Annotated in this window: 50 protein-coding genes and 1 pseudogene (2 of these 51 running past the window's edge); 30 read left to right on the top strand and 21 right to left on the bottom strand. The window is 39.9% G+C overall.

What is annotated here, in order from left to right; genetic code table 11:
- Positions 1–79: pseudogene (locus tag Q1A31_RS00740) on the top strand (formate/nitrite transporter family protein); it begins 691 nt to the left of the window's first position.
- Between the two features lie 131 nt (positions 80–210).
- Entirely contained in the window at positions 211–654 is a 444-nt protein-coding gene (locus tag Q1A31_RS00735) for a protein kinase (protein ID WP_366942953.1), read from the top strand.
- 485 nt (positions 655–1,139) lie between these two features.
- On the opposite strand, the gene cynS is transcribed toward Q1A31_RS00735, so the two are convergent.
- From cynS to Q1A31_RS00720, 3 genes are all read right to left on the bottom strand, one after another.
- Positions 1,140–1,457 (bottom strand): cyanase, encoded by a 318-nt coding sequence (cynS, locus tag Q1A31_RS00730; RefSeq protein ID WP_366942950.1) that lies wholly within the window; start codon positions 1,455–1,457, stop codon positions 1,140–1,142.
- Positions 1,458–1,683: 226 nt separating this feature from the next.
- Entirely contained in the window at positions 1,684–2,502 is an 819-nt protein-coding gene (locus Q1A31_RS00725; RefSeq protein WP_299870935.1) for a PP2C family serine/threonine-protein phosphatase, read from the bottom strand.
- A gap of 353 nt (positions 2,503–2,855) precedes the next feature.
- The gene (locus Q1A31_RS00720) at positions 2,856–5,555 is read right to left on the bottom strand and encodes a nitrate reductase (RefSeq protein WP_299870933.1); all 2,700 of its coding nucleotides are present in this window, start codon (positions 5,553–5,555) and stop codon (positions 2,856–2,858) included.
- Positions 5,556–5,971: 416 nt separating this feature from the next.
- On the opposite strand from Q1A31_RS00720, the gene Q1A31_RS00715 reads away from it, so the two are divergent.
- The 4 genes from Q1A31_RS00715 to Q1A31_RS00700 all read left to right on the top strand — a co-directional run bounded on the left by Q1A31_RS00715 (position 5,972) and on the right by Q1A31_RS00700 (position 10,631).
- A complete protein-coding gene (locus tag Q1A31_RS00715; RefSeq protein ID WP_299870932.1) occupies positions 5,972–7,333 on the top strand; it encodes a CmpA/NrtA family ABC transporter substrate-binding protein in 1,362 nt (453 codons plus the stop codon).
- 102 nt (positions 7,334–7,435) lie between these two features.
- Positions 7,436–8,395 (top strand): ABC transporter permease, encoded by a 960-nt coding sequence (locus tag Q1A31_RS00710; RefSeq protein ID WP_299871108.1) that lies wholly within the window; start codon positions 7,436–7,438, stop codon positions 8,393–8,395.
- 38 nt (positions 8,396–8,433) lie between these two features.
- Positions 8,434–9,345, top strand: a complete 912-nt coding sequence (locus Q1A31_RS00705) for an ABC transporter ATP-binding protein (RefSeq protein WP_299870930.1) — start codon at positions 8,434–8,436, stop codon at positions 9,343–9,345.
- Between the two features lie 341 nt (positions 9,346–9,686).
- On the top strand, positions 9,687–10,631 hold the full coding sequence (locus Q1A31_RS00700; protein ID WP_299870928.1) for a hypothetical protein: 945 nt from the start codon (positions 9,687–9,689) through the stop codon (positions 10,629–10,631).
- 617 nt (positions 10,632–11,248) lie between these two features.
- Here the strand turns inward: Q1A31_RS00700 and Q1A31_RS00695 are convergent.
- Both Q1A31_RS00695 and glnK read right to left on the bottom strand, forming a co-directional pair.
- On the bottom strand, positions 11,249–12,532 hold the full coding sequence (locus Q1A31_RS00695) for an ammonium transporter (RefSeq protein WP_299870925.1): 1,284 nt from the start codon (positions 12,530–12,532) through the stop codon (positions 11,249–11,251).
- Positions 12,533–12,600: 68 nt separating this feature from the next.
- Positions 12,601–12,939: a P-II family nitrogen regulator gene (gene glnK / locus Q1A31_RS00690; protein ID WP_299870923.1), complete on the bottom strand. Its 339-nt coding sequence runs from the start codon at positions 12,937–12,939 to the stop codon at positions 12,601–12,603.
- Positions 12,940–13,309: 370 nt separating this feature from the next.
- Between glnK and glnL the strand changes: the two genes are divergently transcribed.
- The 3 genes from glnL to Q1A31_RS00675 all read left to right on the top strand — a co-directional run bounded on the left by glnL (position 13,310) and on the right by Q1A31_RS00675 (position 16,885).
- Positions 13,310–14,386 (top strand): nitrogen regulation protein NR(II), encoded by a 1,077-nt coding sequence (gene glnL, locus Q1A31_RS00685; RefSeq protein ID WP_299870921.1) that lies wholly within the window; start codon positions 13,310–13,312, stop codon positions 14,384–14,386.
- Positions 14,387–14,496: 110 nt separating this feature from the next.
- Entirely contained in the window at positions 14,497–15,924 is a 1,428-nt protein-coding gene (gene ntrC, locus Q1A31_RS00680) for a nitrogen regulation protein NR(I) (RefSeq protein WP_299870919.1), read from the top strand.
- A 295-nt stretch (positions 15,925–16,219) separates the two neighbouring features.
- A complete protein-coding gene (locus Q1A31_RS00675; RefSeq protein WP_299870917.1) occupies positions 16,220–16,885 on the top strand; it encodes an alpha/beta hydrolase in 666 nt (221 codons plus the stop codon).
- 115 nt (positions 16,886–17,000) lie between these two features.
- Here Q1A31_RS00675 and Q1A31_RS00670 read toward each other — a convergent pair whose 3' ends face one another.
- From Q1A31_RS00670 to urtA, 9 genes are all read right to left on the bottom strand, one after another.
- The gene (locus tag Q1A31_RS00670) at positions 17,001–18,134 is read right to left on the bottom strand and encodes an AAA family ATPase (protein ID WP_299870915.1); all 1,134 of its coding nucleotides are present in this window, start codon (positions 18,132–18,134) and stop codon (positions 17,001–17,003) included.
- Entirely contained in the window at positions 18,106–19,152 is a 1,047-nt protein-coding gene (locus tag Q1A31_RS00665; protein WP_299870913.1) for an aliphatic amidase, read from the bottom strand. The genes Q1A31_RS00670 and Q1A31_RS00665 overlap by 29 nt, the downstream gene beginning before the upstream one ends.
- Positions 19,153–19,268: 116 nt before the next feature.
- Positions 19,269–19,622: an FmdB family zinc ribbon protein gene (locus Q1A31_RS00660; RefSeq protein WP_299870911.1), complete on the bottom strand. Its 354-nt coding sequence runs from the start codon at positions 19,620–19,622 to the stop codon at positions 19,269–19,271.
- Between the two features lie 19 nt (positions 19,623–19,641).
- Complete coding sequence (gene fmdA / locus Q1A31_RS00655; protein ID WP_299870909.1) at positions 19,642–20,874, bottom strand: formamidase; 1,233 nt, start codon at positions 20,872–20,874, stop codon at positions 19,642–19,644.
- 74 nt (positions 20,875–20,948) lie between these two features.
- Complete coding sequence (gene urtE / locus Q1A31_RS00650; RefSeq protein ID WP_299870908.1) at positions 20,949–21,638, bottom strand: urea ABC transporter ATP-binding subunit UrtE; 690 nt, start codon at positions 21,636–21,638, stop codon at positions 20,949–20,951.
- Positions 21,639–21,692: 54 nt separating this feature from the next.
- Entirely contained in the window at positions 21,693–22,439 is a 747-nt protein-coding gene (gene urtD / locus Q1A31_RS00645; RefSeq protein WP_299870906.1) for an urea ABC transporter ATP-binding protein UrtD, read from the bottom strand.
- A gap of 57 nt (positions 22,440–22,496) precedes the next feature.
- Positions 22,497–23,648, bottom strand: coding sequence for an urea ABC transporter permease subunit UrtC (gene urtC / locus Q1A31_RS00640; protein ID WP_299870904.1), 1,152 nt, complete (start codon positions 23,646–23,648; stop codon positions 22,497–22,499).
- 51 nt (positions 23,649–23,699) lie between these two features.
- The gene (gene urtB / locus Q1A31_RS00635; RefSeq protein WP_299870901.1) at positions 23,700–24,623 is read right to left on the bottom strand and encodes an urea ABC transporter permease subunit UrtB; all 924 of its coding nucleotides are present in this window, start codon (positions 24,621–24,623) and stop codon (positions 23,700–23,702) included.
- A 129-nt stretch (positions 24,624–24,752) separates the two neighbouring features.
- Complete coding sequence (urtA, locus tag Q1A31_RS00630) at positions 24,753–26,015, bottom strand: urea ABC transporter substrate-binding protein (protein WP_299870899.1); 1,263 nt, start codon at positions 26,013–26,015, stop codon at positions 24,753–24,755.
- A 235-nt stretch (positions 26,016–26,250) separates the two neighbouring features.
- Here urtA and Q1A31_RS00625 point away from each other — a divergent pair, with 235 nt between their 5' ends.
- The 15 genes from Q1A31_RS00625 to Q1A31_RS00555 all read left to right on the top strand — a co-directional run bounded on the left by Q1A31_RS00625 (position 26,251) and on the right by Q1A31_RS00555 (position 42,091).
- The gene (locus tag Q1A31_RS00625) at positions 26,251–29,661 is read left to right on the top strand and encodes an ATP-binding protein (protein WP_299870897.1); all 3,411 of its coding nucleotides are present in this window, start codon (positions 26,251–26,253) and stop codon (positions 29,659–29,661) included.
- Entirely contained in the window at positions 29,658–30,566 is a 909-nt protein-coding gene (locus Q1A31_RS00620; RefSeq protein ID WP_299870895.1) for a DNA-binding response regulator, read from the top strand. The genes Q1A31_RS00625 and Q1A31_RS00620 overlap by 4 nt, the downstream gene beginning before the upstream one ends.
- 264 nt (positions 30,567–30,830) lie before the next feature.
- Positions 30,831–31,043 (top strand): hypothetical protein, encoded by a 213-nt coding sequence (locus tag Q1A31_RS00615; protein ID WP_299870894.1) that lies wholly within the window; start codon positions 30,831–30,833, stop codon positions 31,041–31,043.
- Between the two features lie 3 nt (positions 31,044–31,046).
- Complete coding sequence (locus Q1A31_RS00610) at positions 31,047–31,937, top strand: urease accessory protein UreD (protein WP_299870892.1); 891 nt, start codon at positions 31,047–31,049, stop codon at positions 31,935–31,937.
- 125 nt (positions 31,938–32,062) lie between these two features.
- Complete coding sequence (ureA, locus tag Q1A31_RS00605; protein WP_131904752.1) at positions 32,063–32,365, top strand: urease subunit gamma; 303 nt, start codon at positions 32,063–32,065, stop codon at positions 32,363–32,365.
- Between the two features lie 18 nt (positions 32,366–32,383).
- Positions 32,384–32,689, top strand: coding sequence for an urease subunit beta (locus Q1A31_RS00600; protein WP_131904753.1), 306 nt, complete (start codon positions 32,384–32,386; stop codon positions 32,687–32,689).
- 42 nt (positions 32,690–32,731) lie between these two features.
- Positions 32,732–34,435, top strand: coding sequence for an urease subunit alpha (gene ureC, locus Q1A31_RS00595; protein ID WP_299870888.1), 1,704 nt, complete (start codon positions 32,732–32,734; stop codon positions 34,433–34,435).
- Positions 34,436–34,459: 24 nt separating this feature from the next.
- Positions 34,460–34,972 carry an urease accessory protein UreE gene (gene ureE, locus Q1A31_RS00590; RefSeq protein WP_299870887.1) on the top strand — a complete coding sequence of 171 codons (513 nt, stop codon included), beginning with the start codon at positions 34,460–34,462 and terminating at the stop codon, positions 34,970–34,972.
- On the top strand, positions 34,926–35,642 hold the full coding sequence (locus Q1A31_RS00585) for an urease accessory protein UreF (protein WP_299870885.1): 717 nt from the start codon (positions 34,926–34,928) through the stop codon (positions 35,640–35,642). Before ureE ends, Q1A31_RS00585 begins: the two co-directional genes overlap by 47 nt.
- Positions 35,643–35,687: 45 nt before the next feature.
- The gene (gene ureG, locus Q1A31_RS00580) at positions 35,688–36,311 is read left to right on the top strand and encodes an urease accessory protein UreG (protein ID WP_299870883.1); all 624 of its coding nucleotides are present in this window, start codon (positions 35,688–35,690) and stop codon (positions 36,309–36,311) included.
- A 317-nt stretch (positions 36,312–36,628) separates the two neighbouring features.
- Complete coding sequence (locus tag Q1A31_RS00575) at positions 36,629–37,636, top strand: ABC transporter substrate-binding protein (RefSeq protein WP_299870882.1); 1,008 nt, start codon at positions 36,629–36,631, stop codon at positions 37,634–37,636.
- Between the two features lie 136 nt (positions 37,637–37,772).
- On the top strand, positions 37,773–38,801 hold the full coding sequence (locus tag Q1A31_RS00570; protein ID WP_299870881.1) for an ABC transporter ATP-binding protein: 1,029 nt from the start codon (positions 37,773–37,775) through the stop codon (positions 38,799–38,801).
- On the top strand, positions 38,798–40,459 hold the full coding sequence (locus Q1A31_RS00565; RefSeq protein ID WP_299870879.1) for an ABC transporter permease subunit: 1,662 nt from the start codon (positions 38,798–38,800) through the stop codon (positions 40,457–40,459). The genes Q1A31_RS00570 and Q1A31_RS00565 overlap by 4 nt, the downstream gene beginning before the upstream one ends.
- Entirely contained in the window at positions 40,459–41,235 is a 777-nt protein-coding gene (locus Q1A31_RS00560; RefSeq protein ID WP_299870878.1) for a DeoR/GlpR family DNA-binding transcription regulator, read from the top strand. The genes Q1A31_RS00565 and Q1A31_RS00560 overlap by 1 nt, the downstream gene beginning before the upstream one ends.
- Before the next feature lie 46 nt (positions 41,236–41,281).
- On the top strand, positions 41,282–42,091 hold the full coding sequence (locus tag Q1A31_RS00555) for an inositol monophosphatase family protein (RefSeq protein ID WP_299870876.1): 810 nt from the start codon (positions 41,282–41,284) through the stop codon (positions 42,089–42,091).
- A 45-nt stretch (positions 42,092–42,136) separates the two neighbouring features.
- Here the strand turns inward: Q1A31_RS00555 and Q1A31_RS00550 are convergent, their stop codons facing one another.
- From Q1A31_RS00550 to Q1A31_RS00530, 5 genes are all read right to left on the bottom strand, one after another.
- The gene (locus tag Q1A31_RS00550) at positions 42,137–42,397 is read right to left on the bottom strand and encodes a hypothetical protein (RefSeq protein WP_299870874.1); all 261 of its coding nucleotides are present in this window, start codon (positions 42,395–42,397) and stop codon (positions 42,137–42,139) included.
- Positions 42,398–42,595: 198 nt separating this feature from the next.
- Entirely contained in the window at positions 42,596–43,282 is a 687-nt protein-coding gene (gene lepB / locus Q1A31_RS00545) for a signal peptidase I (protein ID WP_299870871.1), read from the bottom strand.
- A gap of 50 nt (positions 43,283–43,332) precedes the next feature.
- Positions 43,333–44,922 carry a glutamate--cysteine ligase gene (gshA, locus tag Q1A31_RS00540; protein ID WP_299870869.1) on the bottom strand — a complete coding sequence of 530 codons (1,590 nt, stop codon included), beginning with the start codon at positions 44,920–44,922 and terminating at the stop codon, positions 43,333–43,335.
- Positions 44,923–45,036: 114 nt separating this feature from the next.
- Positions 45,037–45,765 carry a hypothetical protein gene (locus Q1A31_RS00535; protein WP_299870867.1) on the bottom strand — a complete coding sequence of 243 codons (729 nt, stop codon included), beginning with the start codon at positions 45,763–45,765 and terminating at the stop codon, positions 45,037–45,039.
- 152 nt (positions 45,766–45,917) lie between these two features.
- Positions 45,918–46,490 carry a LemA family protein gene (locus Q1A31_RS00530; protein ID WP_299870865.1) on the bottom strand — a complete coding sequence of 191 codons (573 nt, stop codon included), beginning with the start codon at positions 46,488–46,490 and terminating at the stop codon, positions 45,918–45,920.
- Positions 46,491–46,787: 297 nt separating this feature from the next.
- On the opposite strand from Q1A31_RS00530, the gene Q1A31_RS00525 reads away from it, so the two are divergent.
- Positions 46,788–49,523: an immunoglobulin-like domain-containing protein gene (locus Q1A31_RS00525; protein WP_299870863.1), complete on the top strand. Its 2,736-nt coding sequence runs from the start codon at positions 46,788–46,790 to the stop codon at positions 49,521–49,523.
- Between the two features lie 31 nt (positions 49,524–49,554).
- Here the strand turns inward: Q1A31_RS00525 and Q1A31_RS00520 are convergent, their stop codons facing one another.
- Entirely contained in the window at positions 49,555–51,354 is a 1,800-nt protein-coding gene (locus Q1A31_RS00520; protein ID WP_299870861.1) for a thioredoxin domain-containing protein, read from the bottom strand.
- 156 nt (positions 51,355–51,510) lie between these two features.
- Between Q1A31_RS00520 and aroC the strand changes: the two genes are divergently transcribed.
- The 4 genes from aroC to Q1A31_RS00500 all read left to right on the top strand — a co-directional run bounded on the left by aroC (position 51,511) and on the right by Q1A31_RS00500 (position 56,160).
- Positions 51,511–52,611 (top strand): chorismate synthase, encoded by a 1,101-nt coding sequence (gene aroC, locus Q1A31_RS00515; protein ID WP_299870859.1) that lies wholly within the window; start codon positions 51,511–51,513, stop codon positions 52,609–52,611.
- A 268-nt stretch (positions 52,612–52,879) separates the two neighbouring features.
- Complete coding sequence (locus Q1A31_RS00510) at positions 52,880–54,892, top strand: sodium-translocating pyrophosphatase (protein ID WP_299870857.1); 2,013 nt, start codon at positions 52,880–52,882, stop codon at positions 54,890–54,892.
- A gap of 173 nt (positions 54,893–55,065) precedes the next feature.
- Positions 55,066–55,473: an SCP2 sterol-binding domain-containing protein gene (locus Q1A31_RS00505; protein WP_299870855.1), complete on the top strand. Its 408-nt coding sequence runs from the start codon at positions 55,066–55,068 to the stop codon at positions 55,471–55,473.
- A 99-nt stretch (positions 55,474–55,572) separates the two neighbouring features.
- Entirely contained in the window at positions 55,573–56,160 is a 588-nt protein-coding gene (locus Q1A31_RS00500) for a DUF302 domain-containing protein (RefSeq protein ID WP_299870853.1), read from the top strand.
- Between the two features lie 66 nt (positions 56,161–56,226).
- Here the strand turns inward: Q1A31_RS00500 and Q1A31_RS00495 are convergent, their stop codons facing one another.
- Positions 56,227–56,700 (bottom strand): hypothetical protein, encoded by a 474-nt coding sequence (locus Q1A31_RS00495; RefSeq protein WP_299870852.1) that lies wholly within the window; start codon positions 56,698–56,700, stop codon positions 56,227–56,229.
- A gap of 213 nt (positions 56,701–56,913) precedes the next feature.
- Between Q1A31_RS00495 and Q1A31_RS00490 the strand changes: the two genes are divergently transcribed.
- A protein-coding gene (locus tag Q1A31_RS00490; protein ID WP_299870850.1) for a diguanylate cyclase crosses the window boundary here: on the top strand, positions 56,914–57,671 show its 5' end (the start). 1,096 nt of this gene lie beyond the right edge of the window; only the first 758 of its 1,854 coding nucleotides appear in the window; it begins with the start codon at positions 56,914–56,916; its stop codon lies beyond the right edge, outside the window.

Below are 57,671 nucleotides of genomic sequence, written 5' to 3'. Positions count from 1 at the left end.
CTTGGCAGGTGGTTTACTATTAGTTGGATTACCGCTTTACTACACGCACGTACGTACTAGTGCAGCTCGTAAAAGTTAAGCAGTAGATGAGATACAATAAAGCCTCGCCCTTCTTCGGTCGGGGGCTTTTTTTTGCGTATTATTTTTGCGCCTAATTTGTAGCTGTTCTGTAAATGTATTTCACAGATGTTGATCTAGACAGTACGCAATATTATCGAACAAATCGCTCAGGGTTTGCGCGCCTTTCATCGACTGGATATGTTGCATCAAGATATACGCCCAGAAAACATCATGATTGACACAACGGGCACGGTAAAAATAATTGATTTCGGCTCAACCAGTGTGGCAGGTATCGATGAAATGAAATCAGCAGATGAAGAACACGCGATATTAGGTACCGCACAATTCACGACTCCGGAATATTTCCTTGGTGAATTCCCGACGGCGAAAGCAGATCAATTTTCACTCGCGGTTATTGCTTATCAAATGCTTTCTGGAAAATTGCCTTATGGAACTCAAGTGGCCAAAGCACGCTCGCGCTCTGCACAAAGAAGGTTACATTATAAAAGCGTGATTAATGATGATACCGATATACCACTCTGGATAGATTTCACCTTGCGCAGAGCGCTTAACCCAGACCCACTCAAGCGTTAAGATGTATTGAGTGAATTTGTATACGATTTAAGGCACCCGAACAAAAACTTTATCAATCAAACAAAACCGCCACTGATGCAACGAAACCCTACGGTTTTTTGGCAATCTGTTGCAGCGATACAGCTAGTGATTATTATTGCGTTATTAGCGTTTAAATAGACTAATGAAAAAGAACAAAAAGTGGCTAAAAGTATGGGGGTGTCATTAGTTAACAGCTTAACTTTTTACCCAGCATGATCATTTTAAGTCAACGATTGCTCATTGAATCTAAGACGGACTTTAGTGAGCTTATCGTTTTGTTGTCTAAAAACGAATAACTCATTTATTTGACTTGTCATTTCTGGCTCTTGGTGAGCCTAGAAAAGTCACCCCCCCACTTTTAGGCGGTTTTCTATTATCTATGGTAAAACTAGCCTTTTAATAAGCCATTCGAACTAAACTGTTGTTATAAAGTCGTTATAAATACTTTGCTACAAGCTTGGAATTTACCACGATTTATATTCTAAGAATTTACCGTTCATGGTGATTACAACGCGATCACCTGCAGGGTTTTCTTCTTTGCCGATATCCATGGAAAAATCAATCGCGCTCATAATGCCATCGCCAAATTTTTCTTTGATTATTTCCTTAATGGTATCTCCATATACTCCAACAATTTCGTAAAAACGATAGACTACGGGGTCTGTCGGTACGAGTTTATCCCAGCTTTTATGAGGGAAATCTTGGAGTGCCCCAGAAACATCAGCGCTTAAACCAAGAACTTCACATACTTTATCAGCAGGTTCTTTTGCTAAGCTGTTCATACCTAAACACGCTCAAGTTAAAAACACGGGTTATATTGAAACTTTTTCAGCAAGCTCTTCCCAGCTAATCGCTGCGGATTTCTTGGCGGCAAAAATTTCTTCGGTCATTTCTATTTTTTTCATCGTTTACTCTTTTAAACTTAGGTATTTTTAATACTATGTGCACCTACTAGATGTATTTTATCTGTGGAAAGTAACTTGATTCTGGTGAACCAGTTTATGGCTATTACGTGCTTTTTTTCGGCAGTCCTTCAATTTTCACTAATTGGGCTGTTAGGCTATCCGTACTGCCTACTTGATAGGCTTGTTCAACCAGTAATTCAGCGGCTAAATCCAGATCTTCATTATGCTCTTTGATGGTATCAGCTATGAATTCATCGCTGACATGTTCATAGACACCATCAGTTGTCATAAAAAAGATGTCGCCTACTTTTATGGGTGTTGATTGGTAATCTATATCCAGTATCGAGTAGATGCCGAGGCCTCTATTGAGATAGCTGATTTCATCTGAAACGCGTAAACAGTGATCAGTTGTTAATTGCTCCAGCTTATCTCCGCGCAAACGATAGATGCGTGTATCGCCAATATGCAATATATGGGCAGTAGTAGATTTAAGAATGAGTGTGCTAAATGTACAGACATAGTCTTTGTCGTTATCACTGTTACCCTGCGTTTTTTGTGATTGTGCGTGTAACCATGAATTTGTCGCATTTAAAACAAGTTCCGCAGAACGCTTAACTGCCCAGGTTTTAGCTGTGCAGTAATAATCATCTAAAAAACTTGCAACGCTGGTTTCACTGGCAACCTGACTGATGTAACTATTATTAATCCCATCGGCAATGGCTAAAGTGATTCCCTTGGATGTGAGTAACGGATCATTTGGGTAGTAGGAACCATGAAAATCCTGATTAATTTCCTTACGCCCCTTATCTGAATATTCACCAATGGATACGGTTAGTTTACCCGGCATATTTACATCCAAATGTATGTTCTCGTTTTTATTAAATGCTTTTTGTGATTCTTTAGGTTCGACTATTGTTTGCATATTATGATTATTACCTTGGCTAAAGCGGAAAACAGTATTTACATAAGAAATAGCAAAATACATGCCAAACTACAGAGAGGTATATCAATATTCTTTTATCAGTAATTAAATGCTTGTGCTTAAGTTACTGAATTTATTAAAAATATAATTTTTAAGCAGGTTTTATTGATGAAGAAGCTAATTAGAATTCAAAAAATAAAGATACGTAAACAAAGGCAAAGCATGCATATCCCATATCAATAAATGATTGATTAATATAGAACACAGAAAAAAGGCCTAAAAGTAGGGGGGTGACTTAATTATTATAAGAATTAAGGGGTATTGTGGTGCGATTTATAATGAATTTGCACCAGTTAAGCGCTAGCGAATGTGTTGCTTGCTAAAATACCACGTAGTTCAGGTAAGCATGATCCGCAGTTAGTACCTGCCTGAAGGCATTCACCAATTTGTTCTGGTGTGGTTAAACCTTTTTCTTTAATCGCTTTAAGAATGGTTTTTTCTCCGACATTGAAACAGGCACACACTGTTTTGCCCACATCTTCCTGATCAGTAGGTGGCTTGCCACTTAGTAAACTAATGCGTTCACTTTTAGAGATTTCCTCTTTATGAAAAAGGCTGATTAACCAGTCTCGCGGAGGCAGTTTTTCATTAGGACCGATAAAAATAATATTGCTTATTTTAGAGCCCTTAAACTGAGCTGCTCTATACGTGTGATTAGATTTATCGAAGTACTCAATCCACTCGTCATCACTGATTTTACCGAGAAGCTCTTTGGAGAATGTTGCCCAATCCGGGCCACAATGATAACCAGCCATTTCATAACGCCAGAAACCACGGCCACGTGATTTTACCCAGTACTTGGCAAAACCAAGGTTTAAATTAGTCGCATTACTCGAGAGGATAAATCCATGCCAATTACCCAGATACGGCTCGATGTTTACAATACCGTGTTTAGATTCTGGCTGACCTGAAATAGGGTCAACTATGGATGGAATTAATGAACCAACATTCGCTCGGCTACTGAATTGACTATTCCAGTGGATTGGTAAAAATATGCTGCCACGTTGTTGTTTATCCGAGAATTGAACTCTGACAATTACTGATTTATTCAACGGACTATTTATGCGCGCAAGGCTACGATTACTCAAACCATATTGCACAGCATCAAGGGGATGTATTTCAACGTAAGGTTCGTGAATATGTGCGGATAAACGTGGTGATACACCGGTACGGGTCATGGTGTGCCAGTGATCTCGTACTCGTCCGGTATTCAGGATAAGATCAAATTCTTTGGTGGTAGTAACTGCTGGCGCTTTAGGGCTTACGCTGATAAAACGTGCTTTTCCATCAGGAGTGTTAAATTTTCCATCAGAAAAAAGGCGGCTTGTTCCTGTAGGTGAATCAGGCGTAATTGGCCACTGTTTAATGGGAAATGACTCATATTCCTGATCACTTATATCTTTTAATGCACTAATATTAAAAATTCGATGACTCGGCGTTCCAATTTCATTTTCAAATGCTGATAGGGCTGCATGTTCGCGAAAAATATCGGCGGCATTGCGATAAGGGAAATGCTCAGCAAATCCCATGCGATGTGCGACATCGGTAACAATATCCCAGTCAGCTCTTGCTTGCCCAGGTGTTGTTAAAAAAGATCGGCGACGAGAAATATTACGGTCCGAATTGGTCACGGTGCCATCATTTTCGCCCCATGTGAGCGCGGGCAGTAGAATATCCGCAACTTTTGCAGTATCAGTTACTCGAACGCAATCTGAAACGACTACTAATTCGCATTTTTTCAAAGCTGCTTTGACTCTTTCGGAATCGGGCATACTAACAGCGGGATTCGTTGCCATTATCCATACAGCCTTGACGGTACCTTGTTCAATCGCATCAAATAAATCGACTGCTTTCAAGCCTTGTTTATTCGCTATAGTCGGTGATTTCCAGAAACGCTGTACAAGATTACAATGCTCGGGGTTTTCAAGCTCCATATGAGCCGCAAGTTGATTGGCTAAGCCACCCACTTCTCTGCCACCCATTGCATTGGGTTGTCCGGTAAATGAAAACGGCCCCATTCCGGGTCGGCCAATGCGTCCTGTGAAAAGGTGGCAATTGATAATCGCATTACCTTTATCAACACCGCTTGATGATTGATTAATACCTTGCGAGAAAACGCTAACCACTTTTTCTGTATTTGCAAATAAGTTATAAAATTCACGAACATCATCTTCAGCAAGTGCACATTGTTCGGCAACACTTTCTATAGATGGCGCTGATTCTTTTGCAGCCTGTATCGCGCCATCTATTCCACTGGTGCAGTTTTCTGTAAAGAAACTGTTTTCAATATCGGCTTCTTTTAAGAAAGTAAGCAGACCATTAAATAACACACCATCAGTACCAGGTTTTAGTGAAAGTTGAATATCAGCAGCACTGCTTGTCTGTGTTTCACGCGGATCAATATTGATGACTTTAAGTTTCGGATTCGCTTTCTTGGCGCGGACTATTTGCTGAAATAAAATAGGATGACACCAGGCTGCATTACTGCCTGTTAATACAATTAAGTTAGCTTTATCTAAATCCTCGAAACTACACGGCACACAATCTTCACCAAAAGCTCGCTTATAGGCGGCAACCGCTGAAGACATGCATAGACGTGAATTGGTATCGATATTCGCTGAGCCTATAAAACCTTTCATAAGCTTATTAGCGACATAGTAATCTTCGGTTAATAATTGCCCTGACACATAAAAGGCAACGGCATCTGCACCATGTTCGGCAATGATCTCGGAAAAACGCCCCGAAACAGTGCTTAGCGCCTGATCCCAGCTAACTTGCTCACCTTTGATTTCCGGATAGAGCAATCTGTCCTGTAAATAGACAGTTTCTCCCAATGCTGTTCCCTTGGAACACAAACGTCCGTAATTCGCAGGATGATCAGGGTCACCCTTAACGGAAACCACTCCTTGTTCATCTATTGAGGCCAATACACCACAACCGACCCCGCAATAAGGGCAGGTTGTTTTAATATTGTCAGTTTCTATAGCATCCATACAGATCGTTAAACCATTTAGTCCATCATAATTAGTATTAGCAACTTATATGCCAAAGAAATTATGGCTATAAGAACGGTGAGAAATAGAGGAATAAATAGAGGAATAAATAGAGGAATAAATAGAGGAAGGCATCATTGGATTTGGTAAATGCACTTGAATGATGCAATTGTTACTTTTTATGCATTATTTTGAAGAATAATGTTACTGCGATAATTAAAGTTAATAGAAATTGGAGGAGATTTAATACATATAAAATATATATTAATCAATTAGATAAGAGTGATAAGGAGGGGGGCGAGGATTTTTTTGGCATGGGCTTTGCAAAGACTCTAATAATTAAAGATAAATAGTTATTGGAGTATTTAGTGAAATTAAGCAGCAGCAAAAGTAAATCAACATACAAAAGCTTTCTTATGAAAGCGACTTTATCTATCAGTGTCGCTTTAACAATAAGTACTGCACTAATTTCACTTCCTGCTTTTGCAGAAATAGGCGAGCCAGAAAAAGAAGATCTAAAGTTTGGCTTTATTAAGCTAACCGATATGGCGCCTTTAGCGATTGCTTATGAAAAAGGTTATTTTGAAGATGAAGGTTTATTTGTAAATCTTGAAGCACAGGCAAACTGGAAAGTACTTTTGGATGGCGTTATCGATGGCCAACTAGATGGTGCTCATATGCTGGCTGGTCAGCCACTTGCGGCTACCATCGGTTTTGGTACCAAAGCACACATCGTTACTCCTTTTTCAATGGACTTAAACGGTAACGGTATTACGGTATCGAATAGCGTTTGGGCAGAAATGAAGAAACATATCGAGCACAAAGATGGAAAGCCGGTTCATCCAATCAGTGCTTCTGCTTTAAAGCCTGTTGTAGAGTCTTATAAAGACAAAGGTAAAGCCTTCAAAATGGGCATGGTGTTTCCTGTATCGACACATAACTACGAACTACGTTACTGGTTAGCAGCAGGTGGTTTAAACCCTGGTTATTACGCACCTTCTAAGGGCGATATCAAAGGTCAACTACAAGCTGATGTTCAACTTTCAGTAACTCCACCACCACAAATGCCAGCAACCATGGAAGCAGGCACAATTGACGGATATTGCGTAGGTGAGCCATGGAACCAACAAGCAGTATTCAAAGGCATTGGTGTACCGGTTATCACTGACTACGAGATCTGGAAAGATAACCCGGAAAAAGTCTTTGGTATGACGGATGAATTTACTAAAAAATACCCAAATACTACGGCTCGAATCGTTAAAGCAATGATTAGAGCAGCAAAATGGCTGGATGAAGACAACAACAAAAATAGAATGGAAGCGGTGAAGATTCTTGCTAAACCAAACTATGTGGGTGCAGATGTTGAAGTTATCGCTAACTCAATGACAGGCACTTTTGAATACGAAAAAGGCGATAAACGTGAAGTGCCTGATTTCAACGTGTTCTTCCGTTATAACGCAACTTACCCTTACTACTCAGATGCAATCTGGTACCTCACGCAAATGCGTCGCTGGGGACAGATCGATGAGAAAAAATCAGACACCTGGTATACCGATATGGCGAAGAAAGTTTATAAGCCTGAGCTATACAAAATTGCGGCACTAGAGTTGATCGAAGAAGGTAAATTGAAGAAAGAAGAGTTTCCTGACTTTGCGACTGAAACTGGTTTTAAACCACCACAAAATGAGTTTATTGATGGTGTAACTTACGATGGTAGCAAGCCGAATGATTATATTGAATCATTCAAAATCGGCCTAAAGGCTGACGATAAAGGTTAATTAGTTCCTAGCGGTTCCCGCCCGCGCTCTTAGTAGCATGCGTGGCGGGCTTTTTAGCATAGGAAAAATTGAAAAGAGGATATATCAGTGAGCAGTCAAGCAATCGAATTAAGGACGTTCAGTAAGTCAGACTTGAAAGGGTTCTTTGTTAGTTTTGCTACTCCTATTTTAGGTGTCTTAATATTCTTGATGTTATGGAGTTTTTTAGCGCCGAAAGTAGTCACTTCTTTAGGTGCGGTTCCAGGACCAAAGCAAGTTTACTCGCAATTTGAAGCGTTACTTGTTGAGCATAAAGATGAGCGCCAAAAGCAGGTAGCCTTTTATGAAAGACAAGAAACGCGCAATGCTAAAAAATTAGCCAAAGATCCAGAGGCAACGATTAAAGTACGACAATATGCAGGTAATCCGACGTTTTTTGATCAGATCATTACCAGTGTCGTTACTGTTATGGCAGGTTTTTTATTGGCCTCTCTAATCGCTATTCCTATTGGTATCGTGGCCGGATTAAGTAAAACGGTTTACGCCGCTTTAAATCCTTTAGTGCAAATTTTTAAACCGGTTTCACCTCTCGCCTGGTTGCCGATAGTAACCATGATCGTGAGTGCGACATACGTTACGTCTGATGATGCCTGGTTTGATAAATCATTTTTGAATTCAGCGATTACTGTTCTCCTTTGTTGTTTGTGGCCAACCATAATCAGTACTGCAGTCGGTGTAACTAACGTCAGTAAAGACTTACAAAATGTTAGCCATGTATTACGTTTAAGCTGGTGGACTCATGTGAGAAAAATAGTTTTACCTTCAGCTATTCCGATGATTTTTACAGGATTGCGTTTGTCATTAGGTATTGCCTGGATGGTATTGATTGCAGCAGAAATGCTTTCGCAAAATCCGGGTTTAGGAAAATTTGTTTGGGATGAATTCCAGAACGGTAGTTCGAATTCACTGGGTAGAATCATGGTAGCGGTTGTTGTTATAGGCCTTATAGGCTTCTTGCTTGACCGTATCATGCTGTATCTACAGAAAAAAGTGTCTTGGGATAAGTCGGTTGCATTACGTTAATCAAAGACTGAAATAGAGTTTGATAAAAGGTTTAAATCATGGAAAAAGTTCATCTTGAATTAACTGGCGTAAATATGGACTTCCCTACGCCTAGTGGTTCTTTTAGGGCGTTAGAAAACGTTAATCTTAAGATTAAAAAGGGTGAGTTTGTCTCAATTATTGGGCACTCAGGTTGTGGTAAATCAACGGTTTTAAATATCATTGCTGGCCTTTATCAAGCAACAGCCGGCGGGGTTGTTTTAAATGGCAAAGAAGTGACTGTTCCTGGTCCAGAACGCGCGATGGTTTTCCAGAACCATTCTTTGCTACCATGGTTAACTGCTTATGAGAATGTTGAGCTTGCGGTAAAAACTATTTTTAAAGGGACTAAAAGTAAAGCAGAAATGCGTGAATGGATTGAACACAACATGCAATTAGTGCATATGGAACACGCTTTGCATAAACGCCCTGATGAAATATCGGGCGGAATGAAGCAACGCGTTGGTATCGCGAGAGCGTTAGCGATGGAGCCAGAAGTTTTATTATTAGATGAACCTTTCGGTGCGTTAGACGCCTTAACACGTGCGCATTTACAAGATTCAGTGATGGAAATTCAGGCTGATCTGGGCAATACGATGATGATGGTGACACATGATGTTGATGAGGCAGTTTTATTATCAGATCGAATTGTAATGATGACTAACGGCCCAAGCGCAACAGTTGGGGAGATTTTAGACGTTAATATTCCTTTCCCAAGAGAAAGAATTGCTACATCAGAAAGCAAACAATATAACCATTGTCGTCATGAAGTATTACGTTTCTTGTATGAGAGACATGGAAAAAAAGCAGAAGAATTAACAGAAGATGAAACTATTGACGAGACTGCTGTCAATAGTTCACTAGATGATTCAGAAGAAAATCCTGTTGTAGATTTTAAAGAATCTCAGCAAATAAAGAAAAAAGTAGCTTAGCAAACATTTAGCAACCAGCTTAGCTACAACATAATAATTACAATAAAGCGGACCGTCAGTCTCTAGCGGGAACTGACTTAAAATCGGGAACGGAAGGTATTTATATTGGTTTGGTTTCTCCTCCTATGTAGCTTTTACCAAAATACCTTTTTGTTCCCGGTTACTTTTTTGTAACAGAGCGAGAGCAGATGGACCCTTCTTATAAATAATAAAAAAACACCTAATGACCCAGACAACAGGTCAATTAAATGAGTTAAACGTTTTAAAAACAAAACGAAAAACTCACTATAAGTAGGGGGGTGGCTTTTTTAATATAAACCTAGGGGTAAGAGATTACAGCTATGAACGCACGACTCTCAGATAAGATAAGTAAGCGTAAAGATCGCTTAGGGGCACAGTTAAAATTTAAAATGTTAGCCATCGCTTTGGATTGTACAAAGTTTTGGGAATACCCAGAAGAAATTGACCAATACCTGATTCAAGTTGTTAATCGAATACCACAAAGTAAATTATTTTATGTCATCGATTTTCAGGGCAAACAGTTAAGTTCTAATATATTTTCAGACGGATCCAGTAAGCGACACGCTCGTGGACAGGATTTATCCAAACGACCCTATACGCATAATATTCATAGCGAAAAAGGTTTCTCTCTATCATCTGTGTACCTTAGTAGCATTGATCGTAAACCGAGTATTACAGCAACGCATCCGGTATTTCATGAAAATGGAAATGTACTGGGTTTTGTCGTGGCTGATTTTGATATTGATGATTTTATTGATGACGAAATTAATATTAGTGAAGAACAACCCTGGCGTCAGATTAAAGGCGATCCAGCAATCCGTAAAAACCTGTTTCAGCAAGAGCGCGTTATTAGCGCTATGGACCAGCACCTAGATCAAGTCCATGACATTATTACGAATCTGATATGTAAACGTGGGATTTTCCATGTGAAACTGCATTACGGTAGCTCGCGTGCAACGCTATGGGCTTATGAACGGCCTTATGAATACCAGTTGCACGTGCTAGATGAGATTATCAATCCAGATGTTTGTCTCGCTTATCCTTCACATTCTTATCCAGTTGAATCAAGGGTTCCTGAGCATGAAGTGAAGCTGGTTATAGGTAGATTAAAAGATTTGAGAAATGCAGACGAGACGGTCTATTTACGCTCTGGTTCCATTAATGTGATCAATGGCATGGTAGGACTCACGTTCTCCTGTGATGGCACTCACTACATGACTTCTAAAGAATTTCTCAATAAGCCGGATAGTTTTTGGTTCGGTTAACTATTGTCTATTCTTGTTTAGCTTAGATTTACTCTGGTTTTAGATCGGGTTACGTTGTATTTAAAAAATCACACCCCCCTACTTTTAGCCCTTTTTTGGTAATTCTTTAAAGCTTCTTTTATTTAAGCGGTTTTTATATGTTGTTTGTTCTTCATTGAGATAACTAGACGACTTAGAGTAACTAACCAATATAAAAAAATCTGTTGAATCTAACAAGCCAGAATCTTCTAAGCGTGTTATTGAGTATCTATTGCGCATTTTATTTGTAATTTTTTAAATTTTTTTTGAGCAGTAAGATATTGATTATCTGGCTATTCTTTTTTTAATTCTTCTATACAAGATAATTTTCATATTTTATTTGGAACTTATCCGGACTGTTACCGTCAAATGTTTATATGGAGGGACTTTCCTTACCTTCATATTGGTTCCAGAGAGACCATGGTTGATACACTTCAGCTGCGCATATCTTCTCCCCATGGTTAATCTGGGACCGTTTTTTTATACAAATTTATTTATTTATAATAGTTTTTTTATATAAATAACCCTCAAAAAAAAAGAGAGCCTAGGCTCTCTTTTTTTTTGTCTAATTAAAGACTGTTTTACTATTAAGTACTTTCTTATTTACCAGTGAATTCTGGGTAAGCTTCCATACCACACTCACCAATATCAACACCTTCGTACTCTTCTTCTTCAGATACCCGGATACCCATAATCATTTTGATTACGAACCAGACTATGAATGAAGTAACAAATACCCAGATAAAGATAGTTAAAGCACCCATGATTTGACCGAAGAAGCTAGCGCCATCATTCGTTAGAGGAACAGCAAGTAGTCCCCAAAGACCAACAACACCGTGAACTGAAATTGCACCTACTGGATCATCTATCTTCATTTTATCCAAAGTGATGATTGAGAATACAACGATCAGACCGCCAATTCCGCCGATGATAGTTGCCATCAATGGTGAAGGTGTAGAAGGCTCAGCAGTGATTGCTACAAGACCTGCTAATGCGCCGTTAAGTGCCATTGTTAAGTCAGCTTTACCAAACATTAAGCGTGCAACGATAAGTGCAACAATAACGCCACCAGCAGCAGCTGCATTTGTATTTAGGAATACCATTGCAACAGAGTTAGCATTTGCAACGTCACCTAGCTTAAGTACAGAACCACCGTTAAATCCGAACCAGCCCATCCAAAGGATGAATGTACCTAGTGTTGCTAAAGGAAGGTTAGAACCAGGGATTGGCGTGATTTTTCCGTCTTTACCGTATTTGCCTTTTCTTGCGCCGAGTAGAATAACACCCGATAACGCAGCAGCAGCACCAGCCATGTGAACGATACCAGAACCAGCGAAGTCAGAGAATCCGAAGTCATCGCCTAGGCTATACATACCGAATACTGATTTTCCGCCCCAAGTCCAAGAACCTTCCATTGGGTAGATGAAAGCAGTCATTACTACAGCAAATAGTAGGAAAGACCATAACTTCATACGCTCAGCAACTGCACCAGAAACGATAGACATTGCAGTAGCAACGAAAACCACCTGGAAGAAGAAGTCAGATGCGTTTGAGTAAACAGATCCGCCATCAAATTTAGCTTCTGCAGATTCAGCTAATACCGCGGCAGTTAAACCTTCGGCTGTTTTAGCGCCATCTAAAGCAATATCTTTAAGGAACATACCGCCGTCATACATAATCTCGTAACCAACTACTAAATATGCAGTACAAGCGATAGCAAAAAGTGCGACGTTCTTAGTTAAAATTTCGGTTGTACTTTTCGATCGTACCAAACCTGCTTCTAGCATGGCAAAACCCGCTGCCATCCACATTACTAATGCGCCACATACCAGGAAGTAAAAGGTATCTAACGCATACTGTAATTCAAATATATTATTTTCCATTGTGAAATACTCCTATTTCGTATTCTAAATAATTTAATTAAAAGGACTCTTATGAATGAGGCTTTTGTTTAAAGTGCTTCGGGTCCAGTTTCACCCGTGCGAATACGAATGGTTTGTTCTATATTAGTGACGAAAATTTTGCCGTCTCCAATCTTTCCCGTATTTGCTGCTTTAGTAACTGACTCAATGACTTGATCAACAACGTCATCAGAAACAGCGGCTTCTATTTTTACCTTAGGTAGAAAATCAACAACGTATTCAGCGCCACGATAAAGTTCTGTGTGGCCTTTCTGTCTGCCGAATCCTTTTACTTCTGTAACTGTAATTCCGGATATGCCAATTTCTGATAATGCTTCACGTACATCATCTAGTTTGAAGGGTTTAACTATTGCAGTGATCAATTTCATTGCGTTCATTCTCCATTTTTACTTTAAATTAATTTTTAAAAAGCAGTGTGCTTACGCCTACATCGCAAAATACGTGCCAACTTCAAAAAAGGTGCTGAACGTCTTATTTACTAAGGGTTTTGATATGTGATCCATAAGAAAAGAACAAAAAAGCACTAAAATGGTGCGTTAATTTAAGAAAAGCACCATAATAGATTTTAGGGAGTTAGAAATACGACAAATGCTTTAATTAAGCCCAAGCAATAAGTTGGCTTGAAGATTGCATTGATTTGTTTGATTCAGACGTTTTGTTATTTTATTTAAACGTTTTTACACAAATTAATGGCGTTTTCGTTTCTGGACATCATCAGGATATTTTTAGGATCTAAAGTTGGTAAATAAAATACATACCCAATTCTCACCGAATGAAATCAGTGACACTATTAGTATTGCCATTCTTGTTTTGGATAAGTCATTGAACATTATGCAAATGAATGCTGCGGCAGAAAATTTATTCGGCCAGTCAAGGGAACGCATCTTAAATAAACCCTATTCTGTGATATTGCATGAAGATATTGTCAAAGATCATCTCAATTTTGTACTTACTAATGAAGAGCCTCAGGCTGTCCGAGCATGTTATCTACAGGGTAAAAAAAATAAAGACATTATCGTTGATTGTGTCGCCAGCCCGCTGATTAAAAATACCAAGCTAATAGGTGTGGTACTTGAGCTATATAGAACAGACTTCCAGTTAAGAGCAGCCAGAGAAGAGCAGTTGCTCAGCCAGCAAGAAGCAACACAAACGCTGGTGCGTGGTATGGCGCATGAAATTAAAAACCCATTGGGCGGTTTACGTGGCGCAGCCCAATTATTAGATTCTGAATTAGACAGTGAAGAACTCAAAGAATATACCCAAATCATTATTTCGGAAGCGGATCGCTTACAAAAACTGGTAGATCGTTTACTTGGCTCGCGTGCGCCAACAAAAAATGAGTGGATCAATATTCACGAAGTATTGGAGCGGGTTCGCCGATTAGTGAAAGCAGATATACCCAAAGGAGTCAGCTTACATTTTGACTACGACCCGAGTATCCCTGAATTAAAAGCTGATCTGGATAACATGATTCAGATTGTTTTCAATATTGTCGGAAATGCATTAAAAGCCGTTGGTGATTCTGGAAGCATTTTATTTAGAACACGAATTCTAAGAAATTACGTGATCAATAATAAGCAGTATAAGTTGGCATTAAAGTTAGAGGTTATTGATGACGGTAAAGGCGTGCCAGAAGATATCCACAACAAAATATTTTTTCCCATGATTAGTGGTTCAGCAAAAGGTACTGGGCTTGGTCTATCCATCGCCCAGTCATTAGCGAACCGCCACCATGGTGTCATAGAGTTTACTTCGAAACCGGGGAAAACCTGTTTCAAACTTTTATTACCCATCGAGTGTAATAAATCAGATTAACCAATGAAAAATTACTGATATTTTTGGAAGAGACTTTGATTTGAACGCGATGAAAGCTCAATTAAATATCTTGAATAAATAAAGTAAAAACAAAAAGAGGCGAGACTACAGTGCCAGCATCAAAACCAGAAAAATTATGGATAGTAGATGACGATCAATCCATTCGTTGGGTTTTACAAAAGGCCCTGGAAAAAGCGGGGATGGAAGTTCAGGCATATGAATTTGCTAGCGATTTAGTCCGTGATTTGAATGCTGATAATGTGCAACTACCTGAAGCGATTATTTCAGATATACGCATGCCAGGCATGAGCGGATTTGAGTTGATTAAAGAAATCCACAGTAAATATCCAGAATTACCCGTAATTATTATGACTGCTCATTCTGATATGGATAGTGCCATGTCAGCTTATGAAAGCGGTGCATTTGAGTATTTACCAAAGCCCTTTGATATTAACGAAGCAACAGATTTAGCGAAGCGCGCTTGTGCTACCAATAAATCAACAAGTGGAAAAATTGCAGAGGTTGAGCCGGTTGTTTCGCAACAAGAAATTATTGGTCAGTCAGTGGCGATGCAGGAATTGTTCCGATCCATTGGGCGACTCAGTAAAACAAGTATTTCAGTATTGATAACTGGAGAATCAGGAACGGGTAAAGAACTCGTCGCAAAAGCTTTGCATACGCATAGCCCACGCGCGAAAAAATCGTTTATTGCAATAAATACAGCGGCAATTCCGAAAGAGTTACTTGAATCAGAATTGTTTGGACACGAAAAAGGCTCATTCACTGGCGCACAGGCACAGCGTATTGGTCGATTTGAACAGGCCGATGGCGGCACCTTGTTTCTAGATGAAATTGGCGATATGCCAGCAGAACTTCAAACGCGTTTGTTGCGTGTCCTGGCAGATGGCGAGTTTTATCGAGTCGGCGGCACCAAGGCGATTAGAGTGGATGTGCGCGTAGTTGCGGCAACCCATCAAAATCTGGAAGAGCATGTAAAAAATGGCACCTTCCGTGAAGATTTGTTCCATCGTTTAAACGTCATTCGATTACAGATTCCCGCATTAAGAGAACGCGATGAAGATATCATTGTCTTGCTCAATCATTTTCTTGCTCAGGCAGCCAAAGAACTGAATGCGGAACAGAAAAAATTAAGCAGCGAAGTCAGTGATTATCTTCAAACCCTAGACTGGCCCGGTAATGTGCGCCAGTTAGAAAATGTAAGTCGATGGTTAACAGTGATGGCGGCAGGCCATGAAATAACTATGGAAGATTTACCGCAGGATTTAAAACAAAGCGAAGAGCAAAATGAGCGCAACTGGGAAGCATTGCTTTATCAAAATATGCTTCACAGACTCAATCGAGGGGATAGCCGTATTCTGGATGAGGTAACTCCAAAATTTGAAACCATCGCGTTAAACGCCGCTTTGCAAAAAACCGGCGGTAGAAAAAAAGATGCGGCAGAATTATTAGGCTGGGGAAGGAATACACTAACGCGAAAACTCAAAGAGCTGGATATTTCTAAAGGAGAACCTGATTAAGTCGATTAAAATTAAGCAACAGAGAAAACTGTCGCTATTTTTTACGAAGTGAGCTGGAATGGTTAGTCCCTTGTAGCGATCTTCGTGGAAAATATCGGCTCTTTTAGCAAGCTTAAAATAATTGGACATGATCAGGATCTCCTTAAGGCTGTCAACAGTGCTAGATTTTGTTATCATGCCGCGCGTGTTTTTAACTTAAGTGAGAAGCGCATTGATTAATAAAGTCACCCCCCTACTTTTAGGCTCTTTTCTATTATTTTGGGGATATTTAATTAGTATAGAGAATGTAAATGCCATGGAAAAGTTACCCGCAGAAATCGTAAAAACCGCAGAAGACACTGAGTTCACAGTCATCTGGATGCACGGCTTAGGCGCGGACGGAAATGATTTTGTGCCAGTGATTCCGGAGTTACGTTTACCGGCTTCACTAAAGGTTAAATTTATTTTCCCACACGCGCCATCACGACCTGTGACATTGAATAATGGCATGTCGATGCCAGCGTGGTATGACTTGCTGTCATTAGACAGAAGTAAAAATGCCAATGAAGATGATATTTTAACCACGGTCACATGGATCAATAAAATGATTGATGATGAGATCGAAAGCGGCACGCCTTCAGAAAAAATTCTACTAGCCGGCTTCTCACAAGGTGGCGTAATAGCACTTCACACTGGTTTGCGTTATCCAAAGAAACTGGGTGGAATCATGGCGCTTTCTACTTACATTCCGTTTGCCGACAACTTGCTTGATGCAATGCCAAATGTTCAAAAAGGCATGGCAATTTTTGCTGCTCACGGTCAACAAGATCCTGTTATTCCATTCGCTAGCTGGCAAGATTATGTGCCGCAATTAGAAGCGAAAGGTTTTGATGTTGAAGCACACTCCTATCAAATGGAGCATTCGGTGAATATGGAAGAAATTAACGATATTTCTGCCTGGTTACAAAAGACGCTGAAATAAACGAAGTGGTTTTTTTCTATCTGAGAAAAAGAATAACGGTTAAAAAAGTGCCCCAAAGTAGGGGGGTGTCTTTTTCATTGAATAGAACCTTGATTTACTTATCTTAGATAAGTGATCAAGTGTTGTTATTCGGCGAAATACTAAAATTGTCATCTATATATTCGATGATGAATTGTGTTGATTTATCATCTTTGAGTATTTCTCTCGCCACTAACGGCTCCAGTTTAACTCTGATATGTTGTGCGAGATTGCGTGCGCCATACTCTTCATCGTAGTAAGTGTATAGTTGCTGTCTTGCTGTTTCATCTAATTCCAGTGTGGCATTTTTGGCTTTTAGTCGTAGGTTTAGTGTTTCCAGTTCTACATCCAGTATCTTATCTAGAAACTCATCGCTTAAATAATCATACGATAAAATTCGATCGATTCTGTTTAAAAACTCAGGATCAAATTTTTTCTGCAAGGCTTGCTTAAGATGGCTTTTTTCATCGATGGCATTGCTCCCAAACCACTTTTTTATCCCTTTGTTTTGTGCGGCGCGATGCGCATTTAATTCTTTAACGCCAATATTGCTGGTCATGAAAATTAGGGCGTTACTAAAATCAATCTCATGGGTGCCGGATGACAACACGAGATGACCGGTATCAAGCACATTCAATAGCGCGCGAATTACCTCTGTACTGGCTTTTTCAATCTCATCGAATAACACAATACCCGGTTTGCTAAAGCTACCTTTGATAGCATCGCTATCAAATAAAGAATGTCCTTCTTTACTGCCAACATAACCCGGAGGAGCGCCCGTTAATGAGGCGGCATAATGCTCTTGAGCGAGCGTATTCATATCTATTCGACAAAAGTTGTCGGTACTGCCCAAGATACTTTTTGCAATGATTTTGACGGTTTCAGTTTTGCCGACACCTGTGGGACCAAGAAATAGGTTAACCGCCAATGGACGATGTTTTATACCGAAGTCTGCTTTCACCAGATATAACATTTCCTCTACTGAGGACAAAACATCATCTTGACCGATGATGTTTGTCCGTAGAGCATTCATAACGTCTTCAGGGTTGAAATGAAAGCGTGATTGTCGGGCTACAGTATTATCCGTAGTAGGCTTTTCATATCTGGCTTTATCGATACTGGTCTGATTTGCTGACAATCTTTCGTTTATGAATGGCATGATCGACTCAGTTTTTTGCTTGAATATCTTAGTAACGTAAGCGTTATTCGCCGGCTGTTTTTTCTTTGCCATCAACGGGCAAATCACCAACAGGGCATTCTGCAACACCGATGGTTTTACGGGTCAGTGCTTCCACATCTTCTCGAGTTTTCTCGGCATCCAAGACCCAGCTTCGGTAAAAATCAAATGGGCAATCAGCAATGCCTTTGTCGCCATCGCCAGAGTTGTAAACACCGGTATAACCGCGATGTAATAATTTGAAGAGGTGGTTTTGAGATTGGTCATTTGCACGAGCATCGCGAATCTGGCTAACTGATAACTGAGCGTATTGAACACCCATATCTTCTTCGCCACATTCACCTAATGTTCTTCCGTCAAAACCAATAAGTGCTGAGTGCCCAAAGTATGAATAAACACCATCAAAACCAGTCGCGTTAGCAACGGCAACGTAACTATTATTTGCCCATGCCATAGATTTCGCCATCATCACTTGTTGTTCTTTAGCAGGGTACATATAGCCCTGACATCGAATGATTAATTCTGCGCCTTTCATGGCACAGTCACGCCAAATCTCTGGATAATTGCCATCATCACAGATAATTAAGCTTATTTTCATGCCCTTAGGGCCTTCACTGACATACGTGGTATCGCCTGGATACCATCCTTCAATAGGACACCAAGGGATACACTTGCGGTATTTCTGTACGATTTCACCTTGATCATTGATCAAGACCAAGGTGTTGTATGGTGCTTTATTGGGGTGATCTTCGTGTCTTTCTCCTGTTAGAGAAAATACGCCCCATGTATTTGCTTCTTTACATGCGGCACTGAATATTGCTGTTTCATCGCCCGGAATAGTGGCCGCTGTAGCCATCATTTCGTCTTTGTCATACATGATGCCCATGGTGCTGTATTCAGGAAATATAACTAAATCCATTCCTGGAAGGCCTTGCTTCATGCCTTTGATCATTTCCGCAATATTGTGTGCATTCTCTAACACTTCTTCACGAGTATGTAATCTTGGCATTTTGTAATTTACTACAGCAACACCCACTGTATCTGCACTGCTGGAAACGTCACCGTGTCTCATGTGTATTCTCCAATATAAATATGATTAAAAAGCCTCGAAAAAGCTGGTTGGAAGTTTGTGTAAATGTATGCACATTCCAACCAGCCCTAATCGATTATTGTGTTCTGACTACTGCTTTAATGGCTGATCATCCAAGGTCGCATAGAAGGAAACATTTTGTTACCTTCAGCCGTATACATAAGATTGCTAGCTCGTTTTTTGTGTTCGCAACCGCAACCACTTTTAAGCATTTCGGCATTTTCTGCGCGTGAATCAACCGTTGAATGTTGAGGCTCATGTTGAGCCTTCTCATTCTTTTCCATCGCTTGCTTTTTCTCTTTAGGCATTTCAAAAAGTGCAGGCGACATGATAATCACGCGTGGTGATAACGTTTGACACTCAGGACAACAAGCTGGCTTTGCATGGTCATCCATACTTGCAAGCTCATAGAACAAACCGTGTTCAGAACATTTATAATCGTAAACTGGCATTGTTATTCTCCTTTAACTGTTAGTCTTCATCCGGAGCAATGGGCATATCCACGCTACCATCAAGATATTTTGTTGGGCCATCTGCATTCGGATTAATGTCGAATTCAAAGATATCGGTAGGCAACCACAGAGTGGCACAGGAATTGGGCACATCGACGACGCCACTGATATGACCCTGCACCGGCGCAGTTCCCAGAAGTGAGTATGCTTGTGCGCCGGAGTAACCAAATTTTTTCATGTATTCGATAGCGTTTAAGCAGGCCTGTCTATAAGCAACCTGCACATCAAGGTAATGCTGCTCGCCTTCTTCATCGACAGAAATACCTTCGAAGATTAGATAATCATCGTATTTAGGTGCGATAGGACTTGGTTTGAAGATAGGGTTTTTGATGCCGTAAGCTTCCATGCCGTTTTTAACCAGATTTACACGCATGTGAATCCAGCCCGCCATCTCGATTGCACCACAGAATGTGATTTCGCCATCACCCTGACTGAAATGAAGGTCACCTACTGAAAGTCCGCCGCCTTTTACATAAACGGGGAAGTAAACTTTTGAACCACGAGATAAATCTTTAATGTCACAGTTACCGCCATGTTCACGTGGTGGTACGGTTCTAGCTGCTTCTGCTGCCGCTTCTTTAGCATCGTCTTTTGACATGCGTCCCATGTGTGCTGTATCTACATAAGGAAGTGTTGCTAGTGGTGGTACTCTGTCTGGGTCTGTCGCCACTAATGCTGATTCACGCTTATTCCACTCATCCAGTAGTTCCTGTGATGGTAGACAACCAATTAAGCCCGGATGTATAAGACCCGCAAATTCTACGCCTGGAATATGACGTGAGCTGGTGAACATACCTTTAAAATCCCAGATAGATTTTTGTGCGTCTGGGTAATGCTCTGTTAAAAAGCCGCCGCCATTTTGTTTCGAGAAGAAACCGTTAAAGCCCCATTGGCTATCATCAAAAGTCCCGATATCAAGAATATCTACAACCAATAAATCCCCAGGTTCTGCACCTTCAACACCGACAGGTCCAGATAGGAAATGTACTTGCGTTAAATCGACATCTCGAACATCAGCAGCATTATCGTCATTTTTTATTTGTCCGCCAGTCCAGTCGATACATTCGATAATGAAGTCATCGCCTGGTTTTACTGTTTCGACCATCGGAATATCTGGATGCCAACGATTATGAAGTTTGTCATTATCGTAAGCAGACTCGTTTAGGTTTACTTTAATAATTGTGTCTGTCATTTTAAACTCCTACTGTAATTACAGTGTTTGAAAATTTGTGATTGTTGATAACGTTTAAATCTATCCAAATGGCTTTATACGGATAAATATTTCTTGATTTGCTCGGTGTTTACTTCATCTCTAAGATCCTCGTGTATAAAATTTCCCTTATCGATAACGATGATGCGATCTGCGATTGCCATAGTGAAACTAAGTACCTGTTCTGAAACGATAATTGTGATATCACGCATCTTTTTGATTTCATTGAGAACGTTTGCGATATCTTTAATAATGGAAGGCTGAATACCTTCGGTAGGCTCATCTAGTAATAAGACTTTAGGGTTTGTGACAAGCGCTCTAGCAATAGCTAATTGTTGCTGCTGTCCACCAGACAGGTTTCCACCTTTACGTTTTCGCATATCTTGTAATACAGGGAATAGGGCATAGATATCATCAGGAATTTTCTTTAATTTCGAGACTTCCATACCCGTTTCTATATTTTCCTGAACAGTTAAAGAAGGAAAAATCATTCTGCCTTGAGGGACGTAAGCAATACCGTTTTCGACTCTTTTGTAACTGTCTGTATTAGTAACATTTACACCATCGATACTAATTTGACCGTCGGTGGAATCAAGAATGCCAATCAATGATTTAAACAGGGTAGTTTTACCCATTCCATTGCGGCCCATAATTGCTAATGTTTCATTTTTTGGGACAGTGAAATCCAGGCCATGTATGACCTCACTTTGACCGTAGCTAACTTTTAAGTTTGAGACGTCTAGCATCTGAATACCTTCGTTATTTGGTTAATAGTTGTTTGATTAATAGATATTTAGGTCTTAGTGACCAAGATATACTTCAATAACTTTTGGATCGTTTTGTACTTCTTCCATATTTCCGGCGGCTAGTATTTTACCTTGGTGTAAAACGGTTACCTTATGCGCTATACGCTCAACAAACTCCATGTCGTGTTCTATAACGAGAACTGAACGACCTTTACTAATTTTGTTCAAAAGTTCTGCGGTTTGTTCTCTCTCTTTTACACTCATGCCGGCTACAGGCTCGTCGAGCATTAATAATTGAGGGTCCTGAATAAGTAACATGCCGATTTCAAGCCATTGCTTTTGGCCATGACTTAATAATCCAGCTTCAGTATCTAAGTCATCTTGCAGCATGATTTCACTGGCTGTTTGATTGATCTTTTCAAGAACTTTGGAGGATCGTTTAAACATCAATGAGCCAGCAACAGTTCGACCATAAGGGTAAGAAATTTCGAGGTTTTCCAGGACTGTTAAATTTTCATAAATCGATGGTGTTTGAAATTTACGTCCAACCCCCGCCCTTACAATTTCATGTTCAGACATTTTAGTAAGCTCCTCATTTAGGAACTTAATACTGCCCGAGGTTGATTTGGTTTTACCGCAAATCAAATCTAGAACCGTAGTCTTACCTGCTCCATTGGGTCCAATGACTACGTGGAGCTCATTTTGATCAAGATAAAAATTCAAGCTATCTACCGCTTTGAAACCATCAAATGAAACGGTGAGATCTTCTATTGCTAAAGTAAAATCAGTATTTGAATTCATTTATTACTCCAGAAAGTAATGTATAAAAAGTAATGTCAATCAGGGTGCACATGAGATTTAAGCTGCACTCTCATCAGACTTCTTTTTAACAATTTCGGGTGAGTCTTCTTTGGTTTTTTTAGATTTTGAAAATCTATCGGTAATGTAGTGTCCGTAGTCATCCCAAAGCCCTGCCAAACCATTCGGGAAGAACATAACAACGGAGATGAATAAGCCACCCATCAAAAACAGCCATAGTTCAGGGAATGATTCAGAGAAAGCGGTCTTGCCGAAGTTAATTAATAAAGTTCCGTAGATTGCACCTATGAGTGACATTCTGCCGCCAACTGCGGCAAAGATGACCATCTCAATCGATGGAACGATGCCAACAAAAGAAGGAGACATGAAGCCCACTTGAAGTGTGAACATCGCGCCGCCAATCGAAGAAATTAAGGCAGAAAAACAGAAGATGAATATTTTGAAATTGGAAACGTCGTAGCCAGAGAAACGCACACGATCTTCCTTATCTCTTATTGCTAAAAGCAAACTACCAAACTTACTTGTGAGGATAAGTCTTGAAATTAAGATTACGGACAAAAGTAAAGCGACATTTATAAAGTAGAATATGTATTTAGCGCTATCGGTAGTGATATCCCAGCCATTTAAAGTACGTAAATCTGTAATACCATTAATGCCACCTGTAAATCCTTGCTGACCAACAATAAGTATTGTCAATATCACAGCAATAACTTGCGTAATGATGGCAAAATAAACACCACCTACTCGGCGTTTAAACATCGCTGCACCAATAATATAAGCAAATGCAGCGGGCAAAATCAAAATGGCAAGTATGGTTAAAGTAAGACTGTTGAAAGGCTCCCAAAACCAAGGTAGTGAAGTTAACTGGTTCCAATCCATAAAGTCAGGAATGCCAGGGGTAGATTGGATTTTAGTGTTCTCTACAGATGAAGCTTCAAGCTTCAAAAACATGGCCATGCCATAGCCACCTAAGCCAAAGAAAACACCTTGTCCTAAGCTTAATATTCCACCGTAACCCCAAAGAAGAACAAGGCTGACTGCAGGGAATGCATAAGTAAGGTATTTGCCCACTAAATTAAGACGAAAAATGTCTAAAAATAAAGGGAAGATAACAAGTATCAAAGTCGCTAAGATCAGAAACCCTGTGAGACCTTTTTTGCCTCCCATCATTTTTTCATATACAAAGTTCATACTATCTCCAGAATAAATATAAGTTTTTCTATGGTTTACTAGTTAATAGTTTTAACGACGAACCTTGCTCGCGAATAAGCCTTCAGGCTTAAACATTAAGATCAAGACAAGTGCAAATAAGGTGTATACCTTTGCCATTGATCCACTAATAAAGAATTCCAATATTGATTGTGCCTGAGCGATGCTAAAGGCCGATACGATTGTGCCGATCAAGCTTGCTGCACCACCAAATACAACTACCATAAATGTATCAACGATATACAAAGTGCCGGTTGTTGGGCCTGTTGAAGCTATGGTTGTAAAAGCTGCTCCTGCGATGCCTGCTATTCCACAACCTAACGCAAAGGTATATCTATCTACTTTTTTAGTATTTATACCGACTGCACCACTCATTACTCGATTTTGAGTAGTTGCTCTTACACGTAACCCCCAGCTTGATTTGTACAGTAAGTAGAAAACACCTAAAGTTACAATGGCAGTTAAAGCTAGAACAAACATGCCATTTAAAGGAATATCAATAGTCTCTGTTGGTTGGTAAGAACCTAATAACCATTCAGGTAAGGTTGGACTAACTTCTCGTGCTCCAAACAGAGTACGAAATGATTGCTGCATAATTAAACTTAAGCCCCAAGTTGCAAGGAGGGTATCTAGAGGTCTTTTGTATAGATGCCGTATCAAGGCAAATTCAGCTAAGTAGCCTAAAACTCCTGCAACAAAGAAGGCGACCACGATTGCGAAAATAAAGTAATAAGGCATGAAACTAGGAAAATAAGTTTCTGTAAGTGAAGACATAAAATAGGTCGTATATGCGCCAACAGCCATGAATTCACCATGAGCCATGTTAATAACGCCCATTTGACCAAATATAATCGCCAGGCCAAGTGCCATTAATAGAAGTACGCTGAATAAACTAATACCCGCAAATCCTTGCATTGCGAATATAGAAACCAACTCGCTAGATGTGTAATCGCCCATTTGATAATCTCCGTATTAAATAGAACTTTTTTGTGTTGCAAATAATGCTTACTTGTAAATGGTCTATCGACTTTCTAAGAAGTGAGTAATGCGGGTATATACCCACATTACTCTGTTTCAACTTAAAGCTTATTGATAACCAGCTGGGAATGGATCTGGTTCAATTAACTCAGATGTGTATACAACTTCTGCTTGACCGTCTTTCTTCCATTGGCCAACACGAGCTTTACTCCACAAGTGATGGTTCTTATGTAACTTCACATAGCCTTCTGGCGCAGTCGTTAATTCAATATCGCCTTTTTCAGATTCTGCTACGACTTTATCAACATCAAATGAGCCCGCTCTTTCTACCGCAACTTTCCATAACCAAGGACCTAAGTAAGCAGCCTGAGTCACATCACCAATTACACTATCGTCACCCCACATTTCCTTAAACGCAGCAACAAATTTCTTGTTGTTTTCGTTATCCTGGCTTTGGAAATACTTCATGATTGAGTAGAAACCTTCCAGATTTTCGCCACCGATACCCAATACTTCATCTTCTGTAACTGAGATGGTCAAAAGTGTTTGTTTCTTAGATGTGATACCTGCAGCTTTAAGCTGTTTGAACCATGCAACATTACTTCCACCAACTACGGCAGCGTAGATAACGTCAGGCTTTTTCAAACGGATTTTGTTGATTACAGAACCGAATTGAGTATCGCCAAGAGGCTTGTACTCTTCACCAACAACCTTTCCACCTAACACTTTTTCAATGTGTTTACGTGCAATTTTCATTGAGGTTCTTGGCCAGATATAGTCAGAACCAATCAGGTAAAAGGTTTTTGCTTTCTTTTCTTTTGCTACCCAGTTAAGTCCATCAAGAATCTGTTGAGTCGCTTCCTGACCTGTATAGATAACATTTTTTGATTGCTCTAAACCTTCATAGAATGTTGGGTAGTAGAGAAGTCCATTTTCTTTTTCAAATACAGGTAAAACAGCCTTACGAGAAGCCGAAGTCCAGGCGCCAAATACTGCAGCTACTTTATCTTGAACTAATAATTTACGACTTTTTTCAGCAAAGGTAGGCCAGTCACTTGCTCCATCTTCCTGAATCACTTCTATTTTGCGTCCTAAAATACCGCCCATATCATTGATTTGTTTGATCGCAAGTTTTTCAGCTTCTTGAGCACCTGTTTCACTAATCGCCATAGTCCCAGTAAGTGAATGCAGAATTCCTACAGTTACTGTGTCATCCGTTATAGCTAAGCCAGTAGTGTTTACTTCTGACGTTGGTGGTGTTGCTGCAAAACAAGATGTGGATAGGAAAATAGCGGCAGGTAATGCCATAAATCCTTTTAATATTTGTCGGCGCAAAATATTGTGCCTTTTTGAGAAACCTGAATACTTCATGTTTTTACCTCTTTAATAAAATGGAAGTTGCTTGACTGTCATTGTCCAGCGAAAGTATCCGTATCTAGAGGGTTTCTGTGAATCCGCCAATCGCACCAGTGAGCTACGTCATTTGACGCATATCCTTTGGCATGAAACTTGTATACCGATATTAGAGGCTGTCTTTATATGATCCGAACTGGATTAAATAGGGATGTTAATCCTGATTAAATAGTTTGGTTTGAGTGACATTGGTATGAATGAACAGCGTGTTTCAAAATTCAGAAGAAAATACAATCGTTTGGCTGCCAACCAGACGATGGAGGATTATGCGTTACGTTTTACCGCGAAAAGCGGACGTTTATGGTCAGTATCACGTGTCTCGAATACGGCTTTGGGTGCTATCTCTTTTCTGGCATTAGAAGCCATAGGTGGGGCAATCACTTTACGTTATGGTTTTGATAATACCGTGATCGCGGTGATGGTAGTTTCTCTCATTATATTTCTTACAAGTTTGCCAATTAGCTATTATGCAGCGCGCTATGGTGTCGACATTGACTTACTAACCAGAGGGGCAGGTTTTGGCTATATTGGTTCAACCATAACCTCCTTAATTTATGCCTCTTTTACCTTTATTTTCTTTGCCATAGAAGCCGCAATTATGTCGCTGGCGCTGGAAATGCTATTCGATATACCGCTTAGCATTGCTTATCTGCTGAGCTCATTAATGGTCATACCATTAGCGACTCACGGAATAACTTTTATCAGTCGTTTTCAATTATGGAGTCAGCCACTTTGGTTGGTATTACAAATACTCCCTTTTGTTTTTATTCTTTATCACGAATGGTCCGCTGTTGAAGATTGGACAAACTATAAAGGAACCTTGGAACAACAACAGAATACTACCGGCTTTAATCTGATCTTTTTTGGTGCGGCATCAGGCGTCATATTCTCGCTTATCGCGCAGATAGGGGAGCAAGTTGATTTTTTACGGTTTTTACCAGAGAAGAATAAGACGAATAGTCGCCGTTGGTGGTTAGCTCTTATCTCAGCTGGACCAGGATGGATTTTAGTAGGAGCAATAAAAATTCTAGCAGGCTCATTTCTGGTGGTACTTGCTATAAACCACGGAATACCCGAGGAACTTGCTGATAATCCAACTCAAATGTACTTAATTGCGTTTAGTTTTTTAACGGACTCTCCTAACGTGGTTTTAGCACTAACTGGCATCTTCGTTATTATCAGCCAGTTAAAAATTAATGTAACAAATGCTTATGCAGGTTCTATTGCCTGGTCAAACTTCTTCTCTCGTTTAACTCATACTCATCCGGGACGAGTTGTATGGCTGGTTTTCAATGTTACTATAGCTCTGCTACTGATGGAGTTAGGGATATATGAAGCGCTTGAGCATATACTCGGCGTATATGCCAATGTAGCAGTAGCATGGGTAGGTGCTTTAGTCGCTGATTTAGTCATTAACAAGCCACTTGGTTATAGCCCGAAACACATAGAATTTAAGCGAGCGCATTTATACGATATCAATCCCGTAGGTTTTGGTGCAATGCTAGTTGCTTCAGTCGCTGGTATTGTCTCTTATACTGGAGTATTTGGTGAATTAGCTCATGCTTTGTCGCCTTATATTTCTTTAATTACTGCATTCATAATTTCACCTATTATCGCGATATATACCAAAGGAAAATACTATATAGCGCGCGCATCAAACCTTCAAAACACATCCAAAAGTATCTTGACCTGTACAGTATGCCAAAATGATTTTGAGATAGAAGATATGACTTCATGCCCAGCATACGGAGGCGCGATTTGTTCTTTATGCTGTTCGCTAGATGGCCGCTGCCATGATCAATGTAAGGTAGGTGCACGTTTTAATGATCAACTGAAATTATTTATCAATAGTGTGTTACCGCATAATATTGCCGCCAGAATTGATAATAGAATGCTACAATTTGTGTTCTTACTAAGTTTGATTTCATCTCTAATTGCAACGGTCTTCTGGTTGGTTTATCAGCAGGTGCCTAATGAAAATATAGAGGCAAATGATTTAATTTCGTCTGCGATGATGAATGTATTTGTTCTGCTAATGATCATAGTCGGCGTATTAGTTTGGTTATTTGTATTAGCGACAGAAAGCCGACAATTTGCACTTGAAGAATCACAACGGCAAACGCATTTGCTGAGTAAAGAGATAAAAGCCCACGGCAAGACTGGACAAGCGTTGCAAGAGGCAATGATAACAGCTGACTCAGCCAATCTGGCAAAGAGTAGATACCTTATTGGTATCAGTCACGAATTAAGAAGTCCTTTAAATACAATACTGGGTTACACACAGTTATTAGAAAAAGATCAGCGTTTACTCGAGGATCAGGAAGCCAAGCTTACTCTGATTCATCGCAGTGGTGAGCATTTAAACGATTTGATCGAAGGCATGTTGGATATTTCCCGAATTGAAGCAGGTCGAATTGAATTGCGACGTGATCAACTGCCGTTAAAAATGCTAGTAGATGATTTAGCGGAAATGTTTCGAATGCAGGCGGATGCCAAAGATTTAACGTTTGAATATGACGTAGCGAATCAGATCCCCGATGTTGTCATTGGGGATGAAAAGCGCTTGAGGCAAATACTCATCAACCTGCTTTCGAATGCAATAAAATACACCCAAAGTGGGGGGGTGACCTTTGCGGTTATCTATCGCAATCAGGTGGCTAAATTTATTATTTCAGATACCGGGGTGGGAATAGGAACGGAAGATAAAGAACTTATTTTTCAGCCTTTTGAAAGAATCCGCACTCTTGATTCTCCACAAATTCCAGGTGTGGGTTTGGGGCTAACGATTAGCAAGTTTTTTGCCGAAATAATGGGCGGTGAAATCAGTCTGCAAAGCGAACAAGGCAAAGGCAGTTGTTTTCAATTATCCCTCATGCTGCCGAATGTTTCAGAGCCTATTTTACGTACCGAAGTTATCAGGCGTATAGAGTCTTATGAAGGTAGTAAAAAAACCATCATGGTGGTTGATGATGAATCAGCCCATCGTGGTCTGATCAGTGAAATTCTTTCACCACTTAATTTTGACGTTTTGGAAGCTTCTGATGCTTATAACTGTTTAGAAAGTTTGGAGGATAAAAACGTTGATTTGTTTCTGCTCGATATTTCTATGCCAGGCATGAATGGTTGGCAATTAGTTAAAGCTCTGCGTAAACGAGGCATAAAAACCCCAATTATTATGGTATCTGCTGATGCTTTTGAAAGCCCTGAAAATAACCCAAAAAACCAGGATGTTGATGCCGATAAGAGACTGCACAATGATTATTTAACCAAACCGATTAATGATAATTTGCTGCTGGATAAAATCGCCAATGTGTTGGATTTAAGGTGGACTTATGAAACAGGGAAAGCACTGCCTAAAAACAAAAAACCAGAGCCTAAAGCTAAGCCAGACTTAACAACTCTATTCAGCGGGATTAAAAAAAGTGATTGTCATGAACTTATCTCAATGGCAGAAATAGGGTATATACAAGGTATAGAGAAAATAGTAACACGTATGGATAAATTAGAAAGTAATCAAGCGCTTGTGAAACGTATTCGTAAATTTGTGAAACGTTGTCAATTTGAAAATATTATTTCATTAGCTGAAAAAGGCTTAGATTCGTGATTGAAAAAGAAACAAAAGGTATCGTATTAGTTGCCGATGATTCAGCGGAAGCGCTGGGTATGATCAATGAAGCATTGATCAATGAAGGTTATACAGTACTGGTAGCAATGAATGGAGAACAAGCTATTTCAATAGCTAACCGCATGGTGCCCGACATTATTTTAATGGACATTATCATGCCGATAATGGATGGCGTAGAAGCCTGTAAAGAGCTAAAGAAAAATAGTGATTTAACGGATATACCGGTGATCTTTATGACAGGGTTAAGCGATAAAGATTATCTGTTCCAAAGCTTAGATGCTGGTGGTGTTGATTACATCAATAAACCCGTGCAGTTCGATGAGTTACTGGCAAGAATCAAAGTGCATTTAAGGAATTCAAAATCGACACGAAGTGCACACAAAGCACTTAATCAGATTGGTCAACTAGCATTTACCTGTGACGCAAACGCCAAAATTATATGGGCTACAAATACGGCACAAAAGTTATTGGAAAGTGCCGGTATTAACACTGACGAAACTTCTGAATTGATGTCTGAGCAAATCCGGTTTTGGCTATCCTCTAATCCAGAGAAGCATGGAAGCTTGTGGCTCAAAGATTTTGATAAACCGATTCAGGTGTGTTTTCTAGGTAGACCAGCACCGGGTGAATATTTACTCAGGCTGACTAATGATGATGAAATCAGTACGCGCGAATTATTTTGCGAGCGTTTCTCCGTCACAGAAAGAGAGTCAGAAGTATTGTTTTGGTTGGTACGGGGAAAAACCAATCGAGAAATTGGTCAAATATTATCAATGAGTCCGAGAACGGTTAATAAGCATCTAGAACCGATATTTAGAAAATTAGGTGTAGAAAACAGAACCTCGGCGACAGCCGTGTGTTTACGTTTTTTGAGCCATCATTAATATCATCTAATAATTTTTGCACCACGAAGGTGCTAAAACCGTAGTTATCGCACCAAAACGATTAAATGTGACGCCGTTATAACTCATCTAACTACCAAATTAGCTAATATTATTAGATCAACATTGGCATATAAACTGCATTAGGTGTTTAGAGTATTTCGTTCTGTCATGGTGTATTGAATTTTGCACCATAAAAAGCTGACATTTTCGGCAAACAGTACGTTAACTTTTAAGAGCCATTTAAAATGCGTGAGGATATATGCTATGACTAAATTATTTCTAACAGTAATTACTGTGTTTTTAAGCCTGGGCTTTTCAGTCACAGCATCTGCTCATTCAGGGCACGAAAACGCTTCAGTAATGCATTTGATGTTTCATGCTGTAGTCACAGTAAGTATTTACCTGTCGCTAATGGCAGCTGGATTTTACGTAATTAAACGTTTACCTAAAGCGATAAAGCAGCGAGTTAAGAAATAACAAGTGCCTGCAATTCAGCCATTAACAGAACAATCATCAAAGGCGCCCTCAATTAAGCCCCAGACAATACAGACGGATTCACAGGGCTGGAAGGCGCATTTGACTCTAGGGTTTGAGAAACGCTCTGGTAAATCTGTATTAGCCAGTCGAACGCAATGCGGACCTTTGACGGTACAACGCCCTTTCTATCCGGAAGGTGATGTTTGCCACTTGTACTTATTGCATCCACCGGGTGGTGTTGTTGGTGGGGATGAGCTGCATATCAATGTAGAAGCAGCTAAACAGGCTAATGCATTAATAACCACACCGGGTGCAACCAAGTTTTATCGTAATACAGGAAAATTGGCAAAACAGATTCAAATACTCACTGTTTTGAATGACTCATCACTGGAGTGGTTTCCTCAGGAAAATATATTTTTTGATGGAACCCACACGCAATTAACCACACGGATAGAACTAGAAGAATCAGCGCGTTTCATGGGGTGGGAAATTAATTGCTACGGAAGACCTGCATCAAAAGAATTGTTCAATAGTGGCAAGGTTGACACCAAACTTGAAATCACCAGAAATGGAGAACCGTTGTTACTCGATCGCTTAAAAATTATTAACAATGACGCATTACAAAGCCCTGCCAGTTTGGCCGGGTATCCTTGTTTCGGTACTTTTATTGCGACGCATGTTACGCCTCAATTACTCGAAAAAGCACGTGAGGCAATAACGGACATCGGTGGCGATCAACAAGTCGGCATAACATTGCTCGATGATATTTTAGTAGCGCGTTGCCTTGGGCAATATGCAGAACAGATTTCGACAATACTTAAATTAATCTGGATGGCTCTTCGACCAGAAGTAATGGGAAGAGATGCTTGCCATCCAAGGATATGGGCTACATAAATGCTTTTCCTATTTATCAATAGTGCTACTTCAACGTTAAGAAAAAGTGCTCAAAAGTGGGGGGGTGACTTTAATTCTAAAATTAAACACCTGTCCCAGTTACAGATTAAAAAGGTGGATTTAGAATGGATTTAACACCCAGAGAAAAAGACAAACTGCTTATTTTTACTGCGGCTTTACTTGCAGAAAGACGCAAAGATCGTGGCGTAAAACTCAACTACCCAGAAGCGATTGCTTTTATCAGCGCTGCCATTATGGAAGGTGCTCGTGATGGCAGAACGGTTGCTGAATTAATGAGTTTTGGGCAAACGCTTCTTACGCGTGATGATGTCATGGAAGGGATTCCAGAAATGATTCATGACGTGCAGGTAGAAGCGACTTTTCCTGACGGCACCAAGCTGGTGACCGTGCATAACCCAATCGTATAGGACTAGAGGAGCTTTAGAATGATTCCCGGAGAAATGATCGTAGCTGCTGGTGACATTGAATTAAATGTCGGTAGAAATTCGGTAACGGTAGAAGTTGCTAATAGTGGAGATCGTCCTATTCAAGTGGGCTCGCATTATCACTTTTACGAAACAAACCATGCACTGCTCTTTGACCGTGAAAAAACCAGAGGTTTTAGACTGGATATTGCTGCAGGTACAGCAGTTCGTTTTGAGCCTGGGCAAACACGTTCGGTAACGCTTGTTGAATATGCGGGTGACCGCAAGATTTATGGTTTCAATGCCGAAGTTATGGGAGCGCTTTGATGATTAAAAACAGTGGACGACTAAATACAGTTGAGGACTCTAATGAGTAAGATAAGCCGACAAGCCTACGCAGAAATGTACGGACCTACGACGGGTGATCGTTTACGTTTAGGTGATACAGAACTCTGGCTAGAGGTCGAAAAAGATCTCACAACCTATGGCGATGAAGTCAAATTTGGTGGTGGTAAAGTAATCCGTGACGGCATGGGGCAAAGCCAGCGTGTGTCGGCAGAAGTTGCCGATACGGTAATAACTAATGCCCTAATAGTAGATCATTGGGGGATAATAAAAGCAGATATAGGTATCAAGAACGGACGAATCTCAGGAATAGGAAAAGCAGGTAACCCTGATGTTCAGCCGAATGTTGATATTATTGTCGGGCCAGGAACAGAAGCTATCGCAGGTGAAGGTTCAATAATCACTGCTGGTGGCATCGATGCACACATCCATTTCATTTGTCCGCAGCAAATTGAAGAAGCATTAACGTCTGGCGTTACAACAATGCTTGGCGGTGGAACAGGGCCAGCAACCGGAACTAACGCAACAACCTGTACGCCAGGTCCGTGGAATATTCATCGTATGCTGCAAGCTGCTGAAGAATTCCCGATGAATTTAGGTTTCATGGGTAAAGGCAATGCGAGTTTGCCAGAAGCACTTGATGAGCAAGTGGAAGCAGGTGTGATTGGTTTAAAACTCCATGAAGATTGGGGAACAACACCAGCATCTATTGATAACTGTTTATCGGTAGCAGAACGACACGATATTCAAGTTGCGATCCACACGGATACGCTTAATGAATCCGGTTTTGTAGAAGATACGATTGCCGCATTTAAAGAACGCACCATTCATACTTTCCATACGGAAGGAGCGGGCGGCGGTCATGCGCCAGATATCATAAAAGCATGTGGTGAGCTTAATGTTCTACCTTCTTCAACGAATCCAACTCGTCCTTATACTATAAATACCGTTGATGAACATTTGGATATGCTGATGGTGTGTCACCATTTAGATCCGAGTATTGCTGAAGATGTGGCATTTGCTGAGTCACGTATTCGCAGAGAAACTATTGCCGCTGAGGATATACTGCATGACTTAGGTGCGTTTTCAATGATCGCATCAGACTCACAAGCGATGGGTCGCGTAGGTGAAGTTATTACTCGCACTTGGCAAACAGCACATAAAATGAAAGTACAGCGAGGAAGCCTGGAAGGAGATCCTGCGCAGAACGACAATAACCGTATCAAGCGTTACATCGCAAAGTACACCATCAACCCAGCACTTTCTCACGGAATGTCCCACGAGATAGGTTCGATAGAAGTGGGTAAACTTGCCGATATCGTCTTATGGAAGCCAGCTTTCTTTGCTACCAAGCCGAGTATGATTATTAAGGGTGGCATGATTGCATCTGCGCCGATGGGTGATCCAAATGCATCCATTCCAACACCTCAACCTGTGCATTATCGTCCTATGTTTGGTGCTTATGGTGGAGCACGTTTAGCAACTCGTATGACTTTCTTATCTAAGGCAAGTATTGATGCGGGTATTGCAGAGCAGCTCAATTTAAACAGCTTAATAGGCGAAGCTAAAGGTTGCCGTACGGTGAAAAAAACCGACATGATCCACAATAGTTATATGCCAAAAATCGAGGTGGACTCACAAACGTATGAAGTACGTGCAGATGGTAATTTATTAACGTGCGAACCCGCAGATGTTCTGCCGCTGGCGCAACGTTACTTCTTATTCTAAATGATATTTGAGCGCGATAAGTAAATGATTAAATTTGAAACTAAGACAGATAAAACTGACGCTATACCTCAAACAAGCTTAACCTTAGGCAAAGACCAACGCGAAAAAAGCCGTCTCAAAGTCACTTTAGATGATGGCCGTGAAGGTGGTTTATTTTTTGATAAGGGCACTAGTTTTCAGGATGGTGATTTAATCATCAGCGCAGATGGTGAAACCTTAGTTGAAATTAAAGCGGCGGCTGAAACAGTTTCGATGGTGCATTGTGATGATCCTTTATTATTAGCAAAAGCCTGTTATCACTTGGGAAACCGGCATATTCCATTACAGATTGATGCGACCGAATTACGCTATCAACACGATCATGTTTTAGATGAAATGGTCAGAGGTTTTGGTTTGACAGTGACCACAGAGCAAGCACCTTTCGAGCCAGAGTCTGGTGCTTACAGTGGTGGTGGACATCATCACCATTCTGGTGACCACGATCATAGTCATGACCATCACCAACAGCATCAACAACACAGTCATTCACATGACTGACTCTCATCTAAGCCTACTTAAGCTTTTGCAATTAAGTAGCCCTACGCTTCCAGTCGGAGCGTTTGCCTACTCACAAGGTCTTGAGTCTGCGATTGAGTCGGGTTTTATTAAAGATAGTAAAGCGTTACGTGTCTGGTTGATAGATTCACTCACATTGAGCCTAAAAAACGTCGACTTACCGATATTTTTTAGACTGTATAAGGCATGGGAAAATGATGATATTGAAACCGCTATGCGCTGGAATCAAACACTGCGTGCGCAAAGAGAAACCAGTGAATTACGCAGTGAGGACCATCATTTAGGACTTGCACTCGCACGACTGCTCAAAGATTTAGATATTGCTGAAGCCGAGATTTTACATAAAAAAGGTGATCTTTGTTTTATCACCTTATTCACGCTGGCGGCGAATAAGTGGAATATTGAAATGGAGCAAGCAGCCAATGGTTTTATTTGGTCGTGGTTGGATAACCAGATTGCAGCTGCAATCAAATTGGTGCCTTTAGGGCAAACAGATGGACAGAAAGTGTTATCTGATTTATTGCCCGAAATACCTAAAATAATCGAAGAAGGGTTTGCCATTGGAGATGATGAAATCGGTGCATCTTTGCCCATGACGGCAATTCTTAGTTCACAGCACGAAACACAATATTCAAGATTGTTTAGGTCTTGAGTCATTACATTTATTTAAAAAACAGTTTAATTAGGAAACGTTTAAATGAGCAACAAACAGGTATTACGCGTCGGAGTTGGCGGTCCAGTAGGGTCAGGAAAAACAGCATTATTACGTCAATTATGTAAAAGAATGCAAGATGATTATGACCTCGCGGTAGTAACCAATGATATCTACACCAAAGAAGATGCAGAGTTTTTGCTACGCCATAATGCGCTAGATGCCGATCGTATAATGGGTGTTGAAACAGGTGGTTGTCCACATACAGCAATTCGCGAAGATGCTTCTATCAATCTTGCAGCTGTCGATACTATGTGTGATCGTTTTCCAGATCTAGATTTTGTGATTATTGAAAGCGGTGGAGATAACCTCAGCGCAACCTTCAGTCCAGAGCTTTCTGATCTCACTATCTATGTGATTGATGTTGCCGCCGGCGATAAAATCCCCCGTAAAGGTGGCCCTGGTATTACCAAATCTGATTTATTGATTATCAATAAAACTGACCTAGCCCCTATGGTTGGTGCTTCTTTAGAAGTGATGGATCAAGATACCAAACGTATGCGTGGCGATAAGCCCTATCTTTTCACTAATCTAAAAGACGGTGAAAATGTTGAAGCGGTCATCGACTTTATCGTTGATAAAGGAATGTTAAAGCCTGCTGTTGATTGATGCTCTTTTTGATAACTACTTATATCTGATAATAAAAAAACTGCCTATAAGTAGGGGGGTGACTACAATGTTAGTTATCCCTATATCTGGCTAATTTTTAATAGTAATCCGCATCTTTAAAGCTCTTGTAATTTTTTTTAAAATCCTATAGTGTGTATTAAATACACAAAATAACACAAAAGCACAGAAATACCCAATCACCCAACAATGAGTTTCTCTTGATTGGGTCTTATTGGAGGAGATAAACGAGTTTAGTTTGAAATCTACGAATTTCGCTGGCTTAACATACACTTCAACAATGGAAATAGGGAAAAGATATGAAAAACACTCTGCTTAAATTAACTGCCTCAATGGTCTTATTTAGTGCTTCAACCGCCGCCTTATCTGAATCTCTTACGGTTTATAGTGCGCTTGAGGAAGAAGAAATTGCGGTTTACATGAAGGCTGCCAAGAAGGCGATGCCAGATGTAGATATCAACGTATTGCGCTTGTCTACCGGTAAACTGGGCGCTCGCTTACTTGCTGAAGCTGACAACCCACAAGCAGATATCCTTTGGGGTTGGGCAGTAACAGCCATGATGGACCCAAAAGTCCTGAAATTACTTGAGCCGGTTAAAGTTGCTGGTGTTGAAAAACTCGCTCCGGAATTTCGTGATGCTGACAGCAAATGGTTTGCTCAGATGGGGTATATGGGGGCATTTTGCGTAAATAAAGAACGCCTTAAAAAGAAAGGCTTAAAAATGCCAGAAAGCTGGGCAGATCTGGCTGATCCTAAATTTAAAGGTGAAGTATTGATGCCTGATCCCAATTCATCGGGTACTGGCTATTTACACGTGAATGCTGTGTTGCAGTCATTAGGTCTGGAAAAAGGTTGGGCACAACTTGAAGCGATTGATCCAAATATGGCGCAATATACGTCATCTGGTTCAAAGCCTTGTAAAGCTGCAAGAACGGGTGAATATACAGTCGGTATTTCGTTAGCCTTTACAGCCATGAAATCAATCGAAGACGGCTATCCGCTTGCAATGGTATTTCCTAAAGGCGGCGTCGGTTATGAACTAGAAGCATCAGGGCTTTTAGCGAGTAGCGATAACAAAAAAGATGCAAAACGTTTTCTAGATTGGAGCATGTCAGACAGCGCAATCACTATGTTTGGCCAGTATAAAGCATTAATCACTATGCCAGGTGTTACACAGTCAGAAGCTGCAAAAGCATCTGGTCTTCCTGCTGATTTAAGCACCATTCTTGCACCAGTTAATTTCGTTGAGTCAGCTGGTCGACAGACTGCAATCAAAGCGGAATGGCGAGAAAAATTCGCACGTTAATCTAAAGAGCCTGCGAATAGATGCTTCTTTTAGCTATCTGTTCGTAGGCTACTTCTATTCGTATCATATTAATGATGTTTAGTATGGTATTCATGTAAATCACGTAAGTGACAATATTTCATGGAATGAATCATTCATGTATTTAACTGTGCGCAACGCAACCAAACTCTATGGGTCATTCACGGCTTTAGATGATGTATGTATATCCATTGAACAAGGCGAATTCGTCTGCCTTTTAGGCCCAAGCGGGTGTGGCAAAACCACCTTGTTACGACTCATCGCTGGCTTAACTGATATCGATAGTGGTGAAGTGACATTAGAAGGTGAGTCTTTGTCTGGACTTCCTGCACGCAAACGCGGCTTTGGCATCGTGTTTCAGTCCTATTCTTTATTTCCTAATATGACGATTGCCGAAAATATCGGATATGGATTAAAAATCAGAGACACTCCTGTTAATCAAATAAATACGCGAGTTACTGAATTATTAGACTTGATTAAATTGCCTCAGATTGCAGATAAATTTCCTGGTCAGCTTTCAGGCGGTCAGCAACAACGTGTTGCACTGGCGCGAGCGATTGCCGTTGATCCACGGGTTCTATTACTTGATGAGCCACTTTCTGCACTTGACGCAAAGGTACGCGGAGACTTGCGCGATGAAATTTTACAATTGCAACGTGCATTAGGAATTCCCACGTTAATGGTGACACACGATCAAGAGGAAGCACTTGCGCTTGCCGACAAAATTATTTGTATGAATCAAGGTGCCGTAGTGCAGGCTGGAACGCCGAAAGAACTGTATCAAAAACCAGCAACACGATTTGTTGCTGATTTCATGGGAACAAGTAACCTCATCAAGACTGAAGTCATTAGAAGTTTTATGCCTGAATTACTCGGCATGCGCCCCGAAGGTGATGATGAGGTTTACGATGCTTGTATTCGCCCAGAAGCAATCAAGATTGAACCTAACGTAAATGGCGATGCGCTAGTCAAATCCATCGGTTTTCTGGGTAACTTAAGTAAGATCAAACTGGAAAGTACGCTGGGGGATTTGATTGTAGAAGTACACGGAGCAATAGATCTCGAAGAAAATCAGAATGTATCGCTGCAGATAAATCCCGCTGATTGTAACTGGGTTCTCAATGATGTTGTAGAGACAGCCTCATGAAAGCAGTATCCAGTAGAGGTTTTGATGGAGATAAGCTCTTAACAATAACCTGTGTGGTTATTCCGCTGGTAGCGTTAGCACTATTTTTTCTTTATCCGATGTACATTGTTTTTATTCGTTCGATCACTTTGCCTGACGGTGGATTGGGCTTACAAAACTATATAGAAACACTTTCATCAACAGGTTTCTGGCGTGCGACTCGACACTCGATGTTAATGGGTTTGACGACCATGGTATTTAGTGTTCTTTTTGGGTTTATCATTGCGCTAGGGCTGCATCGTTGTTCATTCAAAGGTAAGTGGTTAATACGCGCGGTCATTATCTTGCCGTTACTCGCACCCTCGCTGGTTCAAGCGCTTGGATTGATATTTCTGTTGGGTCGTAATGGTGTGATTAATCGCTTTTTTGGTCTAGAACTAGACATCTATGGGTTCTGGGGCTTAACCATTGCAAATACCTTATATGCGCTTCCACAGGTCGTTATGATTATTAGCGCATCCTTAGTGCTACTGGATCAACGTTTATATGAAGCTGCAGAGATTATGGGAGCAAAACCATTACGACAGTTCCGAGATCTAACACTGCCTGCCATTTACTATGCTGTGCTCAACGCTGCTTTTGTGGTATTCATCATAACAATCACAGATTTTGGTAATGCGGCAGTTATTGGTGGCGATTATTCCGTACTTGCGACTGAAATATATACACAGGTCATAGGATTACGAAATTTCAATATGGGTGCTGTCGTGGGTATTATGCTGCTGTTGCCTACGGTCATCTCCTATTATATTGAGCGTAAAGCAATGCAGCGCCAGCAAGGTAAAACAAGTACTAATATCCAGGCCTTCGTTCCTAAATTCATGCCCTATAGAGATGTTCCAATGGCGGTTGCATGCTACTTAATCATCGGGGCAATACTCGCTGTGATTGCTATTGTGGTTTATGCAAGTTTTGTAAAACTTTGGCCTTATAATTTTGATTTTACGTTTAAACATTTTGATATAACGTTGGCAGGAGGATACTCCTCATTGTGGATAACGATTGCAATTTCACTAGGTGCAGCAATCGGCGGCACATTCCTAATATTCATTCTGTCTTTTGGGTTGCTTCGGTTACCACAGAAATTATCTCAGGCACTTCAAGTGTTAGCGGCAATGCCAGCAGCAGTTCCAGGGATAGTGTTAGGTCTTGCTTATATTTTGACTTTCAACTCTACGTCAACACCGCTTCATGTCTTGTATGGAACGGCCATATTGATTGCTGCAATTAATTTTTATCACTATCATACGCAGGCTTTTTTAACGGTGATGACTGGTTTTCGGCAGTTCCCTGCTGCACTTGAAGAAGCATCGAGTACTTTAGGCGCGGGTTTGGGAAGAACCGCAATAAGCGTCATCGTCCCTTTTATTGCTCCCATGTTAGTGTCAGTTTTTTTCTTTCTCTTTATGCGTTCTATGGTGACCTTATCAGCGGTTATCTTTTTGACAACACCACAGCTTGATGTGGCGGCTGTAACAATTATGCGACTCGACGATGCAGGATTAACCTCTCAAGCCGCGGCTTTTTCTACCTGTGTCATGGCGGTTGTTTGTCTTTCTCTGGGTATTATGAAATTAATATTATCGATGCAATCTAAAAACAAAGTTGGGGCAGCATAATGTGGCCTAAAGAACGACATCAACGCATCCTCTCGCTGCTGAATAACAATCAATTAGTCAGCGCCAATGATCTTGCAGAGTTTTTATCCGTTTCCCGGGAGACAGTTCGACGAGATCTACTTGAGCTTGAGTATAGCGGCTTAATTGACCGTGTTCATGGTGGCGCCGTATTAGCAAACAAAGGTGATGAAGCCCCGTTTGAGAAGCGCAAAAATGTGCAGACTCGAGCAAAACAGGATATAGCACGCAAGGCGGTTTCACTCATAAAGCCCGGTGAATCAATTATGGTTGATGCGGGTACTACGACCTCTGCTTTTGGGCATTATCTGGCAAAGCTATCAGGAATTATGGTTGTTACAAACTCAATCGATATTGCTCAAACAATCAAAGCTAGTGGCGCTGATATTGATCTTATTCTGTTGGGTGGGCAGTTGACATCAGATGTACCGGCAACTTATGGCGAACTGACGTTATCTGAAATCCAACGCTTTAACGTTAACTTGGCTTTTATTTCGCCCGTAGCCATCGATGTTGATAAAGGAGTTTTTTCTTATGCTTTAAAAGAAGCCGAAGTCGCTAAAGCCATGATTTCTAAAGCCAGTAAAAGCGTGATTTTAAGCGACCATTCCAAGATAGGTGAAACTAACCGAGTGCGTTTCGCAGAAACGACGGAAATCAATTATTTGATAACAGATAGCAAGGTAAAACCAGAGCAGTTAAAACCGTTTGATAAAACTGGTGTTGAGATAATTACTTATAAATCGAATAAAGTTTAAATTAAGTATTTTCTGAATGCTTAATTCAAAAAATTGGAGTGAGACTATGATTATGACAAGTTCAGATGATTACGACTACACACAAGTTTTAAGTGATTGTGAGACATGGGCTGAGGAAGCAGCAGTCTTGGCTCGCCAGTATTTTCGACAGCCAACCAAGGTCGACTTCAAAGAAGATGAAAGCCCGGTTACCGTCATTGATCAGCTCATTGAAAATGAAATTAAAAAAGCAATCAGTTTAAAGTATCCAGACGATGGAATACTGGGTGAAGAAAGCGGAATAAAGGGCAATATTGATGACAACTTATGGGTTATCGACCCAATTGATGGAACGCGTTCTTTTGTTTCAGGTAACCCTCTATTTGGATTTTTGCTCGCCTTTGTGAAATCTGGGGTGCCAGTTGCAGGTGTTATTTCTATGCCGATGTTGAATGAAATATACAGTGGGGCTGTTGGCTTACCTGCTACTTGTAATGGCAAGCCGATAAATGTTTCGAATCAAACAAGTCTCGACGAGTGCGTGCTTTATATTAACGAAGGGGAAAAGCTGGTTGCTGGTCATCCAGAAAAGCTCTCACGTTTATTGAAAGTCGGAAAGGTTAGACGGTTTTCTTATGATTGCTACCCTCACGCATTACTTGCTCAGGGGCAAATTGATGCTGTTATCGATTACGATCTAAAGCCTTATGATTACTTTTCTTTGTCGGCGGTTATAGAAGCAGCTGGAGGAATTGTGACTGACTGGAAGGGTAATAAGCTCGATATGAATTCAAAAGGAGATGTAGTCTCAGCAGCAACTCCCGAACTACATAAAGCACTGATAGATCTGCTAGATATATTAAAATTTAATCAATAGTCTAATGTTGTGAGATTGAATAATAGTTAGGGTTTTGGTCTGTGATTATTGAATAACCATAACGATTCTCGCAAATTCATTATTCCCAGATTCAATTTTTTGTTGGTAACTTATATTGCTTAATTGCTTTCTTATGGTATCTGTTTGAATAAGACAGTTTGAAGATGATTGAGTGTATAAGGCTACTTTCTGGTTATTGCTTACATGAAGATCGCATTTAGTAGACTCTTTAATTACGACACTGATTCCAATCTTGCTTGTGTTTGACGCGTTCGCAAATACAAGGTGTGGGATAGAGCCGATCATTAGACATAATAAAATCTTAGCATGAAGCATGTTTCAAACCATTGTGATAACTAGAGTTAATTATCTTGGTTTGAAAGCAAACTTGCGTGTTTACTGGTCAGAGATTGTATGACACTTAGTCAGTAAATTCCCTTCTGTCGTTTATTATAACCAACGTTAAACTTAAAAAAGTGCCCCAAAGTAGGGGGGTGACCTACTTTATTTAAGCATTTCCAAAAAGCGTTCAAAACGTGGTTTGTAACCATCTTTAGTGTTTAGCGATAGTAGTATGCGCGTTGCATGACCACGAAGCTCAGAGCGAGGAACAAATCCGTAATAACGTGAATCAGCACTGTTATCGCGATTATCTCCCATGAAGAAATAATGATCTTCAGGAATAGTGATCTTTTCAAAGTTTTTAAGTGGATTGTATTCAGATGGTTTTACCTGAACTACATGGGGCTTTAAATCACTCAGAGACTCAAGCGCATAAATGCCATCTTCTTTATCAATATCACGTTGTGGCTCGAGTGTTTCGTCTCTTAAATTAGTGTATTTTGCTGCTTCATCATTGATAAAAAGTTGGTTATTGCGAACTTCAACGGTATCGCCTGGTAATCCCATTAAACGTTTTATCATACGTTTGTCAGCAGCAGCAGAAGTGAATACTATAATTTCACCGCGCTTAGGTTCGCCTGTTCTCATCAGAGAAATATCAGTGAATGGAATCTGTAAATCGTAAGCGAGTTTATTTTCCCAAACTACGTCACCTTCTAATATCGTTGGCTTCATTGAGCCAGTTGGCACTGGATGCCAATCAGCCACTGCACCTCTAAACACAAACAGGAAGATTATAAAAAAGATAAATCCTTTGTTGTTTCTGATAATGGAAAATAATTTATTCATAGTGTGTTTTTCAGTGTTTAGTTATGAGCGTTAGTGATGAAAATTACCAATTAGAGTTCGTTGGCAAAATATTTCTGTAAGAATGTATCAAAATCTAGCGTATCTTGCGATTCTAATTCTCTTTGCTGTTCGATTGATTTCTCTGCCATTAGTTCAATCTCTGACTGAGTCTCAGGCGTTAACTGTCGATTAATAAAGTAATCACGGTGCTCTTCTGATTGGCGTTTTGCAAAGTGGTAGTAGCTTCCATCACGATTGATTATTTCATCCAGTACTTTGGCAGATGGCGTTAAGCTAGGATCATTGACCAATTCCATTTGCTCAGAAATAGCCTTGGAGTAACAAAACTCATCATGTGCGCTATTGAGTAAATTGGCAACTCCAGACATTTCATCCAGTAATTGTGTCGCCCACTCTTTTAAAGTGATTTCTTCGCCTTTGTTGTACAGAGTTAGTCCTGGTTTACGACCTTGATGGGCAACAGTATGCTGATTGTTATCGATTTCTCTTGCTTCTTCAGTACAGATTTCAGGGCTTTCTTGCAGTAAACAGAACAGCATGAAGATCTCTAAAAAGTAGAGTTGAGTGTGAGTTAATCCAGCGGGTTTAAATACATTGATGTCGACAGAACGAAGTTCTACGTATTGAATGCCTCTGCTTTCAAGCGCATCGGTTGGCTTTTCAAAACCTTTAAGTACTCGTTTAGGACGAACGCTACTGTAATACTCATTTTCGATCTGCAAGATATTGGTATTTAACTGTAAATACTTGTCTCCATCTTTAAGTCCAATTTTTTCGTATGCTTCAAAAGGGGTATTGATCGCACAACGAAGACTGGAAATATAGTTTTCAAGTGTATTGTAATTTGCCTTAATGCCACGCTTGTCTTCTTTTTTGTTAGTGTAACCAATGTCACCCATTCTTAATGAAGTACCCCACTTTTCGTAGTAAGTATTATCATTAAATTCGGTCATGGATTCTGGCTTGGGTTGACCTGCAAGAAATGATTTACATATGGCAGGTGAAGCGCCAAATAGATAGGGAATGATCCAGCCATAGCGCTGAATGTTACGAGTCATCCCCATATATCTTTGATTAATAAATTCTTGCGGCTCTAGATTAGAAGCGTCTTCAATTTCTTGAAATGCTGGCCAAAAATCAACGGCAACCGAGTAATTGAAATGGATACCAGCAATGACCTGCATAATTTTGCCATAACGTTCAGCAAGTCCTTGGCGATAGATAGACTTCATCTTGCCTGCATTGCTAGATCCGTATTGTGCGATATCGATATCTTGCTCGCCCCGAATCACGCAAGGCATACTGCTGGTCCAGAGGAGTTCATTGTCACGCAAATGCTGGTAAACAAAAATTTCGATATTTAACAGGAAATCGAGTGATTTGTAGGCTCGGTCACAAGGAGGTGTGATGAGCTCTAGCATTGCTTCGCCGTAATCTGTAGTGATCCACGGGTTTTTTAGAGCAGAACCAAGCACTTTAGGGTGAGGAGTGGTTGAGATTGTTCCTTCTGGATTAACGCGTAGGCTCTCTTTTTCTAATCCGGTTAAGGATTTTTTAAGCAGCTTAGTTGAGCCAGTAGATTCGATCTTATTTAAGCGCTGATTGAGTGTCTGGTACAAACCAATTCCTTGTGATTTATGTGAGTGTTTTTAATAACAGGATGTTAGCAGGTTTTAAACGAACTGTGAGCAGATTCGGATGTAGATACGAATTTATAACTAGTTTTGAGGAAATTAATATACTTGCATTGCTAAAACGTAGATTGACAAAATTATCCAGGTGGCTAAATGAAATACTAGCGCGCGTTTATAACGAACAACAAGTACATCGGGGTGGATGCTACTTATAATGTAAGGGCGTCCATCCTCTGGATTAGAAACTACATGTGTTGCTGGGTTTTGATAGGTTTCTTCTAGTGCTAAATCTACCATTCTACTAGCAGCCTGCTTTGCCGTTTCTAATTCGCTATCATCGATTTTTCCATCTTTGTTTTTATCAAAATAATGAAGAAAATTGAAATGATTACGTTTCCATTCTGCTAGTTTTGACAGCATTAAGTTATTAATTTCGAAATCGTTGCGTTGCTTTTTTAAGGTATGCAGTTGACCTAGAACGTATATTTTCTCACCAGGATAAATTGCATTGTAAGTATGATGGTTATAGGTATAAAGCGGTGTAATAATTTCAGCACCACGAGGGTCTACAGTACATCTGCCTTTTTCATCTCCTAATATGAAACCAGCCCAGCTATCGATAGCGTAGTTTCTAAACCAAAGCATGGGAGGGAGTTCAGGATGAGGGCCTCTGACTACTTCTCCATCATATAAAGACGCTTTTCCTTCCAACTCCACATAGCCTTGCGCTGCTGAATTTAAAACAGTTGGTGAGGTGTCTTCTATTAAACGGATACGTCTATAAAGCAGTAACACAAACACTAAGCTCAGTATTGAAAAAACAGTCATTAAAACTGCTTTTTCGTATCGTTGAGTCTCATCAAAGAGAAATAAACTCAATAGTAATAGCGGATATATAAACGAGCTGATTAATACAAAAAGCCGTCCTTTTAAGCGAGAAAACATTCTTAGTAAACTTTAATCTAGCAATGAATAGTGCATTAGATAAAGTTAGCTGCGATGTCTACATCTTGCAGCTCGCTCATATGGAACTCAAGTAAATCAAATTCCTTGAAGCTAAACATATTAGCCACTATGTTATCTGGAAATTGTTGAATTCTTGTATTGCTCAATGCAGCAGTATCGTTATAAAACTCACGACGATCAGAGATGCTTTCTTCAAGCGTACTAATACGTGTTTGTAAACGTAAAAAAGCATCACTCGCTTTTAGTTCTGGATAATCTTCCGCAACTGCAAATAAACCGTTTAGGCTGGCTTCCAGTTTCATTTCAGCAGGACCGAGTTGAGGAATATTCTTAGACTGCATCGCAGATTCAACTAAATTACGCGCTTTAATAACTTTTTCTAACGTTTCCTGCTCGTACTTCATGTGCTGTTTACAGGTATCAATGAGCTTAGGTAACTCACTATTACGCTGCTTTAGAAGTACATCAATATTACTCCAGGATTTTTTAGTATTATTTTTAAGAGTAATCAGCTGGTTAAAAATAGCGACACCCCAAAACAATGGAGCAGCAAATAAACCAAGAAATATAATAAGACCGAGACTCATGACATTTACCTTTTATTTTTAGTATTAAAGCAATATTAGCAGAATCGAGTTTTGACGTTTTATTTTTAGATAAATGGCAGGGTAATGCGATAAATAAAAAAAGTGCCTATAAGTAGGGGGGTGTAATTGTTTATTAAGAAACTTACTTATACCAAGTAATACCACTAGTCTGAATATAGGTGGTGTTTCTTGACAGAATTACGGTATAAAAACTAAACTAATCGTAATAAAAATAAGAAAACACCTGCTACAACAATAAAATAACTAACAACAAGAATTATAAAAAGGGTCCTTCTCATGTCAAAGTCAGTTAAATTCGTAAAAATTGTATCGCCTATTGCATTAGCAATCGCTCTTACTGCTTGTGGTGGTGGAGGCTCTTCATTTGGGGATGGCGACACTAGTTCATCAGGAGATGATTCAGCAATAGTAATTGCAAGTTCAATTGAGCTTAGTGTGAGCTCTCGACAACTAGCATCTGATGGTTCATCACCAATAACTATTACCGCTATAGCAAAAGATTCAAATAATACAGCTATCGATGCTGCAGATATAACTTTTGCAGTAGATAAAGATGCAACGATTTTAAAAGATGCAACAGTTACAACAACTGTTGACCCTGAAGACCCAACTGCTGAGCCAGTAACAACAATTACTGCGGGTTCTGTGCAAACTGCTACATTAAAGCCTGGTTCTGCAACAAATCAAACATTAACTGTTACCGCTTCTTCAGGTAGCACTTCTAAATCAATTACTGTTGAAGTGGTGGGTACAGAAGTGACCATTGATGGGCCTCAAGCAATTACGTTGAATAAAGATAATCCCTTCGTACTTAAATTGAAAGATAGTTCAAATAAAGCAATCGCTTACGAAATAGTAGTACTTTCATCTTCAGCAGGGAATACGATTAAAACTGATAGTAATTTTGAAACTGATTCTGCGGGTGAAATCGCTTTCACCGTTACTGGAGATGCAAGTGGAGTAGATACAATTACGGCAAATGTACTAGGAGCCAGCTTTGAAAAAAATATTGAGGTTTCTAGTGATGAGTTCGCATTATCATCGACTTCAGATGAAGAAATAAATATAAATACGAATGCTTCAATTGGTTTCATATGGACTAAAAATGGTATTGCTCAATCAGGAAAAACAATTACTTTGAGTGCGACGCGAGGTGATATTACAAGTCAAACTGCGGTTACTGATGCAGACGGTAAAGCTAACTTTTCAATATCGTCTCCTACAGCTGGCCAAACTGTTATTACTGCAACTACAGCTGATGGTTTATCAACAACGTTAGACAGAGAATTCGTTGCAACTACACCTGCTTATTTAAATACACAAGCAGATCCAACATTAATTTCACCTAATGGTACCAGTACAATAATTGCTAAGGTACGTGATAATAATGACAACCCCGTAAAAAATAAAATTATTGATTTTAGATTAAATGATACGGTTGATGGAGTTTTGAGCGGCTCAACAGCGATCACAGATTCTTTAGGGCGCGCTTCCGTTTCCTACAAGGCAGGTAATTCATCTAGTGCTAAAGATGGAGTAATAATTAAAACGTTCATACAAGGTTACCCTGCAGTTGCAGAAGATGAAATTAAACTTACCGTAGGTGGAAATGCTCTCCGTATAGTGTTGGGTGACGATCATTTGTTAGAAGCAGATGATGTCTTCTATAACAAAAAGTTTGGAGTTATCGTAACAGATAGTGCTGGAAATCCCATTAAAGGGCAGGATGTTTCATTCAAAATAATCCCTAAGTATTATTACAAAGGAAGTTTGTGGGATACTGGCGATGGCTGGAGTGGGCAATCAGTTTATGACGAAACTGGTTCAGTAATATACAAAGGTGTTACATCAGTTTGTTTATCAGAAGATTTTGATAATGACGGTAATTTAGATAGTGGCGAAGATATTAATTTAAACGGCACTCTTGAGCCTACTCATGATGCCACTGTAACTGGTTCCGGAGTTACCGATGAAAACGGTAAAATTGTGGTAGAAACTGTTTATCCTAAGAATACTGCCTGGTGGTCAGAGCAAAGAATTGAAGCTACTGTGACTGTAGATGGTACAGAGTTTATAGAATATACAGACTTCAGGCTTCCAGTACTGGCTGCTGATGTTAATAGTAGTGACACAACACCGCCTAACCTAAATAGTCCTTATGGCACATGGGGAGGTTGTACTGATGATCCCGATGGTACACCACCTCCGCTTCCATCGGCTGATCTTTCATTATTGGTTGTAAATCCTCTGACAGGAGCAGAAGTTAGGGAATTAGAAAATAATGTTTGGTACTCCATAAGTGGTGATGGAAATATTCTTAGCGCTAGTACTTATACACTGACCTCAAGTGTTGCAACTATTGAGCTTGGTCCTAATAATTCATTTAGATTGCAAGATAATAATACAGAAGTTAATAATTCAGGTTTTTATATTAATTTAGATTTAGATGGGACAGGAAAGATTTTCTTCTATAGAGATAATACTGCGATCATTGAAACAGATAGTACACCTCCTGAGATATTTATATCTGGTAATAATCCAGTAGCTGTAACTCAAGGAGATGTATATGTTGATGCAGGAGCAACAGCTATAGATCTAGTAGATGGACCTCTGACGGCTACTGCAGTGCTAGGCTTGCCAGTAGATACAAGTGTTCTAGGTACCCATAGTATTGTATACAGAGCAACTGATCGTTCTGGTAATATACAACAATTGATAAGAGAGGTAGAAGTTGTTGCCCAAGATGTACCAACAATTAGATTGAATGATGCTGTTTCACAGAATAATCAATTTCCAGATCTAGTTCTTAATATTGGTGATTTATATGTTCCTAATGAGTCGGCTCAAGATCCTACTGATGGAGATATTACTGTAGTTGTATCTGGTGATACGGTGCCAGTAGACGGGAATAATAAGGTAACTAATGCAGGTACTTACTATGTAACTTATACAGCTGTTGATACTGATGGAAATGAAGCAATAGCAACTCGTACTGTCATAGTTAATCCTTAAATTCAACTTAAGGTGTTAAATAAAAAAGCCACTATTTGATAGTGGCTTTTTTATTTTCTGATATTGACAAGAGAGATGAGTATGAAAATATATCTATTTCAATACTTTTTGTTAGATTTTTTAAGTTGTTGATTACATTTGTATTAAGTTTATGGTTATTTGTTAAAACACTTGCTTCAAGCATTAAAGCCTCTGCTGAAATAATAGCACTATCCGGAAGATGGGCTTGATTTGTTGCTTCGGGCAATAAACTATCTGGATCTTCAATCCATAAGTTATTTATATAAAATTTGTCCCAGGCTGTTTTAGCTATTTCGAGTCCTATTTTCTTAGCCTGACTATCATTATTTGCGTTACTCCATCTCATTAAACCCCAGGAGACAGCGGCATAATCATATAATGTTCCTTGCTGGTCAGTTGCTGAAGAACGACGAAGTTTATTACCATCCCATAAATTTATTAAAAACTGAGATAGTTTTTTACCACTTACTTTCACTGAATTATCGTATTCAGACCCTCTTGCAAAGGCAGCAAGTGCTAATCCATTCATACCTGACAATAATTTGATGTCTCGAGGAATTTCTCTCGTTTTGTTTCGATGCAATTTGAGTTTTAATTTTAGTTTCTTAAGTCTTTTTGACGTTTCATTTGCCGTCAATTTGAGTTTTTTCGAGAGTTCACTCAGACTTAGTTTTTGTCTAGGTAAATTACCTGCTGGCAATTCCCCCACTCTGTCTAAATTCCAATAGTTGTTAGCTATGTTTAATTCTGCAGAAGTCAGTATTTCCTTAAGCTCTTTTTGTTGCCACAAATAATAACCACCCTCTTCATTTTTGGAATCAACGGCTGATAGGCTGGCAATATAGGCATTGCTTTCGCCTTGCATTTCATCTTGTAAAAAATGCAATGTTTCTAAAGCGATTTCTCTGTAAATAGGATTATTGGAATAATCCGCAGCATCAAAGTATAAAAGTGGCATTAGTGCATTGGTGTACAACATTTTTTCGAAGTGAGGAGTTTCCCAGTCTGGATCAATCGTGTAACGGTAAAAACCACCTGCTATTTCATCGTGAAGCCCTTGTTGGGACATTTTTTGAAGTGTTAAATGTATAAACTCATCGGCTTCTTTGTTCTTTTGTTTTTTATTCAGCTTCAATAACGCCCAAAGTTGCGGTATTTGTGGAAACTTTCTGTCTTGTCCAAATCCCCCTTGAAGCGTATCTGCATACTCCATCGCAACATCAACATATTGATCGGCGAGTTGTGAAATATCGCCTTCAACGATTCTTTCTTGTTTTTCTAACATCGCGACCAAAGTCTGGCTCATCTCTTTAGCTTTTTTTGAAAGAGCAATCTGTTCTGTTTTCCACTTTTTATCGAGTTGATTAAGGACATTGGAGAAATGATTTCTAGGGAGATAAGTTGCCCCAACTAAAGGATAGCCATCGGGTGTGATGAATACGTTTAGCGGCCAACCTGCTGTGCCATTAGTGATTTGCACAAATTCGATTAAGCGCTTATCTAATACAGGGTTTAATTCGCGGTCGACTTTTACCGAGATATACTCTTTATTCAGTTTTTTAGCGATATCTTTATCAGAATAGCTTTCGCGTTGCATCACATGACACCAATGACAAGCAAAGTAGCCCACAGATACCAGCAGTAATTTATTCTCTTTTTTTGCCTTATCTAAAGCGGGCTTTCCCCATTCCATCCAGTTGACGGGATCGTTTCCATGGAGTGCCAGATAAGGGGAGGAGTGGTTTTTTAATTGATTTGCACTCGTGGTAAATGTAGAAATGATGAAAAGTAGTGTTAGCAACTGCTTCATGTTTTCGTCCTTGAAATCATAAAATGTAAACTCAATCATATCACTACGTATGGCATACGTTTCTGGTTGCATTATCTGATATATATAGCCACCAAGGCTCTTACAAACGTATAATATGTCGAAACTTTACAAAAAATATTGGATATAATCGTACGCATGTCAGGAAATACTTACGGAAAACTATTTACAGTGACCTCATTTGGTGAGAGTCATGGTCCAGCGATTGGTTGCATTGTTGATGGCTGTCCTCCAGGAATGGAGCTTTCAGAAGCAGACTTGCAAGACGATTTAGATCGTCGTAAACCAGGTACAAGTCGTCACACTACACAACGTCGTGAATCTGATGAGGTGCAAATTTTATCTGGTGTCTTTGAAGGTAAAACCACGGGTGTGCCGATAGCATTGTTAATCAACAATACAGATCAACGATCTAAAGACTATTCCAATATTATGGATCAGTTCCGCCCTGGTCATGCGGATTACACCTACTATAAAAAGTATGGTTTACGTGATTATCGCGGTGGTGGTCGTTCTTCTGCGCGCGAAACAGCAATGCGTGTTGCAGCAGGCGGAATCGCTAAAAAATATTTGAGAGAACGATACGGTATCGAAATTAAAGGCTACCTTTCGCAATTAGGTCCTATCAAAATTGAATCCGTAGACTGGAATGAAATAGCGAATAATCCATTCTTTTCACCTGATGCTAGCAAAGTGCCTGAAATGGAAGCGTATATGGATGCGCTTCGTAAAGAAGGTGAGTCTATTGGCGCAAAAATAACGACAGTCGCTACTGGCGTTCCTCCGGGATTAGGTGAGCCCATTTTTGATCGTTTAGATGCTGATATTGCTCATTCTATGATGAGTATCAATGCCTCTAAAGGTGTAGAAATAGGTGCTGGTTTTGATTCGATCACTCAAAAGGGCACAGAACATCGCGATGAAATCATGATCGATGGTTTTGATGGAAATAGTGCTGGTGGTACTTTAGGTGGTATATCTTCTGGTCAGGATATTGTGGTGCATACTGCATTTAAACCTACGTCTAGTATTCGTATCCCTGGTAAAAGTGTCAATATCAAGGGCGAGCCAATCGAAGTCGTAACTAAGGGGCGTCATGATCCTTGCGTAGGTATTCGTGCTACACCTATTTGTGAAGCGCAACTGGCAATGACATTGATGGATCACATGTTAAGGCATCGTGCGCAAAATATGGATGTTAAAACAGATTTCGCTGATATCCCTGCTTCTAATAAGTAGAGTCTTTATAGCATTCTAAAGCGCTAATTAATTCAAAGGTCACCCCCCTACTTTAAGGGCGTTTTTAGAAAAATGCCCTTAAAGTAGGGGGGTGACTGTTTCTAAAACTTCTACCTCTTCTCACTAAATACAGCTGCGTAATTCTTATAATTAATGAATTGATGCATTTGTATTCAGCAAGATAGTGTTTTTCACACTAATATATAGTTTATCCATCTATTAGTTTTTGTTATTTCACTGTGTGTCATTGCTGAAAATAGGAGGCAAAATGAGTTTGAGTGCATTATTCCCCATGTTATTGGGTGTGTTTGGTCTAGGTGGTGCTTTTTATCTATATAAAGAGGTTTTAAAGTACCCCGGTGGCGAAGATAAGATAGCAAGAATAGCCGAGCAGATTCATCTGGGCGCCATGGTCTTCATGAGAAGAGAATACAAAATTCTCGGTATCTTCTGTGTTGTGGTCTTATTCTTAATTTTAATTTCTGACCTTGGTTGGAAGACAGCACTGTCATTCTTAATTGGTGCGTTTACATCCGCTTTAGCGGGTTATATAGGGATGTACACTGCTACCCAGGCTAATGTCAGGACAGCGGTCGCAGCATCAAAAGAAGGTGTCAGCAGTGCCCTTACGGTTGCATTCTTTGGTGGTTCTATCATGGGACTCACTGTTGCTTCTATGGGTTTACTGGGACTTGGTTTCCTTTATTTACTCTTTGGCGGAAATCCGGAAACTGCGCATGTCATTCATGGCTTTGGAATGGGAGCTTCCAGTGTTGCTTTATTCTCACGTGTCGGTGGCGGAATATTTACAAAAAGTGCTGATGTCGGTGCAGACTTAGTAGGCAAGATAGAAGCAGGGATACCTGAGGATGACCCAAGAAACCCAGGTGTGATAGCGGATAACGTTGGCGATAACGTCGGTGATGTTGCCGGTATGGGATCAGATATATTCGAATCTTATTGTGGCTCGATTATCGCAACCATTGCCTTAGCTTCTACCATGGCTGCGACAACCTTAACTCAATTGAATGCATCGCAAGATCAACTAATGTTCTTACCGTTAGTACTCGCTTCATTTGGTCTGATTTGTTCCATGATCGGTATATTTATCGTCAAGCAATCTGCCAATAAATCCCCTGAAGTGGCATTACGAACCGGGACAATTGGCGCTTCCGTTCTTTTCATTGCTATTGCTTTAATCTTGATAGCAGCAATGGGAATTAGTCTAAAAGTATGGGGAGCGGTTCTTGTAGGAGCAGCTGGTGGAATCATTATTGGTCTAGTCACCGAATATTATACCTCTGGTCCTCCAGTACAAAAAGTGGCGAAAGCTGGTGAAACCGGACCTGCGACTGTCATGATTGCGGGTTTAGCCGTGGGTATGCAATCGGTGGTAATTCCAGTTTTAACGATTTGCGGAATCATTCTTATATCCAGTAATTTATCCGGACTCTATGGTGTGGCGATTTCTGCTGTAGGGATGCTCGCGACAGTTGGAATAACAATGGCAATCGATGCGTATGGGCCTGTGGCGGACAATGCAGGTGGCATCGCTGAAATGGGCGGGATGGGAAAGGAAACTCGCGAGATTACAGATTCGCTGGATGAATTGGGTAACACCACAGCAGCAATTGGTAAAGGTTTTGCCATAGGCGCAGCAGCATTGGCAGCTTTGGCAATTATTTCCGCCTATATTGAAACTATCTCACATCATCAAGAAGATTTTTCTTTGCAAATCAATGACCCCTTAGTGCTGGCAGGCATGTTCCTTGGTGGAATATTTCCCTTTGTTATTAGTGCGATAACCATGAATGCGGTGGGTGAAGCCGCTTTTGATATGATCAAAGAGATTCGACGTCAATTCCGTGATATTCCTGGATTGCTCGAAGGTACCGCAGAGCCAGATACTGAACGTTGTGTAGACATTGCAACCACAGCTGCTCTAAAGCGCATGGTTCTTCCAGGCATACTGGCTGTATTTTCCCCCGTTGTCGTAGGATTTATACTGGGTCCACAAGCGCTTGGTGGCATGTTAGGTGGGGCATTAATCTGCTGTGTTTTACTCGCTCTCACAATGGCAAATGCTGGTGGCGTTTGGGATAATGCGAAAAAATACGTTGAGAAAGGCAATTTGGGTGGTAAAGGATCAGATACACATATGGCGGTTGTCGTCGGTGATACTGTTGGCGACCCGTTTAAAGATACATCAGGTCCGGCGATGAATATCTTAATCAATGTTATGGCTATCGTGTCATTGGTAATAGCACCTTTACTGGTTTAGTCATTTATTTAACTTTTAAATGATCGGACTCTATTAATCTCGTTTAGTACCCAATGGGTAATATTACCCATTGGCGTAATTTTTAATACAATATTGAAACTCTGAATCCCCGATTTATAGCGATTCCCCGCTAAATTTCAGAGAATTATTGTCTAACGCTAAGGAGACTAAATATGCCCGAACTATTCAGTGCAGATTGGATGAATGAACTCAAAGATGAATGGAATAACGACCCCGATGTAAGCGCAAAGCTTGGTGAAATTGGTTTTGATTCTGTAATAACCTGTGGCTATAAAGATGAAGAAAATCCCCGTGGAGTATTTGTTGTAGAGAAAGGCATTTGTGTCAGTGCTGGTGACTACGATGGAGAAACGCCTGACTGGGACATGCGTGCAAATCAGAAAGACTGGTTAAAATGGGTCAACAAAGGTATTGGCATGGCTGGTTTAGGTATGGCTTATGCGAGTGGTAAGCTTAAGTTTAAATCAGGTGATTATGGCGCAATGATGAAGAACCCTAAAATGGCTGGTCCATTTGTAAAAAGCTTTGGTTTAATGAAGAACATTGATACAAGTGTGTAACAATCTGTATCTTATTAAAATAAATAATAATTTGTAATTCCTGTTCACTATTACGGAAATAATAGTTAATTGGGTGGTAAAAAGTACTAGGAGAGTAATATGGGATTTATTAAAAATATATTAGCAATCATAGGTTTGGTTGCTTTAATTGGTGGTGGTTATGCATATAGCAAATTTGGTGGTGAACTGGATGAGCTAAACAAGCTTTCCCCAGAAGCTAAGACCCTTTATATGAATATGTGGTCAAAGCTTAAAGAAACCGGTAACTCAGCCGAATCAACAGTATGGAAAAGACAACTTGATGACGGTGTAAGCCCTGAAGATGCTGCTGAAGCAATGAGTTCTGTTGCAACGGAAGTAAATATCAAAGCGGTTGGAATTCTTCCATTATCAAAAGAGGTTGAAGCCAAAACAGGTGAGAAACAACGCCTATTAACCATCTACCAATATTGTAACCCGCTGACTGCAGTAAAAATGATCGAATATTCAGATGCCTTTTCAGCTTACTTGCCTTGTCGTATAGCCATGGTTGAGGATAAAGAAGGTAAATTCTGGTTGTATTCACTGGATATGGATTTAATGATCCATGGTGGAAAAACATTACCAGAGGACCTCTTCAAAGAAGCAAATGCAGTTAAAAATGTAATGCTCAAACTTATGGAAGCAGGTGCTACTGGCGAGTTTTAATACTAGTTTTCATATTTAAAGTAATTTAATTTTTTAAGTTACTGATAAATTGACTAATAGAGGTGTCTATTGACTGCCTCTATTAGTTAAATATCTACTCAATAAAGCAAATAAAAATAATATTTGGGACAGATACCAGCAATAAAATCCCAATCCTAATTCCTTGATGTACATCTTTTCAGCATGTATACCTGAAAACAAACCAGTTGGAATTTCTTGAAAGCTAAAGGTTTCTGATGCAATTACCAAGGCAAGTAAACTCAATAAAACAGATACTCTTGGTCGTGATTCAAAAATAAGTAGCGCTAATATATTTATGGGATTTGCATACCAAGCAAATTGAAAGACTACTATACCCATCCAACCCAAAATAAAGACCCATATACCGATAACATCTCCATCAGGTGTAAAAAACGTCGGTAAAAACAAAGAAATGACAAAACTTAGCGCACTAAGAAATAACAAAACTTTTGAGAGTATTTCAGAAATACTGATAGTTATCTGTGAGTTATAAGAATTAAGGGTGTTTTTATGCGCCATCTTACAAGATTAACTTCAAGCTGATCAAAAAGCATAAAAGTTACTCTAAAGGGTGGTTTTAAGGCGATAGGTCGCTATAAATTATTAACCTTTTGTCTGCTTACTTTTGTTAAATATGGGTCAATAATTTACAATGTAGCTATATAAAAATAAGAAAAAACAACAATTAGTTATATGCATCAGTTTTTAACTCGGTCAATAAGTCGATTGGTAATGGGGAGTTTTGTATTCGTCCTGTTGTTACCTTTGGGATTTATTCTTTCTAGCCTCAGTCAGCACTCGTGGGATAGTGCTCAGAATGAGTTGAAGGAAAAGCATTTGCTAATCGCAAAGAATATGACTTTGCCAGTGGGTCAGTACTTTTCATCCTATCAGAAGAATTTAAATACATTTGTTGAAACCACTAACCTATCAACTAAAAGTACAGATGGTATAAAAAGCCTAACCGATAAGTTTGTAAACTCACTAGAAAATTTCGTTGCCATATCATTTCTTTCTATAGAAGATGGTTCATCAGTTGTTTCTGTCAAGGATGAATATAAGATTCGATCAACTGAGAGTCTCAATTCTTTTCCTTATCACCAGACAGAGAATAAATATCGGAAATACGACACGGTAAATTCAATATCCTCTGTTATCAGAAGTTCAGTATCACAGAAGCCAGTGGTGCTAATAAAGCATCACATAATCGGCAAAGATCTGAATAAAAAAGGAACAATATTTGTTGAACTTGATTTGGCACCTGTTCGCGAAATGTGCAATAAAATCAAATTTGGTCAAAAGGGTCATTGCGTTATTGTTGATCAACTAGGCCAGGTAGTTGCACACCCAAATAAAGATCTCGAACAACAAATCCGTGATATATCTTCTATCGGTATCTTGGATAAGATGAAAGATACTATGAGTGGTCTTTGGAATTTCAATTCACCTTATCTAGAAGAAGATGTTGTATCAGGTTACAGCACTATTGA

Source organism: uncultured Cocleimonas sp., from assembly GCF_947495625.1.
Taxonomy (GTDB): Bacteria; Pseudomonadota; Gammaproteobacteria; order Thiotrichales; family Thiotrichaceae; genus Cocleimonas.
Note: the sequence above shows the minus strand (reverse complement) of the source record. Positions and strands in the feature narration are given on the sequence as shown.

What these genes read in the sequence shown, in the direction of transcription:
- cynS (WP_366942950.1), bottom strand. Translation starts at nt 1,457, where the DNA reads ATGAACAGCTTAGCAAAAGAACCTGCTGATAAAGTATGTGAAGTTCTT.
- Q1A31_RS00560 (WP_299870878.1), top strand. Translation starts at nt 40,459, where the DNA reads ATGTGGCCTAAAGAACGACATCAACGCATCCTCTCGCTGCTGAATAAC.
- aroC (WP_299870859.1), top strand. Translation starts at nt 51,511, where the DNA reads ATGTCAGGAAATACTTACGGAAAACTATTTACAGTGACCTCATTTGGT.
- urtA (WP_299870899.1), bottom strand. Translation starts at nt 26,015, where the DNA reads ATGAAGTATTCAGGTTTCTCAAAAAGGCACAATATTTTGCGCCGACAA.
- Q1A31_RS00565 (WP_299870879.1), top strand. Translation starts at nt 38,798, where the DNA reads ATGAAAGCAGTATCCAGTAGAGGTTTTGATGGAGATAAGCTCTTAACA.
- Q1A31_RS00525 (WP_299870863.1), top strand. Translation starts at nt 46,788, where the DNA reads ATGTCAAAGTCAGTTAAATTCGTAAAAATTGTATCGCCTATTGCATTA.
- Q1A31_RS00575 (WP_299870882.1), top strand. Translation starts at nt 36,629, where the DNA reads ATGAAAAACACTCTGCTTAAATTAACTGCCTCAATGGTCTTATTTAGT.
- lepB (WP_299870871.1), bottom strand. Translation starts at nt 43,282, where the DNA reads ATGAATAAATTATTTTCCATTATCAGAAACAACAAAGGATTTATCTTT.
- Q1A31_RS00665 (WP_299870913.1), bottom strand. Translation starts at nt 19,152, where the DNA reads ATGAGACACGGTGACGTTTCCAGCAGTGCAGATACAGTGGGTGTTGCT.
- Q1A31_RS00715 (WP_299870932.1), top strand. Translation starts at nt 5,972, where the DNA reads ATGAAAGCGACTTTATCTATCAGTGTCGCTTTAACAATAAGTACTGCA.
- Q1A31_RS00585 (WP_299870885.1), top strand. Translation starts at nt 34,926, where the DNA reads ATGACCATCACCAACAGCATCAACAACACAGTCATTCACATGACTGAC.
- urtD (WP_299870906.1), bottom strand. Translation starts at nt 22,439, where the DNA reads ATGAATTCAAATACTGATTTTACTTTAGCAATAGAAGATCTCACCGTT.
- Q1A31_RS00720 (WP_299870933.1), bottom strand. Translation starts at nt 5,555, where the DNA reads ATGGATGCTATAGAAACTGACAATATTAAAACAACCTGCCCTTATTGC.
- Q1A31_RS00705 (WP_299870930.1), top strand. Translation starts at nt 8,434, where the DNA reads ATGGAAAAAGTTCATCTTGAATTAACTGGCGTAAATATGGACTTCCCT.
- Q1A31_RS00500 (WP_299870853.1), top strand. Translation starts at nt 55,573, where the DNA reads ATGGGATTTATTAAAAATATATTAGCAATCATAGGTTTGGTTGCTTTA.
- Q1A31_RS00625 (WP_299870897.1), top strand. Translation starts at nt 26,251, where the DNA reads ATGAATGAACAGCGTGTTTCAAAATTCAGAAGAAAATACAATCGTTTG.
- glnK (WP_299870923.1), bottom strand. Translation starts at nt 12,939, where the DNA reads ATGAAATTGATCACTGCAATAGTTAAACCCTTCAAACTAGATGATGTA.
- urtE (WP_299870908.1), bottom strand. Translation starts at nt 21,638, where the DNA reads ATGCTAGACGTCTCAAACTTAAAAGTTAGCTACGGTCAAAGTGAGGTC.
- Q1A31_RS00670 (WP_299870915.1), bottom strand. Translation starts at nt 18,134, where the DNA reads ATGGCAAAGAAAAAACAGCCGGCGAATAACGCTTACGTTACTAAGATA.
- Q1A31_RS00535 (WP_299870867.1), bottom strand. Translation starts at nt 45,765, where the DNA reads ATGACTGTTTTTTCAATACTGAGCTTAGTGTTTGTGTTACTGCTTTAT.
- urtB (WP_299870901.1), bottom strand. Translation starts at nt 24,623, where the DNA reads ATGGGCGATTACACATCTAGCGAGTTGGTTTCTATATTCGCAATGCAA.
- Q1A31_RS00530 (WP_299870865.1), bottom strand. Translation starts at nt 46,490, where the DNA reads ATGAGTCTCGGTCTTATTATATTTCTTGGTTTATTTGCTGCTCCATTG.
- urtC (WP_299870904.1), bottom strand. Translation starts at nt 23,648, where the DNA reads ATGAACTTTGTATATGAAAAAATGATGGGAGGCAAAAAAGGTCTCACA.
- Q1A31_RS00510 (WP_299870857.1), top strand. Translation starts at nt 52,880, where the DNA reads ATGAGTTTGAGTGCATTATTCCCCATGTTATTGGGTGTGTTTGGTCTA.
- ureA (WP_131904752.1), top strand. Translation starts at nt 32,063, where the DNA reads ATGGATTTAACACCCAGAGAAAAAGACAAACTGCTTATTTTTACTGCG.
- Q1A31_RS00615 (WP_299870894.1), top strand. Translation starts at nt 30,831, where the DNA reads ATGACTAAATTATTTCTAACAGTAATTACTGTGTTTTTAAGCCTGGGC.
- Q1A31_RS00660 (WP_299870911.1), bottom strand. Translation starts at nt 19,622, where the DNA reads ATGCCAGTTTACGATTATAAATGTTCTGAACACGGTTTGTTCTATGAG.
- ureE (WP_299870887.1), top strand. Translation starts at nt 34,460, where the DNA reads ATGATTAAATTTGAAACTAAGACAGATAAAACTGACGCTATACCTCAA.
- Q1A31_RS00570 (WP_299870881.1), top strand. Translation starts at nt 37,773, where the DNA reads ATGTATTTAACTGTGCGCAACGCAACCAAACTCTATGGGTCATTCACG.
- Q1A31_RS00725 (WP_299870935.1), bottom strand. Translation starts at nt 2,502, where the DNA reads ATGCAAACAATAGTCGAACCTAAAGAATCACAAAAAGCATTTAATAAA.
- Q1A31_RS00555 (WP_299870876.1), top strand. Translation starts at nt 41,282, where the DNA reads ATGATTATGACAAGTTCAGATGATTACGACTACACACAAGTTTTAAGT.
- Q1A31_RS00505 (WP_299870855.1), top strand. Translation starts at nt 55,066, where the DNA reads ATGCCCGAACTATTCAGTGCAGATTGGATGAATGAACTCAAAGATGAA.
- Q1A31_RS00600 (WP_131904753.1), top strand. Translation starts at nt 32,384, where the DNA reads ATGATTCCCGGAGAAATGATCGTAGCTGCTGGTGACATTGAATTAAAT.
- ureC (WP_299870888.1), top strand. Translation starts at nt 32,732, where the DNA reads ATGAGTAAGATAAGCCGACAAGCCTACGCAGAAATGTACGGACCTACG.
- ureG (WP_299870883.1), top strand. Translation starts at nt 35,688, where the DNA reads ATGAGCAACAAACAGGTATTACGCGTCGGAGTTGGCGGTCCAGTAGGG.
- Q1A31_RS00550 (WP_299870874.1), bottom strand. Translation starts at nt 42,397, where the DNA reads ATGATCGGCTCTATCCCACACCTTGTATTTGCGAACGCGTCAAACACA.
- fmdA (WP_299870909.1), bottom strand. Translation starts at nt 20,874, where the DNA reads ATGACAGACACAATTATTAAAGTAAACCTAAACGAGTCTGCTTACGAT.
- Q1A31_RS00675 (WP_299870917.1), top strand. Translation starts at nt 16,220, where the DNA reads ATGGAAAAGTTACCCGCAGAAATCGTAAAAACCGCAGAAGACACTGAG.
- Q1A31_RS00520 (WP_299870861.1), bottom strand. Translation starts at nt 51,354, where the DNA reads ATGAAGCAGTTGCTAACACTACTTTTCATCATTTCTACATTTACCACG.
- Q1A31_RS00695 (WP_299870925.1), bottom strand. Translation starts at nt 12,532, where the DNA reads ATGGAAAATAATATATTTGAATTACAGTATGCGTTAGATACCTTTTAC.
- Q1A31_RS00700 (WP_299870928.1), top strand. Translation starts at nt 9,687, where the DNA reads ATGAACGCACGACTCTCAGATAAGATAAGTAAGCGTAAAGATCGCTTA.
- Q1A31_RS00495 (WP_299870852.1), bottom strand. Translation starts at nt 56,700, where the DNA reads ATGGCGCATAAAAACACCCTTAATTCTTATAACTCACAGATAACTATC.